Annotated in this window: 64 protein-coding genes (2 of these 64 only partly in view); 10 read left to right on the top strand and 54 right to left on the bottom strand. The window is 44.1% G+C overall.

The window, feature by feature from the left end:
- From rplF to thiD, 18 genes are all read right to left on the bottom strand, one after another.
- Positions 1-356, bottom strand: the 5' portion of a protein-coding gene (gene rplF, locus CO692_RS09325; RefSeq protein ID WP_096742104.1) for a 50S ribosomal protein L6. The gene continues 181 nt to the left of window position 1, outside the view; 356 of the gene's 537 nt are visible here — the first part of the coding sequence; it begins with the start codon at positions 354-356; the stop codon falls past the left edge of the window.
- A 31-nt stretch (positions 357-387) separates the two neighbouring features.
- Positions 388-786 (bottom strand): 30S ribosomal protein S8, encoded by a 399-nt coding sequence (gene rpsH, locus CO692_RS09320; protein ID WP_005227093.1) that lies wholly within the window; start codon positions 784-786, stop codon positions 388-390.
- Between the two features lie 32 nt (positions 787-818).
- A complete protein-coding gene (locus CO692_RS09315) occupies positions 819-1,004 on the bottom strand; it encodes a type Z 30S ribosomal protein S14 (RefSeq protein WP_003128010.1) in 186 nt (61 codons plus the stop codon).
- A gap of 18 nt (positions 1,005-1,022) precedes the next feature.
- Positions 1,023-1,562: a 50S ribosomal protein L5 gene (gene rplE / locus CO692_RS09310; protein WP_005227088.1), complete on the bottom strand. Its 540-nt coding sequence runs from the start codon at positions 1,560-1,562 to the stop codon at positions 1,023-1,025.
- Between the two features lie 27 nt (positions 1,563-1,589).
- Positions 1,590-1,901 (bottom strand): 50S ribosomal protein L24, encoded by a 312-nt coding sequence (rplX, locus tag CO692_RS09305; RefSeq protein ID WP_003128007.1) that lies wholly within the window; start codon positions 1,899-1,901, stop codon positions 1,590-1,592.
- Positions 1,902-1,936: 35 nt separating this feature from the next.
- Positions 1,937-2,305, bottom strand: a complete 369-nt coding sequence (gene rplN / locus CO692_RS09300; protein WP_003128006.1) for a 50S ribosomal protein L14 — start codon at positions 2,303-2,305, stop codon at positions 1,937-1,939.
- A 60-nt stretch (positions 2,306-2,365) separates the two neighbouring features.
- Entirely contained in the window at positions 2,366-2,632 is a 267-nt protein-coding gene (gene rpsQ, locus CO692_RS09295; RefSeq protein ID WP_003128005.1) for a 30S ribosomal protein S17, read from the bottom strand.
- A 24-nt stretch (positions 2,633-2,656) separates the two neighbouring features.
- Positions 2,657-2,845, bottom strand: coding sequence for a 50S ribosomal protein L29 (rpmC, locus tag CO692_RS09290; protein ID WP_002288664.1), 189 nt, complete (start codon positions 2,843-2,845; stop codon positions 2,657-2,659).
- Entirely contained in the window at positions 2,835-3,269 is a 435-nt protein-coding gene (gene rplP / locus CO692_RS09285; RefSeq protein WP_005226918.1) for a 50S ribosomal protein L16, read from the bottom strand. The genes rpmC and rplP overlap by 11 nt, the downstream gene beginning before the upstream one ends.
- Before the next feature lie 2 nt (positions 3,270-3,271).
- Positions 3,272-3,928: a 30S ribosomal protein S3 gene (rpsC, locus tag CO692_RS09280; RefSeq protein WP_005226916.1), complete on the bottom strand. Its 657-nt coding sequence runs from the start codon at positions 3,926-3,928 to the stop codon at positions 3,272-3,274.
- A gap of 13 nt (positions 3,929-3,941) precedes the next feature.
- Entirely contained in the window at positions 3,942-4,289 is a 348-nt protein-coding gene (gene rplV, locus CO692_RS09275; RefSeq protein ID WP_003127973.1) for a 50S ribosomal protein L22, read from the bottom strand.
- Between the two features lie 23 nt (positions 4,290-4,312).
- The gene (gene rpsS, locus CO692_RS09270; protein ID WP_005226914.1) at positions 4,313-4,591 is read right to left on the bottom strand and encodes a 30S ribosomal protein S19; all 279 of its coding nucleotides are present in this window, start codon (positions 4,589-4,591) and stop codon (positions 4,313-4,315) included.
- Between the two features lie 42 nt (positions 4,592-4,633).
- Entirely contained in the window at positions 4,634-5,467 is an 834-nt protein-coding gene (gene rplB, locus CO692_RS09265) for a 50S ribosomal protein L2 (RefSeq protein WP_005226912.1), read from the bottom strand.
- A 39-nt stretch (positions 5,468-5,506) separates the two neighbouring features.
- Entirely contained in the window at positions 5,507-5,800 is a 294-nt protein-coding gene (locus tag CO692_RS09260; protein ID WP_005226911.1) for a 50S ribosomal protein L23, read from the bottom strand.
- Positions 5,800-6,423 (bottom strand): 50S ribosomal protein L4, encoded by a 624-nt coding sequence (gene rplD / locus CO692_RS09255; RefSeq protein ID WP_005226910.1) that lies wholly within the window; start codon positions 6,421-6,423, stop codon positions 5,800-5,802. The genes CO692_RS09260 and rplD overlap by 1 nt, the downstream gene beginning before the upstream one ends.
- Before the next feature lie 29 nt (positions 6,424-6,452).
- Positions 6,453-7,082 (bottom strand): 50S ribosomal protein L3, encoded by a 630-nt coding sequence (gene rplC / locus CO692_RS09250; protein ID WP_003127967.1) that lies wholly within the window; start codon positions 7,080-7,082, stop codon positions 6,453-6,455.
- A gap of 22 nt (positions 7,083-7,104) precedes the next feature.
- Positions 7,105-7,413, bottom strand: coding sequence for a 30S ribosomal protein S10 (gene rpsJ, locus CO692_RS09245; RefSeq protein ID WP_003127966.1), 309 nt, complete (start codon positions 7,411-7,413; stop codon positions 7,105-7,107).
- A gap of 340 nt (positions 7,414-7,753) precedes the next feature.
- Positions 7,754-8,584, bottom strand: a complete 831-nt coding sequence (gene thiD, locus CO692_RS09240; protein ID WP_096742103.1) for a bifunctional hydroxymethylpyrimidine kinase/phosphomethylpyrimidine kinase — start codon at positions 8,582-8,584, stop codon at positions 7,754-7,756.
- Between the two features lie 107 nt (positions 8,585-8,691).
- On the opposite strand from thiD, the gene CO692_RS09235 reads away from it, so the two are divergent.
- Both CO692_RS09235 and CO692_RS09230 read left to right on the top strand, forming a co-directional pair.
- Complete coding sequence (locus tag CO692_RS09235; protein ID WP_096742102.1) at positions 8,692-10,137, top strand: PLP-dependent aminotransferase family protein; 1,446 nt, start codon at positions 8,692-8,694, stop codon at positions 10,135-10,137.
- Positions 10,121-10,846 carry a nitroreductase family protein gene (locus tag CO692_RS09230; protein WP_096742101.1) on the top strand — a complete coding sequence of 242 codons (726 nt, stop codon included), beginning with the start codon at positions 10,121-10,123 and terminating at the stop codon, positions 10,844-10,846. Before CO692_RS09235 ends, CO692_RS09230 begins: the two co-directional genes overlap by 17 nt.
- A gap of 127 nt (positions 10,847-10,973) precedes the next feature.
- Here the strand turns inward: CO692_RS09230 and tuf are convergent, their stop codons facing one another.
- From tuf to rpsL, 4 genes are all read right to left on the bottom strand, one after another.
- On the bottom strand, positions 10,974-12,161 hold the full coding sequence (gene tuf / locus CO692_RS09225) for an elongation factor Tu (RefSeq protein ID WP_005226902.1): 1,188 nt from the start codon (positions 12,159-12,161) through the stop codon (positions 10,974-10,976).
- Between the two features lie 148 nt (positions 12,162-12,309).
- A complete protein-coding gene (gene fusA, locus CO692_RS09220) occupies positions 12,310-14,394 on the bottom strand; it encodes an elongation factor G (protein WP_005226900.1) in 2,085 nt (694 codons plus the stop codon).
- 80 nt (positions 14,395-14,474) lie between these two features.
- A complete protein-coding gene (gene rpsG / locus CO692_RS09215) occupies positions 14,475-14,945 on the bottom strand; it encodes a 30S ribosomal protein S7 (RefSeq protein ID WP_003127957.1) in 471 nt (156 codons plus the stop codon).
- Between the two features lie 70 nt (positions 14,946-15,015).
- Positions 15,016-15,429, bottom strand: a complete 414-nt coding sequence (gene rpsL, locus CO692_RS09210; protein WP_003127956.1) for a 30S ribosomal protein S12 — start codon at positions 15,427-15,429, stop codon at positions 15,016-15,018.
- A 304-nt stretch (positions 15,430-15,733) separates the two neighbouring features.
- Here rpsL and rpiA point away from each other — a divergent pair, with 304 nt between their 5' ends.
- The 4 genes from rpiA (at position 15,734) to CO692_RS09190 (ending at position 18,769) form a co-directional block, all read left to right on the top strand.
- On the top strand, positions 15,734-16,408 hold the full coding sequence (rpiA, locus tag CO692_RS09205) for a ribose-5-phosphate isomerase RpiA (RefSeq protein ID WP_005226875.1): 675 nt from the start codon (positions 15,734-15,736) through the stop codon (positions 16,406-16,408).
- Between the two features lie 151 nt (positions 16,409-16,559).
- Positions 16,560-17,141, top strand: coding sequence for a recombinase family protein (locus CO692_RS09200; protein ID WP_096742100.1), 582 nt, complete (start codon positions 16,560-16,562; stop codon positions 17,139-17,141).
- 192 nt (positions 17,142-17,333) lie between these two features.
- On the top strand, positions 17,334-18,020 hold the full coding sequence (gpmA, locus tag CO692_RS09195) for a 2,3-diphosphoglycerate-dependent phosphoglycerate mutase (RefSeq protein ID WP_005226871.1): 687 nt from the start codon (positions 17,334-17,336) through the stop codon (positions 18,018-18,020).
- Positions 18,021-18,121: 101 nt separating this feature from the next.
- Positions 18,122-18,769 carry an SGNH/GDSL hydrolase family protein gene (locus CO692_RS09190; RefSeq protein ID WP_096742099.1) on the top strand — a complete coding sequence of 216 codons (648 nt, stop codon included), beginning with the start codon at positions 18,122-18,124 and terminating at the stop codon, positions 18,767-18,769.
- A 52-nt stretch (positions 18,770-18,821) separates the two neighbouring features.
- Here CO692_RS09190 and CO692_RS09185 read toward each other — a convergent pair whose 3' ends face one another.
- The 13 genes from CO692_RS09185 to CO692_RS09125 form a co-directional block, all read right to left on the bottom strand.
- A complete protein-coding gene (locus CO692_RS09185; protein ID WP_096742098.1) occupies positions 18,822-20,009 on the bottom strand; it encodes an iron-containing alcohol dehydrogenase in 1,188 nt (395 codons plus the stop codon).
- A gap of 198 nt (positions 20,010-20,207) precedes the next feature.
- A complete protein-coding gene (gene deoD, locus CO692_RS09180; RefSeq protein ID WP_005226852.1) occupies positions 20,208-20,912 on the bottom strand; it encodes a purine-nucleoside phosphorylase in 705 nt (234 codons plus the stop codon).
- Positions 20,913-20,937: 25 nt separating this feature from the next.
- Complete coding sequence (locus CO692_RS09175) at positions 20,938-21,756, bottom strand: purine-nucleoside phosphorylase (RefSeq protein WP_005226849.1); 819 nt, start codon at positions 21,754-21,756, stop codon at positions 20,938-20,940.
- A gap of 10 nt (positions 21,757-21,766) precedes the next feature.
- Positions 21,767-22,933 (bottom strand): phosphopentomutase, encoded by a 1,167-nt coding sequence (gene deoB / locus CO692_RS09170; RefSeq protein ID WP_015508806.1) that lies wholly within the window; start codon positions 22,931-22,933, stop codon positions 21,767-21,769.
- Between the two features lie 193 nt (positions 22,934-23,126).
- On the bottom strand, positions 23,127-24,080 hold the full coding sequence (locus CO692_RS09165; protein WP_005232556.1) for an ABC transporter permease: 954 nt from the start codon (positions 24,078-24,080) through the stop codon (positions 23,127-23,129).
- Positions 24,080-25,231 carry an ABC transporter permease gene (locus CO692_RS09160; protein ID WP_005226844.1) on the bottom strand — a complete coding sequence of 384 codons (1,152 nt, stop codon included), beginning with the start codon at positions 25,229-25,231 and terminating at the stop codon, positions 24,080-24,082. Before CO692_RS09160 ends, CO692_RS09165 begins: the two co-directional genes overlap by 1 nt.
- Positions 25,224-26,834, bottom strand: coding sequence for an ABC transporter ATP-binding protein (locus tag CO692_RS09155; protein WP_005232559.1), 1,611 nt, complete (start codon positions 26,832-26,834; stop codon positions 25,224-25,226). Before CO692_RS09155 ends, CO692_RS09160 begins: the two co-directional genes overlap by 8 nt.
- Before the next feature lie 137 nt (positions 26,835-26,971).
- Positions 26,972-28,090: a BMP family lipoprotein gene (locus CO692_RS09150; protein WP_015508805.1), complete on the bottom strand. Its 1,119-nt coding sequence runs from the start codon at positions 28,088-28,090 to the stop codon at positions 26,972-26,974.
- 63 nt (positions 28,091-28,153) lie between these two features.
- A complete protein-coding gene (locus CO692_RS09145; protein ID WP_005226837.1) occupies positions 28,154-28,552 on the bottom strand; it encodes a cytidine deaminase in 399 nt (132 codons plus the stop codon).
- A gap of 46 nt (positions 28,553-28,598) precedes the next feature.
- Positions 28,599-29,261 (bottom strand): deoxyribose-phosphate aldolase, encoded by a 663-nt coding sequence (gene deoC / locus CO692_RS09140; protein ID WP_005226835.1) that lies wholly within the window; start codon positions 29,259-29,261, stop codon positions 28,599-28,601.
- A gap of 13 nt (positions 29,262-29,274) precedes the next feature.
- Positions 29,275-30,576 carry a pyrimidine-nucleoside phosphorylase gene (locus CO692_RS09135; RefSeq protein ID WP_034878152.1) on the bottom strand — a complete coding sequence of 434 codons (1,302 nt, stop codon included), beginning with the start codon at positions 30,574-30,576 and terminating at the stop codon, positions 29,275-29,277.
- Positions 30,577-30,699: 123 nt separating this feature from the next.
- The gene (locus CO692_RS09130; RefSeq protein WP_096742097.1) at positions 30,700-31,719 is read right to left on the bottom strand and encodes a LacI family DNA-binding transcriptional regulator; all 1,020 of its coding nucleotides are present in this window, start codon (positions 31,717-31,719) and stop codon (positions 30,700-30,702) included.
- A gap of 249 nt (positions 31,720-31,968) precedes the next feature.
- Positions 31,969-32,574 (bottom strand): class I SAM-dependent methyltransferase, encoded by a 606-nt coding sequence (locus tag CO692_RS09125; protein ID WP_096742096.1) that lies wholly within the window; start codon positions 32,572-32,574, stop codon positions 31,969-31,971.
- Positions 32,575-32,910: 336 nt separating this feature from the next.
- Between CO692_RS09125 and coaA the strand changes: the two genes are divergently transcribed.
- Complete coding sequence (gene coaA / locus CO692_RS09115) at positions 32,911-33,834, top strand: type I pantothenate kinase (protein WP_005226828.1); 924 nt, start codon at positions 32,911-32,913, stop codon at positions 33,832-33,834.
- An 80-nt stretch (positions 33,835-33,914) separates the two neighbouring features.
- Positions 33,915-35,480 (top strand): glutamine-hydrolyzing GMP synthase, encoded by a 1,566-nt coding sequence (gene guaA / locus CO692_RS09110; RefSeq protein ID WP_074934454.1) that lies wholly within the window; start codon positions 33,915-33,917, stop codon positions 35,478-35,480.
- A gap of 266 nt (positions 35,481-35,746) precedes the next feature.
- Here guaA and CO692_RS09105 read toward each other — a convergent pair whose 3' ends face one another.
- From CO692_RS09105 to CO692_RS09095, 3 genes are all read right to left on the bottom strand, one after another.
- A complete protein-coding gene (locus tag CO692_RS09105) occupies positions 35,747-36,556 on the bottom strand; it encodes a PTS system mannose/fructose/sorbose family transporter subunit IID (protein WP_096742095.1) in 810 nt (269 codons plus the stop codon).
- Positions 36,540-37,328: a PTS mannose/fructose/sorbose/N-acetylgalactosamine transporter subunit IIC gene (locus CO692_RS09100; RefSeq protein WP_005226797.1), complete on the bottom strand. Its 789-nt coding sequence runs from the start codon at positions 37,326-37,328 to the stop codon at positions 36,540-36,542. Before CO692_RS09100 ends, CO692_RS09105 begins: the two co-directional genes overlap by 17 nt.
- Before the next feature lie 140 nt (positions 37,329-37,468).
- Positions 37,469-38,431 carry a PTS mannose/fructose/sorbose transporter subunit IIAB gene (locus tag CO692_RS09095; protein ID WP_185946535.1) on the bottom strand — a complete coding sequence of 321 codons (963 nt, stop codon included), beginning with the start codon at positions 38,429-38,431 and terminating at the stop codon, positions 37,469-37,471.
- A 190-nt stretch (positions 38,432-38,621) separates the two neighbouring features.
- On the opposite strand from CO692_RS09095, the gene CO692_RS09090 reads away from it, so the two are divergent.
- The gene (locus CO692_RS09090; protein ID WP_060791605.1) at positions 38,622-39,329 is read left to right on the top strand and encodes a GntR family transcriptional regulator; all 708 of its coding nucleotides are present in this window, start codon (positions 38,622-38,624) and stop codon (positions 39,327-39,329) included.
- A 27-nt stretch (positions 39,330-39,356) separates the two neighbouring features.
- On the opposite strand, the gene CO692_RS09085 is transcribed toward CO692_RS09090, so the two are convergent.
- The 4 genes from CO692_RS09085 to CO692_RS09070 form a co-directional block, all read right to left on the bottom strand.
- The gene (locus CO692_RS09085; RefSeq protein WP_096742093.1) at positions 39,357-41,129 is read right to left on the bottom strand and encodes a glycoside hydrolase family 35 protein; all 1,773 of its coding nucleotides are present in this window, start codon (positions 41,127-41,129) and stop codon (positions 39,357-39,359) included.
- 13 nt (positions 41,130-41,142) lie between these two features.
- The gene (locus tag CO692_RS09080) at positions 41,143-42,306 is read right to left on the bottom strand and encodes a glycoside hydrolase family 88 protein (protein WP_096742092.1); all 1,164 of its coding nucleotides are present in this window, start codon (positions 42,304-42,306) and stop codon (positions 41,143-41,145) included.
- Positions 42,307-42,455: 149 nt separating this feature from the next.
- On the bottom strand, positions 42,456-43,283 hold the full coding sequence (locus CO692_RS09075; protein WP_096742091.1) for a hypothetical protein: 828 nt from the start codon (positions 43,281-43,283) through the stop codon (positions 42,456-42,458).
- On the bottom strand, positions 43,258-45,024 hold the full coding sequence (locus tag CO692_RS09070; RefSeq protein ID WP_096742090.1) for a DUF2264 domain-containing protein: 1,767 nt from the start codon (positions 45,022-45,024) through the stop codon (positions 43,258-43,260). The genes CO692_RS09075 and CO692_RS09070 overlap by 26 nt, the downstream gene beginning before the upstream one ends.
- Before the next feature lie 456 nt (positions 45,025-45,480).
- On the opposite strand from CO692_RS09070, the gene CO692_RS09065 reads away from it, so the two are divergent.
- A complete protein-coding gene (locus CO692_RS09065; protein ID WP_096742089.1) occupies positions 45,481-46,431 on the top strand; it encodes an HNH endonuclease in 951 nt (316 codons plus the stop codon).
- A 170-nt stretch (positions 46,432-46,601) separates the two neighbouring features.
- Here CO692_RS09065 and CO692_RS09060 read toward each other — a convergent pair whose 3' ends face one another.
- The 12 genes from CO692_RS09060 to CO692_RS09000 form a co-directional block, all read right to left on the bottom strand.
- On the bottom strand, positions 46,602-47,090 hold the full coding sequence (locus CO692_RS09060; RefSeq protein ID WP_096742088.1) for a GNAT family N-acetyltransferase: 489 nt from the start codon (positions 47,088-47,090) through the stop codon (positions 46,602-46,604).
- 277 nt (positions 47,091-47,367) lie between these two features.
- On the bottom strand, positions 47,368-48,363 hold the full coding sequence (lacD, locus tag CO692_RS09055; RefSeq protein ID WP_226818295.1) for a tagatose-bisphosphate aldolase: 996 nt from the start codon (positions 48,361-48,363) through the stop codon (positions 47,368-47,370).
- 185 nt (positions 48,364-48,548) lie between these two features.
- Positions 48,549-49,718, bottom strand: a complete 1,170-nt coding sequence (locus CO692_RS09050; protein WP_096742086.1) for an SIS domain-containing protein — start codon at positions 49,716-49,718, stop codon at positions 48,549-48,551.
- A gap of 179 nt (positions 49,719-49,897) precedes the next feature.
- A complete protein-coding gene (locus tag CO692_RS09045) occupies positions 49,898-50,632 on the bottom strand; it encodes a GntR family transcriptional regulator (RefSeq protein WP_005226773.1) in 735 nt (244 codons plus the stop codon).
- 214 nt (positions 50,633-50,846) lie between these two features.
- Positions 50,847-51,875, bottom strand: a complete 1,029-nt coding sequence (locus CO692_RS09040) for a PTS system mannose/fructose/sorbose family transporter subunit IID (RefSeq protein WP_096742085.1) — start codon at positions 51,873-51,875, stop codon at positions 50,847-50,849.
- Positions 51,865-52,671, bottom strand: a complete 807-nt coding sequence (locus CO692_RS09035; protein ID WP_005226770.1) for a PTS mannose/fructose/sorbose/N-acetylgalactosamine transporter subunit IIC — start codon at positions 52,669-52,671, stop codon at positions 51,865-51,867. The genes CO692_RS09040 and CO692_RS09035 overlap by 11 nt, the downstream gene beginning before the upstream one ends.
- A gap of 26 nt (positions 52,672-52,697) precedes the next feature.
- Complete coding sequence (gene agaV, locus CO692_RS09030; protein ID WP_096742084.1) at positions 52,698-53,180, bottom strand: PTS N-acetylgalactosamine transporter subunit IIB; 483 nt, start codon at positions 53,178-53,180, stop codon at positions 52,698-52,700.
- A gap of 19 nt (positions 53,181-53,199) precedes the next feature.
- Entirely contained in the window at positions 53,200-53,475 is a 276-nt protein-coding gene (yajC, locus tag CO692_RS09025) for a preprotein translocase subunit YajC (RefSeq protein ID WP_008376459.1), read from the bottom strand.
- Positions 53,476-53,477: 2 nt separating this feature from the next.
- Positions 53,478-53,909 (bottom strand): PTS sugar transporter subunit IIA, encoded by a 432-nt coding sequence (locus CO692_RS09020; protein ID WP_096742083.1) that lies wholly within the window; start codon positions 53,907-53,909, stop codon positions 53,478-53,480.
- A 645-nt stretch (positions 53,910-54,554) separates the two neighbouring features.
- Positions 54,555-55,151, bottom strand: coding sequence for an alpha/beta hydrolase (locus CO692_RS09010; RefSeq protein ID WP_096742082.1), 597 nt, complete (start codon positions 55,149-55,151; stop codon positions 54,555-54,557).
- Positions 55,152-55,164: 13 nt separating this feature from the next.
- Positions 55,165-55,773, bottom strand: coding sequence for a flavin reductase family protein (locus CO692_RS09005; protein ID WP_096742081.1), 609 nt, complete (start codon positions 55,771-55,773; stop codon positions 55,165-55,167).
- Positions 55,774-55,788: 15 nt separating this feature from the next.
- On the bottom strand, positions 55,789-56,341 hold the 3' portion of the coding sequence (locus tag CO692_RS09000) for a VOC family protein (RefSeq protein WP_096742080.1). It continues 341 nt past the right edge of the window; 553 of the gene's 894 nt are visible here — the last part of the coding sequence; the start codon falls outside the window, past its right edge; it ends in the stop codon at positions 55,789-55,791.

The following is a 56,341-nucleotide window of genomic DNA, read 5'->3' as shown; positions in this document are numbered from 1 at the left end:
GCTGGCGCTTCGATTTCAACTGGATGAGAGTAACCAACGTTCAATACAAGTTTTTTCCCTTGTAATTGAGCACGGTACCCAACCCCGATTAATTCTAACGCTTTTTGGAAACCTTCAGAAACACCAACAACCATGTTGTTGAAGTTTGCACGGGTAGTTCCGTGGATAGTTTTCATTTCTTTACTATCATTTGGACGAGTGAATGTTACTTCGTTTCCTTCGATATCCATTGTGATATCAGAAGAGAAAGTACGTGTTAATTCACCTTTAGGTCCTTTAACTGTAATGTCGTTTCCGTTTTGCTTGATTTCAACACCAGCAGGAAGAACGACGATCTTATTACCGATACGACTCACTTAGAGGCACCTCCTTGTGGAATATTTTAAATTACCATACATAAGCGACTACTTCGCCGCCAACATTTTTTGCTCTAGCTTCTTTGTCAGTGATTACACCGTCAGAAGTTGAGATAATCGCGATTCCTAGACCATTCAATACTTTTGGTACTTCGTCAGCTTTGACATAAGCACGCAAGCCTGGTTTAGAGATACGTTTTAAGTTTGTGATAACACGTTCACCGTTTTTACCGTATTTAAGAAATACGCGGATCACGCCTTGTTTGTCATCTTCAATGTATTCAACATCGCGGACGAAACCTTCACGTTTCAAGATTTCAGCGATATCACGTTTGATTTTTGAAGCAGGTACTTCTAGGCTTTCGTGTTTAACCATGTTTGCGTTACGCACGCGCGTTAGAAAATCTGCAATTGGATCTGTCATGACCATGGGATAATTTACCTCCTTTATGCGAGTATAGTTTACCAGCTAGCTTTCTTCACGCCGGGAATTTGTCCTTTATAGGCAAGTTCGCGGAAGCAAATACGGCAAAGATGAAATTTACGATAAACTGAATGTGGACGTCCGCAACGTTCACAACGAGTGTATTCTTGCGTTGAGAATTTAGCAGGGCGTTTGTTTTTAGCAATCATTGATTTTTTAGCCACGTAGTTCGCCTCCTTTTTTTATTTTTGGAATGGCATGCCTAATTGTGTCAACAATTCACGAGATTCTTCATCTGTGTTTGCTGTTGTTACAATCACGATATCCATACCACGTACTTTGTCGATCAAATCATAATCTACTTCAGGGAAAATCAATTGTTCTTTGATACCTAAAGTGTAGTTTCCGCGTCCGTCGAACGCTTTTTTGCTCACACCGTGGAAGTCACGGACACGTGGCAATGACACACTTACTAGTTTATCTAAGAATTCATACATTCTTTCGCCGCGTAGTGTTACTTTCGCACCGATTGGCATTCCTTCACGTAAACGGAATCCTGCGATAGATTTTTTCGCTTTTGTGATCAATGGTTTTTGACCTGAGATCAATTGTAATTCTTCAACAGCTTTGTCTAAGTTTTTAGCATTAGAAACAGCGTCACCGACACCCATGTTGATAACGATTTTATCAACTTTTGGTGCTTCCATGATTGAGCTGTAGTTAAATTTGTCCATTAATGATGGGACAACTTCTTTTGAATATTTTTCTTTAAGGCGGTTCATCTGTTAGCCCCTCCTTCCTTCATCAGATTATTTATCAAGAACTTCTCCGGTTTTCTTAGAAACGCGGACTTTTTTGCCGTCAACTTCTTTGTAACCGACACGCGTAGCTTCACCGTTCGATGGATCAACCACCATCACGTTAGAAACATGAATTGGTGCTTCCATTTCAACGATTCCGCCTTGAGGAGCAGTTTGAGAAGGTTTTTGGTGTTTTTTGACAACATTGACACCTTCAACAACGACTTTGTCTTTTTTAGGAAACGCTGCTAGTACAACGCCTTCTTTGTTTTTGTCTTTACCAGTGATAACTTTAACTTTATCGCCTTTTTTAACAAACATGTTTGTTTCGCACCTCCTTTAGATAAGAATCACTATTACAATACTTCTGGTGCTAGGGAAACGATCTTCATAAAGTTGCCTTCACGCAATTCGCGGGCAACTGGGCCAAAGATACGAGTTCCACGAGGGCTCTTATCGTCACGGATAATAACCGCAGCATTTTCATCGAATTTGATGTATGAACCGTCTGTACGACGAGCTCCTGATTTAGTACGAACGATAACGGCTTTAACGACGTCACCTTTTTTGACAACCCCACCTGGCGTTGCTTGTTTAACCGTAGCAACAATCACGTCACCAATATTGGCAGTTTTACGACCAGATCCGCCAAGGACTTTGATCGTTAGAATTTCACGGGCACCTGAGTTGTCCGCCACTCTTAATCGGCTTTCTGCTTGGATCACGATGTGTATCCTCCTTTCAGATTTTGCAATTCACAATCTATATAGGAAAATCTCGTGTGATTAGATAATCACTGCCTTTTCAACAATCTCTACTAGACGGAAACGTTTCGTAGCTGATAATGGACGAGTTTCCATAATTTTCACGATATCGCCAACTTTTGCTTCGTTGTTTTCATCGTGTGCTTTGTATTTCTTAGAATAGTTCAGACGTTTGCCGTAGATAGGGTGGTTTTTCTTTGTTTCAACGACAACAGTGATAGTTTTATCCATTTTGTCTGATACCACGCGACCTTGGTAAACTTTGCGTTGATTTCTTTCTTCAGTCATACGCTAAATGGCCTCCTTCCACTATTACTTAGCTTGTTCACGCAATACTGTTTTAATGCGTGCAATCGATTTACGTACTTCTTTGATACGTGCAGTGTTTTCTAATTGACCTGTTGCTAATTGGAATCTAAGATTGAACAATTCTTCTTTCAATTGTTTTTCTTGATCTAGCATTTCGGCAGTGGTTAATTCTCTGATTTCTTTAACCTTCATTCGATTCACCACCCATTTCCTCACGTTTTACGATCTTCGTTTTCACTGGTAATTTGTGAGAAGCAAGACGTAGCGCTTCGCGCGCAACTTCTTCAGGTACACCGGCAATTTCAAACATGATTTTACCACGTTTAACTGGTGATACCCATCCTTCAGGAGCCCCTTTACCAGAACCCATACGTACCCCGATAGCTTTGGCAGTATAAGATTTGTGAGGGAAAATTTTGATCCATACTTTCCCGCCACGTTTCATATAACGAGTCATTGCGATACGGGCAGCTTCGATTTGACGGTTTGTGATCCAGTGTGATTCAACAGCTTGTAAGCCATATTCACCGAATGCTACTTCTTTTCCGCCTTTCGCTTCGCCACGCATTTTTCCGCGGAACTCACGACGGTGTTTTACACGTTTAGGTACTAACATGTTTATTTCCCTCCTTTCTCAGTGTTCTTTTTAGTTGGAAGAACTTCTCCACGATAAATCCACACTTTAACTCCTAGTTTTCCGTATGTTGTATCTGCTTCTTCCCATGCGTAATCAATGTCCGCACGTAATGTATGAAGTGGAACGGTTCCTTCTGAGTAACCTTCTGAACGAGCGATATCCGCACCATTTAGACGGCCAGAAACTTGTGTTTTGATTCCTTTAGCGCCAGAACGCATTGTGCGTTGGATCGCTTGTTTTTGCGCACGACGGAAAGCAACACGGTTTTCTAATTGACGTGCGATTCCTTCGCCTACTAATTTAGCATCTAAATCTGGTTTTTTGATTTCAACGATGTTGATGTGAACTCGTTTGCCAGTTAGGCTATTTAATTCTTTTCTTAGGTTTTCGACTTCAGATCCGCCTTTACCGATAACCATACCTGGTTTAGCTGTGTGGATTGAAATATTCACGCGGTTTGCTGCACGCTCGATCTCAACTGTAGACACAGCGGCATCAGCAAGTTTAGATGCGATAAATTTACGGATTTTCAAATCTTCATGTAGAAATTCAGCATACTCTTTTTCAGCATACCATTTAGCATCCCAGTCACGGATGATGCCTACACGCATTCCAATTGGATGTACTTTTTGACCCACTGATTGTCCCTCCTTATTTTTCTGATACGACTACAGTAATATGACTTGTACGTTTGTTGATCGGTGAAGCTGAACCTTTCGCACGTGGACGGAAACGTTTCATCGTTGGTCCTTCGTTTACGAATGCTTCAGAAACAATCAAGTTTTCAACATCTAAGTCAAAATTATTTTCTGCATTGGCAATAGCTGACATCAAGACTTTCTCGATGATTCCAGCTGCTTTATTTGGTGTGAACTTTAAGATCGCGATTGCTTCAGCAACGCTTTTCCCTCTGATTAAGTCAATAACTAGACGAGATTTACGAGGAGAAACGCGGACTGTTTTAGCAGTTGCTTTCGCTGATGTGATTTGTTCTGCCATTTTTGGATATCCTCCCCTCAAAATTAGCGTCTTGTTTTCTTATCATCGGCAGCATGTCCGCGATAAGTTCTTGTTGGTGCAAATTCACCTAATTTGTGTCCTACCATGTCTTCTTGGATGTAAACTGGTACATGTTTCCGTCCATCATACACAGCAATTGTAAATCCGATAAAATTAGGGAAAATTGTAGAACGACGTGACCAAGTTTTGATCACTTTTTTCTTTTCAGCGCCTTCTTGTGCTTCGACCTTTTTCATCAAATGGTCATCGACAAAAGGTCCTTTTTTCAAACTACGACCCATGGTGTACCTCCTCTCAAAATGTGCGACACACGGTCAAGTATATTACTTAGTTTTACGACGACGAACGATAAGTTTGTCTGATTTTGCTTTTTTGTTACGTGTTTTGTAACCAAGTGCAGGTTGTCCCCAAGGAGAAACTGGTGCTTTACGTCCGATTGGTGCTTTACCTTCACCACCACCGTGTGGGTGATCATTAGGGTTCATTACGCTACCACGTACAGTTGGGCGTTTGCGCATCCAACGAGAACGACCGGCTTTACCGATGTTGATCAATTCGTGTTGTTCATTACCAACAGAACCGATTGTTGCACGACATGATGCTAAGATCATCCGTACTTCACCAGAGTTCAAGCGGATCAATACGTATTTGCCTTCTTTACCAAGTACTTGAGCACTTGTTCCAGCTGAACGAATCAATTGTCCACCTTTACCAGGTTTCATTTCGATGTTGTGGATAACAGTACCGACTGGAATGTTTTCTAGTGGTAATGCATTCCCTACTTTAATATCTGCATCTGGACCAGAAACGACAGTCATGCCAACTTCTAATCCTTTAGGTGCTAAGATGTATGCTTTTACTCCATCCTCGTAATGTACTAACGCAATGTTAGCAGAACGGTTTGGATCATATTCAATCGTTTTAACCGTAGCAACGACGTTGTCTTTGTTACGTTTGAAATCGATCAAACGGTATTGACGTTTGTGACCGCCACCTTGATGACGAACCGTGATACGTCCGTTGTTGTTACGACCAGCATTGTTTTTCAAAGGAGCTAACAATGTTTTTTCTGGTGTTGAAGTTGTGATTTCAGCGAAATCAGAACTTGTCATATTACGACGGCCGTTCGTGGTAGGTTTGTACTTTTTAATCGCCACGTCTTTTTCCCTCCCATGTAAAGTTTATGCGTGAGTTGCTTATTCAGCAGCTTCGAAAATTTGGATTTCTTTAGAATCTTCAGTTAAAGTCACAACAGCTTTGCGACGTTTTTTTGTATATCCTGCATATTTACCCATGCGTTTGAATTTCGGACGAACGTTGATGATGTTCACGTTTGCCACTTTCACTCCGTCAAAGGCAGCTTCTACAGCTTGTTTTACTAAAGTTTTGTTAGCTTTTGTGTCCACTTCAAAAGTGTATTTCTTGTCATCCATGGCAAGCATTGATTTTTCAGTGATCACTGGGCGTTTAATAACGTCTAGTAAGTTCATTATGCAAGCACCTCCTCGATCTGAGTAAGAGCAGTTTGTGTCACTAACATTTTGTCGTTAGAAACGATGTCTAAAACACTAATGTTATCAGCAGTAACTACAGAAACTTTTGGCAAGTTGCGCGCAGATAAAGCGGCAAAGTCGTTTTCAGATTCTAAAACTACCAATACTTTAGAGTCAATTGTCAAGTTAGCTAAAACTTGTTTGAATTCTTTTGTTTTTGGAGCATCAAAGCTTAATCCTTCTACTGCTACCAAGTTATTTGAAGCAACTTTTTCTGACAATACAGATTTCATTGCTAAGCGACGAACTTTTTTAGGAAGTTTGTAGCTGTATGAACGTGGTGTTGGTCCGAAGACTACGCCACCTCCACGCCATTGTGGTGAACGGATTGAACCTTGACGGGCACGTCCAGTTCCTTTTTGGCGCCATGGTTTACGGCCACCGCCACGAACGGCACTGCGGTTTTTCACAGCGTGTGTTCCTTGTCTTAATGAAGCGCGTTGCATGATGATTGCATCATAGACAACTGATTCATTTGGTTCGATTCCGAAGATTTCTTCGTTCAATGTAATTTCGCCATTTTGGCTTCCATCTTGTTTGAATAATGCTACATTCGGCATTCCTTAGTTCCTCCTTTCTTCCTATCTACTTATTTAGCTTTCACAGCTGATTTGATTGTAATCAATGATTTTTTCGCGCCAGGTACATTACCTTTGATCAAGATAACGTTGCGTTCTGCGTCTACGCGTACGATTTCCAAGTTTTGGATCGTGATGCGATTTCCGCCCATACGTCCAGCAAGACGTTTGTTTTTGAATACACGGTTAGGTGCAACTGGACCCATTGATCCAGGACGACGGTGGTAACGAGAACCGTGAGCCATTGGTCCGCGGCTTTGTCCGTGACGTTTGATAACGCCTTGGAATCCTTTACCTTTCGAAGTGCCGGTTACATCGATGATGTCTCCTGCTTCAAAAATATCAACTTTGATTTCTGATCCTACTTCTAAGCCCTCTAGCTCTACATTCTTGAATTCGCGAATGAAGCGCTTAGGAGCCGTGTTTGCTTTTGCAACATGACCTTTCGCAGGTTTGTTAGACAAAACTTCACGCATATCTTGGTAGCCGACTTGAATTGCTTCGTAGCCGTCATTTTCGATTGTTTTCACTTGTAGCACTACGTTTGGTGTAGCTTCTACTACAGTTACTGGAATCAATTCGCCAGATTCAGTGAAGATTTGAGTCATTCCCACTTTTTTCCCTAAGATTCCTTTGGTCATGATTACACCTCCATCTTAATTATTATAGTTTGATTTCGATATTAACACCGCTTGGCAAGTCTAGCTTCATTAAAGCATCAACAGTTTTTGGTGTTGGATTCACAATGTCGATTAGACGTTTGTGTGTACGCATTTCGAATTGTTCGCGTGAATCTTTGTATTTGTGCGTCGCACGGATGATCGTGTACAAGCTGCGTTCAGTTGGTAATGGAATTGGACCAGATACGCCAGCTCCAGTTCTCTTTGCAGTTTCTACGATTTTATCCGCTGATTGATCTAAAATACGATGTTCATACGCTTTTAAACGGATACGAATTTTTTGTTTTGCCATTGTTTTCCCTCCTTCGCCTATTTTGAAAAGTAGACATAGCTCCACGAAAATTTTCCGTCACGCTCGTCCATGGCAAAGCGTCCGGGCGTGTCGCAACCTCTCGTTTCGTAGCCGGCAGAAAATTTCTTTGCTGCCAGTGTGACTTACGTATTTACGTAAACAGCACCTTTATGATTATATTACGGATAAACATTGATTGCAAGCTTTTTTTATGGAAAAACCGGGATTCTTTTGCATTTCTTTCAGGAAATTTCTTTTGGTTTCGTAACACAAAAAAAGAAGCGTTGACCGCTTCTTTTAAGCACTTCTTCATTTCCTATTTATTATAGAAGAAAACCTGCTATTGCTGCGCTTTTTTCTCCATACGGTCTTGGGCGTGGGTATAGGCACCATGCCACACATGACCGACATAAGGATTGATCACCACTCCTTCTTTGATTGCCGCTGTGACAAAGGCTTTCGCTAACCGAACGCTTTCCACGATGGGTTTGCCTTTTGCAAGACCAGCAGCGATCGCAGCTGAAAAGGTGCAGCCTGCCCCGTGATTGAAATCGGTAGCGATTTTTTCACTTTCTAACAAGAGGAAGGATTGCCCATCATAAACGAGGTCAACGGCTTTTGCTCCTGGCAAGCGATGCCCCCCTTTGATCACGACGTATTTAGCACCTAATTCATGGATTTTTTCAGCAGCTTGCTTCATGGCTTCCACACTCGTCAAATCACCCAAACCTGAAAGAATCCCCGCTTCTACTAAATTGGGGGTGACAACATCTGCTAACGGCAACAAATGCGTGATGATGGCATCGACGCTTTTTGGCTGTAAGATTTCTGCAGTCCCTTTGCAAGCAATGACAGGATCGATCACCACATTTTTGACTTGCTGCTGTTGGATCATCTGCGCAGCTTGGACAATATTGTCTTCATTGCCTAACATGCCCGTTTTTAGAGCATCCATCGGATCACCTGCAAAAGCAGAGATCATTTGTTTTTCGACAAGCGCTGTTTCCATCGCCGTTACTTCATGGCTCCAACCTGCTTGTGGGTCCATCGTGACGATCGAAGCGATCGTGGCAAAACCAAAGACACCATATTCCTGAAATGTTTTTAAATCTGCTTCGATACCGGCACCTCCGGTTGAATCCGACCCAGCAATTGATAGGACTTTTTCCATCTTCCTCATCTCCTTGTGCTTTTTGCTAAGTATAGTCAATCTTCCCCTTGACGAAAAGAGCCATTTGGCTTATTTTTAAACCATCCAATTGAAAAAGGTGGTGCAGGATGGCTTCATCAAGTATCGACAAACAGAAGAAACAACCGATTTACCAGCAGATCGTGACTCATTTTATCGAAGAGATCCAAGCGGGAATCTATGGACCTGGGGATCGTTTGCCACCAGAGCGCAGCCTCGCCCAGACTTTTGGCGTCAATCGTTCCACCGTCGTCAAAGCGTTAGATGAATTGAAAAGCTTAGGATGGATCGAACGAAAACAAGGCAGCGGCTCTCGTGTATTGGAAGGTCGTTGGGGGAACCGCCAAACGCCACTTTCTTATTTGCGCTCGTCTTTAAGCAGCCCTTATCTGCAGCAAGACCCTTACGTTCAACAGATTCAGCATTTGCGCACCGAGAAAGATGTGCTGGATCTGTACACAGGTGATCTACCTGCCGATCTGATCCCCGATTTCACGTTTCCTGCCTTTACCTGGGAAGAGATTCGCAAGGAAAGCACCAAAGTATTACCGACGGGTTATGAACCTTTGCAAGAAATCTTATTGCAGCACCTTGCTGATTCCTTCAATTTGCCCACCAACGGACAAAAACTAGTGATCACTGCTGGATCGACACAAGGAATCACCTTGCTAATGCAAGTCTTATTGCATGCGGGGGATTGTATCGCGACAGAGGACCCTTCTTTCTTGTTCTCTCTCCCCTTGTTTTCCACGATGAATGTCCAGCTGATCGGGATCAAGCAAGATAGCGAAGGGATGCGGCCTGCGGCATTGGAAAAAGTGTTGAAGGAAAAGAAGATCAAATTCGTCTATCTGAATCCCACCTTCCAAAATCCAACGGGTCATACTATGAGTGACCATCGGCGCCAAGCGATCATCCGCCTTTGCCAGACCTACCAAGTACCGATCATAGAAGACGATGTTTTTAGCGAGTTGGCTTTTGATAAAGTACCGCCCAAGCTAAAATCCATGGCTCCCGAAACCGTCATTTATTTAGGCTCGCTTTCCAAATTACTAGGATCATCCATCAAAATCGGCTGGCTTTTGGTGCCAGAAGCGTTAGCCGACCAATTTGCCCAAGCGAAAAAACGGATGGCGATCGATACCACGATCTTCCCGCAAGTCCTTGCCAACATCGCCTTACGCTCCTTTGATTACCACCAGCAACAGCGGACACTGCTTGCAGAAATGTCCCAGCGTCAGCAAGACTTACTCCAACTCTTGCAGGCATTTCAGGAGGATTGGCAATGGCAGCCGACGAAAGGTGGTCTTTACCTGTGGTTGACTTGGCGTCACCGCACATTGACTCGCAAAGATTGGTCACTCTTTTTGGCGAACGATTGTTTAGTAGCACCTGCGTTTCTTTTCAGTAACGATACGAATGGCTTGCGTTTGAACTATACCCGCTTAGCCAAAGATGATTTACCGCTATTTCAAGAACGATTCACAAAAATCACCCAACAGTTAAAGGAGCAAACCTATGAACGAAACCATTGAGCTTTTGCACAATCACCGCACTTACCGACAATTTGACCCTGACTACCGCTTGAGCCATGAGCAAGTATCCGCGATTTTGACTGCGGCTCGTCAAGCACCTAGCTGGATGAACGGGCAAGCCTATTCGATCTTAGTGATCGACGACACGCAGATCCGCCAACAAATGGTCGAATGGAATCCTGGCAATCCTCATATCGCAGCAAGTTCACTCTTTCTGCTATTTTTAGCTGATTTAAATCGAACCAAAAAAGTTGCTGACGAAAAACAGACTCCCTATCCAATCGATGAGGGCTATCAGCCACTATTGATCGCCACCACTGATGCCAGCATCGCTTTGCAATCTGGTGCGATCGCTGCTGAATCACTGGGCTTAGGCACCGTCATTTCTGGCAGTGTCCGCAAAGACAGCGCCAAAATCGCTGAATTGTTGCACTTACCAGAATATGTCTATCCTGTGGCTGGCTTGAGCATCGGTAAACCAATCGTAGAAATGAAGGTCAAACCTCGCTTGCCAGAAGAAGCGGTCATTCATTACAACCATTATCAGGACTATTCTTATGAGGCGATCGAAGCGTACGATCAAACGATGACTGCTTTTGGAGAAGCCCGCGAGACCAAACCATGGTCAGAAAAATTCGCTGGCTTTTACAGCAATCGTCCTGACCAAGGATTTGACGCCTTCTTGAAGAAGCAAAATCTAATAAAATAAAAAGCACCGCTCTCTTTAGCTTCGATGAACCGTAACGGATTCATCCACGCTAGAGAGAGCGGCTTTTTTCTACAAGAGTCAAAAAAAGAGCAAAAGCGCGTACGCTTTTGCTCTTCGATCAATCAAATTAAGCTTGGATTGAAGTTACAACGCCTGAACCAACAGTACGTCCGCCTTCACGAATTGAGAAACGAGTTCCGTCTTCGATAGCGATTGGGTGGATCAATTCAACGTCGATTGTTACGTTATCACCAGGCATAACCATTTCAGTTCCTTCTGGTAATTCAACAACACCAGTTACGTCAGTTGTACGGAAGTAGAACTGAGGACGGTAGTTAGTGAAGAATGGTGTGTGACGTCCACCTTCTTCTTTTGTTAAAACGTAAACTTCAGCTTTAAATTTTGTATGAGGTGTGATTGTACCAGCTTTAGCCAATACTTGTCCACGTTGGATGTCTTCACGAGCAACACCACGTAGCAATGCACCAATGTTATCCCCTGCTTCAGCATAGTCTAACAATTTACGGAACATTTCAACACCAGTTACAGTTGTTTTAGCAGTTTCTTCAGCAATACCAACGATTTCAACTTCGTCACCAACGCGAACTTGTCCACGTTCAACACGGCCTGTAGCAACAGTACCACGTCCAGTGATTGAGAATACGTCTTCGACTGGCATCATGAATGGTTTGTCAGTGTCACGTTCTGGAGTTGGAACGTATTCGTCAACTGCAGCCATTAATTCCATGATTTTTTCTTCGTATGAAGCATCGCCTTCAAGAGCTTTCAAAGCAGAACCAGCGATTACAGGAACATCGTCGCCTGGGAAGTCATATTCTGACAATAAGTCACGAACTTCCATTTCAACTAATTCTAGTAATTCTTCGTCATCAACCATATCCATTTTGTTTAAGAAAACAACGATGTATGGTACACCAACGTTACGTGATAACAAGATGTGTTCACGTGTTTGAGGCATAGGACCATCAGCAGCAGATACTACTAAGATCGCGCCGTCCATTTGAGCAGCACCAGTGATCATGTTTTTAACGTAGTCCGCGTGTCCTGGGCAGTCAACGTGAGCATAGTGACGTGCTTCAGTTTCGTACTCAACGTGAGCAGTTGAGATAGTGATTCCGCGTTCGCGTTCTTCTGGAGCGCCATCGATTTGGTCGTAAGCTGAAGCTTGAGCCAAACCTTTTTTAGATAATACAGTTGTGATAGCAGCTGTAAGTGTAGTTTTACCATGGTCAACGTGTCCGATCGTACCAATGTTTACGTGGGGTTTAGAACGGTCAAATTTTTCTTTTGCCATTTTAAAATGTTCCTCCTAAAAATGCAGTTTATTTTTTATATTTGATAGGTAGGGAGCCGCAGCTCCCCATCCCTTATCATCGATAATATTGTACACGAAACTCAGAAAAAAATATAGCTTTTTACTTAATTTCCTATACTTCCATCAATTATTCAGCTTTGCCGCCGTTTTTCTTGATGATTTCTTCTTGAACAGATTTAGGTACATCTTCATAGTGATCAAATGTCATCATGAACGTACCGCGACCTTGTGTTGATGAACGAAGTGTTGTTGCGTAACCGAACATTTCAGCTAATGGCACGATTGCGTTCACGATTTGTGAGTTACCGTGTGCTTCCATTCCTTCTACGCGTCCACGACGAGCAGTTACGTGACCCATAACATCACCTAAGTAATCTTCTGGTACAGTGATAACTACTTTCATCATTGGTTCAAGAATTACTGGGTTTGCTTTCTTCGCTGCAGCACGTAAAGCCATAGAAGCTGCAACACGGAAGGCAGTTTCACTTGAATCGACATCATGGTATGAACCATCATAAAGTTTTGCTTTGATGTCTACTAATGGGTAACCGGCTAAGACACCGTTCGCCATTGAGTCTTCAAGTCCTTTTTCAACTGCTGGGATGTATTCACGAGGAACCACACCACCGACAATCGCGTTTTCGAATTCGAAGCCTTTACCTTCTTCGTTTGGTGTAAATTCGACCCATACGTGACCGTATTGACCTTTACCACCAGACTGACGTACAAATTTACCTTCCGCTTGTGTTGCTGCACGGAATGTTTCACGATAAGAAACTTGAGGCGCACCTACGTTTGCTTCAACTTTAAATTCGCGACGCATACGGTCAACTAAGACGTCCAAGTGAAGTTCTCCCATACCAGCGATAACAGTTTCGCCTGTTTCAGCGTTTGTTTCCACACGGAATGATGGATCTTCTTCAGCAAGTTTTTGTAAAGCAACCCCCATTTTATCTTGGTCAGCTTTTGATTTAGGCTCAACAGCGACTTCGATAACTGGTTCTGGGAATTCGATTGATTCAAGGATTACTGGTGATTTTTCATCACATAGTGTATCCCCAGTTGTTGTGTCTTTCAAACCAACAGCAGCGGCGATATCGCCTGAGTATACTGTTTGGATTTCAGCACGAGTGTTGGCGTGCATTTGTAGGATACGACCGATACGTTCGCGCTTGCCTTTTGAAGCATTCAATACGTATGATCCAGAGTTCAAGATACCTGAATACACACGGAAGAATGTCAAACGACCTACGAATGGGTCAGTCATTACTTTAAATGCTAATGAAGCAAATGGTGCTTCATCGTCAGCCGGACGATCAGTTTCTTCGTCTGTTTTAGGATTGATCCCTTTAATCGCAGGAACATCAAGTGGTGAAGGCAAGTAGTCGATGACTGCATCCAACATCAATTGAACCCCTTTGTTTTTAAAGGCAGATCCGCAAAGAACAGGGAAAAAGTCAACAGTCAATGTTGCTTGACGAATACCAGCTTTCAATTCTTCTTCTGTGATTTCTTCACCTTCCAAGAATTTCATCATTAGTTCTTCATCAGTATCAGCAACAGCTTCGATTAATTTTTCGCGCCATTCTTCAGCTAATTCTACATATTCTTCAGGAATTTCAGTCTCTTGGATTTCAGTTCCTAAGTCATTTGTGTAGATTTCAGCTTTCATTTTTACTAAGTCGATAATACCAGTAAAGTCATCTTCCGCACCAATTGGTAATTGGATTGGATGAGCATTTGCTTGTAAACGATCATGTAAAGTTGATACAGAGTATAAGAAGTCTGCACCAATTTTGTCCATTTTGTTACAGAATACAACACGCGGTACGCGGTAATCTGTCGCTTGACGCCAAACTGTTTCTGTTTGAGGTTCTACACCTGATTGTGAGTCCAACACAGTTACAGCACCATCAAGTACACGCAATGAACGTTGCACTTCGATTGTGAAGTCCACGTGTCCTGGTGTGTCGATGATATTTACGCGGTTTTCTTTCCATTGCGCAGTTGTCGCAGCAGAAGTGATTGTGATTCCACGTTCTTGTTCTTGTTCCATCCAGTCCATTTGAGAAGCACCTTCATGTGTTTCACCAATTTTATGGATTTTACCTGTGTAATAAAGGATACGTTCAGTTGTCGTTGTTTTACCAGCGTCAACGTGGGCCATGATCCCGATATTACGAGTTTTTTCTAGCGAAAATTCTCTTGCCATTCTAGGTTGTTCCCCTCTCATTCTTACTTAACTTAAGCTAAGGTTGTCTCAGTACCTTCCAATAAAAAGCAGTGAGGATCTTACCAACGATAGTGAGCAAATGCGCGGTTGGCTTCCGCCATTTTGTGTGTGTCTTCGCGTTTTTTCACAGAAGCACCAGTGTTGTTCGCTGCATCCATGATTTCTTTTGCAAGACGTTCTTCCATTGTGTGTTCGCCACGCAAACGAGCGTAGTTTACCACCCAACGAAGACCTAGAGTTGTACGACGTTCAGGACGTACTTCTACTGGTACTTGGTAGTTAGAACCACCGACACGGCGAGCTTTAACTTCCAATACAGGCATAATGTTTTTCATTGCTTGTTCGAAAACTTCCAATGGATCATTTCCTGTAGATTCTTTGATAATGCCAAAAGCATTGTAGATAATATTTGCAGCAACACCGCGTTTACCATCAACCATTACACGGTTGATCAAACGAGTTACTAATTTTGAGTTATAAATAGGATCTGGTAAAACATCACGTTTTGCAACAGGACCTTTACGAGGCATCCGTAACTCCTCCTTCCGAGATATCAGTTCTGATTTAAATAAGATTCATTTGATCTGTTTGTCTTAAAGATTAAGCTTTAGGACGTTTTGTACCATATTTAGAACGAGATTGTTTACGATCGTTAACACCGGCAGTATCCAATGCACCACGAACGATATGGTAACGTACCCCTGGTAAGTCTTTTACACGTCCACCACGTAACAAGACCACGCTGTGTTCTTGTAAGTTGTGTCCGATACCTGGAATATAAGCTGTCACTTCAATCAAGTTTGACAAACGAACACGCGCATATTTACGTAGAGCTGAGTTCGGTTTTTTCGGTGTCATAGTTCCCACACGAGTAGCTACCCCACGCTTTTGAGGTGAGTTAACATTCGTTTGAGCTTTCTTGAAACTGTTATATCCTTTGTTCAATGCTGGTGAATTTGATTTTTCAACCTTGGATTTACGAGGTTTACGTACTAATTGATTAATTGTAGGCATCCCTAGTTGTCCTCCTTCCTTGATTCGCTTTATAGTCCCACACATCCAGGTGGTTCTTTTTTTGCGATAAAAAATAATGCATTCTCTGCATTCATATCAACTATGCTTTGATAGACAGTCAGCACGTCTCCAACGAGAGACCTGTAGATAAAGCACCTTTGATAGAATATCATGCTTATTCTTACCTGTCAAGTATCCTCCTAAGCTTTTTTCAAAAGAAATCTGTTACGAAAAAATCCGCAAATTTTGCGCTTCTTCCTATATAATAGAGACAAAGCATTTATTTAAAAAAGGCGGGAAGAAAATGAACCTAAAAGAAATGGTCGGCATTGAAGCGGCTAGTTATGTAAAAGATGGCATGGTGGTTGGCTTGGGCACTGGCTCAACAGCCTACTATATGATTGAAGAACTGGGTCGACGTGTAAAAGAAGAAGGTCTTTCGATCACGGGTGTCCCAACTTCTTGGGCATCGAAAAAACAAGCAGAAGGATTAGGTATCCCGATTCGCACCATCGATGAAGTGGACGCTGTGGATCTAACGATCGACGGTGCAGATGAGATCAGCAAGGATTATCATGGCATCAAAGGCGGCGGTGCAGCCCTTTTATTCGAAAAAATCGTGGCGTCTAACTCCAAAAAAGTCTTGTGGATCGTTGATGAATCGAAAATGGTCGAAACACTTGGTGCCTTCCCGTTGCCAGTGGAAGTGATCCCTTATGGCAGCCAACAGCTGCTGCGTCTGTTCGAGAAGAAAAACTACCATCCAAAACTGCGTCTGAATGAAGAAGGCGAACCGTTAAAAACCGATTGTAGCAATTACATCATCGATCTTCATCTAGAAACGATCACCGCTCCTACTGAGTTGGCACAGGAATTAGATGCTACAGTGGGCGTGGTTGAACACGGTCTGTTTTTGGATATGGTCCATACGATCATTGTCGGATTGCCTGAAGGCCCGAGTACCAAGCACGTTAGATAAAGGAAACAAAAAAGAGGAGCAATAATGCTTCTCTTTTTTTTCGTTATTTTTCTTCAATCGACTTAATTTTTATTATTTTTTGTGCAAATTACCCTATCATTTAAGAAATAATTATGATACATTCAATAAAAAGGGAAAGGTAGGAGGGTTTATGAAAATCATAGGCTATGCTCGTTCAACGATCACCGACAACTCAACAAGTGAACAATTAAACAAGCTCGAAGAATTTGGGTGTCATGAATTTTTCCATGAGACATTTAGCGTGGAAGAAAGTGAAGAAAATCATTCATTGGAGTCAGTGGTGGCCCAGATGCAGCCCGGCGACACTTTAGTTGTTACGGAACTGCATCGTTTAGGGAAAACGACCAGACAGCTGACCGAGCTTACTGATCTATTAAAGCAGCGAGAACTACATTTGGTTTCGTTAGCAGAAAACATCGACACGCGTGAACCGATGGGTGAAGTATACTTCAATTTGATGGAAGGACTTGCGATCATGGAACGCTCATTGATCAAAGAGCGCACGCTAGTAGGCTTAAACAAAGCCCGCAAAAAAGGCAAAATTGGCGGTCGTCCCAAGATCGATCCGAAGACGATCAAAAAAATCCGTCATTTGTACTACGAGAAAAAAGAAACGATTCAATATATTTCTGAGAAATGCGGTGTTTCTGTAGGTACCTGCTACAAATACATAAAATTATCCGAAGAAGAATGGCGCAAGTTACGTTCATAGTTGTCGACTCTCCTAGAACAGCATAAAACAAAAGCGGTCCGTTTTTTAAAGATCCTCATTTGTTTTTCCTTAAGAATGGCGTTTTCCTCAGCTTTTCCTCCAAAACCATGGAAATTCTTTGAGAAAGAGTGTACAATAAATACGGAATTGAAAATTTCAGAAAAATATCGAATATCTAAAGGAGAGTTTTACATGCCAAAATTAGTATTTTCTCGTCATGGACTAAGCGAATGGAACAAATTAAACCAGTTTACCGGTTGGGCTGATGTTGATCTAGCGCCAGAAGGTGTCGAAGAAGCAATCGAAGGCGGACGTAAAATCAAAGAAGCAGGCATCGAATTTGACGTTGCTTACACATCTGTTTTAACTCGTGCCATCAAAACTTGTAATTACATTTTAGAATATTCTGATCAACTTTGGGTACCAACGATCAAATCATGGCGCTTAAACGAACGTCATTACGGTAAATTACAAGGTTTAAATAAAAAAGAAACTGCTGAAAAATACGGTGACGAACAAGTACACATCTGGCGTCGTTCTTACGATGTTTTACCTCCATTGATGGAAGCTTCAGATGAAGGTTCTGCTGCAAACGACCGTCGTTATGCAATGCTTGACCCTCGCGACGTACCTGGTGGAGAAAACTTAAAAGTTACTTTAGAACGTGCATTGCCTTTCTGGCAAGATGAAATCGCCCCAGCATTAAAAGACGACAAAACTGTCTTAGTTGCGGCTCACGGAAACTCTCTACGTGCATTAGCAAAACATATCGAAGGTATTTCTGACGAAGATATCATGGATCTTGAGATCCCAACTGGTCAACCACTTGTTTATGAATTGAACGATGATTTGACTGTTGCGAAAAAATACTACTTATAAGCCTCGCTTATCGCTGCCCTTTTTTAAAAAAGGGCAGTTTTTTTATTGGCATTTCCTCCCCCCTCTTTTATAATTGAGGGCGTACTCGAAAGGAGCTTACTATGAAACTAGTCAAAAATGATACCGTTTTATTTTTAGGTGACAGCATTACAGATTGCGATCGTGATCGCCAAGATCCCCACGATTTAGGACATGGGTTTGCCCGTCTCGTTGCCGATCAGCTGGCAGAAACATTCCCCACTGCAGGATTTACCTTTTATAATCGGGGGATCGGCGGCAACAAAGCTGCCGACGTCTTAGCCCGTCTCCAAGAAGATTGCCTTCAATTAGCACCTGACGTCTTGGTCTTTATGATTGGGATCAACGACACGTGGCACAATGCCGGTGGTCCCGATTTTGGTTCAGAAGCTGCGGCAACGTCCTTTGAGGCAACCTACCGTCAAATTCTGGAACAAGTGACCCAACAGGGGATCACGCGCATTTTCTTGCTGGAACCTTTTGTTTTGCCATATCCTGAGGATCGCCAAACTTGGCGGATCGATCTTGATCCGAAAATCCAAATCGTTCGTCACTTAGCTGCCGCCTTTCATTGTCAGCTGCTGCCGCTGGATGGCTTGTTTGCCGAAGCAGCCGTCGCTAGCTCCCCACAGGCTCTGACAGGCGATGACGGGGTGCACCCCACTCCTGCAGGACACGCCTTGATTGCGAATCAGCTAATGGCCCGTTTGGCTTTTTCTTCTGAAGGGTAAATAAACAGACCGCTCCGCGACAACCAAGTCGCAGGAACGGTCTTTTTTATGATTAAAGATAGGTTGAAGGAGTCAAGGAATCTTGGTAGATTGCAATCACGTCTTCTTCTTGCAGCGGTACATACGCATTTGTTGCAATCGAGCTGAATTGAACTGCTTGAGCCGCCATTTCAGCAAAATGGGTGTCATCGGCGATCCCTACTTCTGGCAAAGTCATCGGAATATCGCAAGAAGCAAAAAAGTCATAGAGTTTTTGAATCCCCATTCGGGCAGCTAATTCTGGCACTGCTTCTTGGACACCAAAGACTTCTCTGGCAAAACGCGCAAATTTCGGCGCCGTTTCTTCATTCAATACATGAAGCATCCAGCGTGGGGTCAGGATCGCTAAGCCGATGCCATGAGTAATGTCATAAAACGCACTCAACTCATGCTCCATCGCATGACAAGACCATGCTCCACCTTTGCCGTTTCCAGTCAAACCATTCAAGGCTAAGGTGCTCGCCCACATCAAATTCGCCCGTGCATCATAGTCCGTGGGGTCCTTTAATGCGATGGGCAGATTTTTAATGACTGCTTTTAGCAATCCTTCTGCTACACCGTCTTGGACATCTGTTCCTTCTGTTTTACTGAAATAATTTTCAATCAGATGGCTCATGATATCCGCTGAACCGGCAGCCGTTTGATAGCGACTGACACTAAAAGTCGTTGTTGGATCTAAAAAGGATACTTTCGGTAAAAATTCGGGTCCGTGAACGCCAAGTTTTTGTTTCGTTTCTAGATTAGAGATCACTGCGCCGCGATTCATTTCACTGCCGGTAGCCGCAAGGGTCAAGATCGTTACTAATGGAATCGCTGGTCCTTGATAGCTGCGGGAAAGCACTAAGTCCCAAGGCTCTTGCTCACTGCAAGCCGCCCCGGCGATCACTTTGCTGCAATCAATGACAGAACCGCCCCCAACAGCTAAAATGACGTCGATCTTTTCTGAACGACAAAGAGCGGCTCCTTGCCGAACGGTTTCGATTCGTGGATTTGGATCGACACCAGTCAATTCAGTGACTTGATTGCCGTTGGCAGTCAATTGCGCCATGACTGAATCGTACAAACCGTTTTTCTTGATACTGCCGCCACCATAGACTAGCAAGACGTTTTTTCCAAATGTATTCAGTACTTCTGGCAGCTCGTTCAGACGGTCTTTCCCAAAACGAATGTCCGTCGTTACATGAAACGTAAAATTATTCATTGTCTCGTCTCCTTTTTACACCTTTTCTTTTCATTAAACCATTTTCTGGCAAAAGTGCAACGCTTCTTCGTGGCTTTTTGCCAACAAAAAAAGATAACACATTCTCGGTTGCATGCAAACCAATACGATTTGGCTGCTTGCTCTATCAAAAGCAAGCAGCCTTCGTATCGTTCATGCACCGATCCTGTGGTATCTTTTTTACGCGATCGCTGTTTCTAAGCCAACTTTGATCATGTCGTTAAACGTCGTTTGTCTTTCTTCTGGCGTTGTTTCTTCTCCAGTGATGATGTGGTCGCTGACGGTACAGATCGCTAAGGTTTGAACGTGGAATTTCGCCCCTAAATAGTATAAGGCTGCGGCTTCCATCTCAACACCCATCACCCCAAGGTCTGCCAACTGTAAGGTTTCCGTCATGTCATCTTTGTAGAAGGTATCTTCAGATAAGATGTTGCCGACGTGGGTCGTAAATCCTGATTCAATCGCTGTATCATAAGCTTTACGCAGCAGTGCAAAGTCAGCGATTGGTGGGAAATGGAAACTTTGGAAGTTTTTTGCCACCATCGATGAACTTGTTGCTGCCGCTTGGGCAATCACAAGATCACGCACGTGGACATCTTTTGAGATGGCACCACACGTACCGACCCGAATCAATTTCTTCACGCCGTAAGAGTTGATCAATTCATGGGCATAGATGCTCGCTGAAGGCATGCCCATGCCAGTTCCTTGGACAGAGACCCGCTCGCCCTTATAAACGCCTGTATAGCCCAGCATCCCCCGAACATTGTTGTAACAGATCGGGTCTTCTAAAAATGTTTCAGCAATATATTTTGCCCGCAGTGGATCACCTGGTAACAAGATTTTGTCTGCGATCTCGCCTGCTTTTGCTTCGATATGAACGCTCATTCGTTTTTCTCCTTTGGTCTGCTTTTTATAGTACTGCTAACGTTTCTTTGATCAACGCTTTAAATTCTGCCTTGACCCGTTCCGTCGTTTCCACGACTTCTTCATGATTCAAGCTCGCTTGCATACCAGCAGCCAAGTTTGTGATACAAGAAACACCTAAGACTTTCAAGCCACTGTGTACAGCAACGATCACTTCTGGGACAGTCGACATACCGACAGCATCGGCACCGATCGTCCGAGCAAAGCGGATCTCTGCTGGCGTTTCATACGTAGGACCTGAGAAGCCCATATAAACGCCTTCTTTTAAGTGCAATCCTTTTGATGCACCAACTTTTTGTGCCGCTTCTCGATAAGGCAAATGGTAGGCTTGGCTCATATCTGGGAAACGCGGACCCATTTCTTCTTCGTTTTCACCAATCAGTGGGTTATCCCCCATAAAGTTGATTTGATCGGTGATCAACATCAAGTCTCCAGGCTGGAAGCTTTCGTTTACGCCGCCACAGGCATTGGTCACGACTAAAGAGTGAGCTTTCAATGCCGCCATCACACGGACGGGGTAAGTGACCGTCTGCATCGAATGGCCTTCATAATAATGGAATCGTCCTTGCATCGCTAAGACTTTTTTCCCAGCTAATGTTCCATAGACCAATTGTCCTGCATGACCGACCACTGTCGAAACAGGAAAATGCGGGATATCGTTGTAAGGCAACACGATTGGGTTTTCGATCTCATCGGCTAGTTCACCTAAGCCAGATCCTAAAATCAACCCAAATTCCACTTCACCGACGCCGCTTTCTTGGATAAATGCCGTTGTTTCTTGTAATTTCTCATGTAACGTTGTCATTTCATCACCTCTAGTTTAAATGTTGTAAAAAGCTTGTTCCGTTTTCTGTAGCTGAAACACCAAAGTTTTCAGCGATCGTTGCGGAAATATCCGCATAGTAGCCTTGTGGCAATTTGCCTTGGCCTTGGAATTTCTTGCTGTACGCTAATAATGGCACATATTCTCTCGTGTGATCCGTTCCCGTAAAGGTTGGGTCATTGCCGTGGTCAGCTGTGATCAACAACAGATCCTCGTCTCCCATTGCTTCTAAAAGTTCTGGAATACGCAAATCAAAATCTTCAATGGCATGGGCATACCCTACGACATCGCGACGGTGACCATAAAGCGCATCGAAGTCGACCAAGTTCGTAAAGCTTAGACCCGTAAAGTCTTGTTTCATCACCTTCAGTAACTGATCCACACCGTCCATGTTGCTCTTCGTCCGTACAGAATCGGTGATTCCTTGTCCGTTGAAGATATCATTGATCTTCCCAACGGCGATCACGTCTTTTCCAGCTTCTTTCAAGGAATCTAATACTGTATGGCCAAATGGATCGAGTGCGTAGTCATGACGATTGCTCGTACGAGTAAAGTTTCCAGGCTCACCGACATACGGACGCGCGATGATGCGCCCGATCATATATGGCTCATCTTTCGTGATGTCCCGAACGTACTGACAAATACGATACAATTCTTCTAATGGAATGATTTCCTCATGCGCAGCGATCTGCAACACTGGGTCAGCCGAGGTGTAAACGATCAGATCGCCTGTCTTCATTTGATGTTCGCCGAAATCATCAATGACTGCTGTCCCTGAGTACGGCGCATTGCAGACGATTTTACGTCCAGAGAACGCTTCGATCTGTTGCAACAATTCATCGGGAAACCCATCGGGAAATACGCGGAAAGGTTTTTGGATATTCAAGCCCATGATCTCCCAGTGTCCCGTCATCGTATCTTTCCCAACGGAAACTTCTTCCAATTTGGTTGCATACCCATCATGGTCAGCTACCGCCTTCACGCCTTCTAAAGGACGGATCGTCCCTAGGCCTAATTGTTCCAAGTGAGGGATCGTCAAGCCTGCTTCTTTTGCAATATGGCCTAACGTATCTGAACCGACATCACCAAAAGCTGCCGCATCAGGTGCTTCACCAATTCCGACTGAATCCATCACGATCAAGTGTACACGTTTAAACATTCTATTCCCTACTTTCTTTATTTTATGCTTTTACAAGCGGATCTACTACCTCTATCATACTAAACTTAAGCAAAAATTGCGCTGGGTTGCTTTGGAAATTTCCTGATGCGTTCCTTTCACCCAGAGGATAGAAAAAGGGCAGGACACAGCAACACATTCATGTCCCATAGCCCCACCCTTTCATACTGAAAAATTATTTAGATTTAATGTAGTTCTTCCCGTTAGCTTTCGGACCAGCGGCTTTTCCAAGGAAAAGAACGAGCACGATGATCGTCAAGGCATAAGGCGCAGCTTGTAAGTAAACCGCTGGAATGGAAGAGATGATTGGCAGTTGGCCACCTACGATACTGATGTTTTGCGCAAAACCGAAGAAAATCGCAGCTCCCATCGCACCAAGTGGATTCCATTTACCAAAGATCATCGCAGCCATCGAGATAAACCCTTGACCGGCGATCGTTGTCACGGCAAAGCGACCCGCGATCGATTGAGCAAACAAGGCACCGCCCATCCCGCCAAGGAAACCAGAGATCAAGACACCTGAGTAGCGCATCACGTAAACATTGATCCCTAAGGTATCCGCTGCTTGTGGATGCTCACCGACAGAACGAAGACGCAACCCAAAGCGTGTTTTGAAAATCACGAACCACGCGATCACTGAGATCAAAATAGCGAAGTACGCCGGCAAGAATGTTTGATTAAAGAAAATCGGGCCAATGATAGGAATATCTTTAAGAATCGGGAAATTGAAATACCCCAATGTCCGTTGGATGTTATCCGTTTGCCCTTTGTTGTAGATCGCTTTGACTAAGAACACGGCCAAAGCTGGTGCCATCAAGTTCATCACCGTACCACTGATGATATGATCGGCACGGAAGTTGATGGTTGCCACCGCATGCAGCAAGGAGAAAACCACACCGACAAGTCCGCCGACGAGCATCCCTAACCACGGTGTCCACGCACCAAATTGTGACGCAAATTCAATATTGAAAACAATCGAGCTAAAAGCACCCATAACCATGATTCCTTCAAGACCCACGTTAACGATCCCGCTGCGCTCTGAGAACACGCCACCTAGCGCCGTCAAAATCAGAGGAGACGCATAAATCAATGTTTGAGTGACGATCGAAGAAATTAAACTAATATCCATTAGATGGTTCCTCCTTCCTGATCTTGATCGTTTGGTTGGGCTTCAATCTCCTGTACGACCAGCGCTTCTTTTTTGCCGTCAAAGATTTTTGCCAACAAGAAACGAATCACAAAGCTGATCGCTACGAAGAAAATAATAATTGCGATATTGACATCGACTAATTCAGATGGAATACCTGCAAACTGCATGCCTTGTCCACCTAATTTCAAAATACTGAACAAGAGGGCTGAAAGCAAGATTCCGATCGATGAGCCGCTTCCTAACAAGGATACAGCCATACCGTCAAACCCGATGCTCAATGATGACCCTTGAACGAAGAAGTTTTCAAACGTTCCTAGTCCTTGAACGACTCCACCTAATCCAGCAAGCGTTCCAGAGATGATCATGGAGATAATGATCGTCCGTTTGCTGCTCATCCCCGCATATTCAGAAGCGCTTGGGTTCAAGCCCACCGCGCGGATTTCATAACCAAGAGTGGTTTTTTTCATCAAGAACCAAACCAAAACTAAGAAGATCAAGGCTAAGAAGATCCCTAAGTTCAAGCGAGAGTTGCTCGTGATGCTTGCTAGAAACGGCGTCTGCATGGAGGCATTTTCCCCCACCATTTTTGTGACCCCTTTTGTCGTGATCATGGATTCGCTCATCACATTATTGACTAAATGGTTCCCCGTATAAAGCAAGATATAGTTCATCATGATCGTCACGATGACTTCACTTGTTCCAAAGAATGCCCGTAGGAAACCAGGAATCGCAGCTGCGATCGCCCCGCATAAAGCCCCTACGATCACGGCTAATGGCAAGACCACCAACCGAGGCGCATCTGGCATCGCTAGTGCGACCCAGATACTGGCAACCCAACCTGCTAGCGCTTGACCAGAAAGACCGATATTGAAGAATCCGGCTGAGTTTGCAACGGCAAACCCCAGAGCGGTAAAGATCAATGGTCCTGCTGTAACAAAAATCTCACCAATGTTGCGGGCATTTAACCCACCTGTTTGTCCGTTGATAAAAACGGTCCGAAACATTTGTGTATACCCTGTGATTGGGCTGTAGCCGAAGGCCGCCATGATGATCCCGCCAAGGACGAATCCCAACAAGACAGCGATGATCGGCACTAATATATTGCGGATCTTTTCTTTGCGGTTATTCAACCGAACCACCTACTTCCTCCATTTGCAGCTCTCGTCTTGCTTCCTCCAAGGAGTACCCTGCCATCAACAAGCCAAGCTCTTTCTCTGATGTTTCTTTCGGATCAACGACCCCAACGATCTCACCAGCATGAATAACAGCAATGCGGTCTGATACATTCAAAATTTCATCTAATTCAAAGCTGACTAACAACACCGCTTTGAATTTATCCCGCTGTTCAATCAAGCGTTTGTGGATAAATTCGATCGCTCCAACATCCAACCCACGGGTCGGATTGGCAACGATCAATAGATCAGGATCGCGGCTGATTTCTCGTGCGATGATCGCTTTTTGTTGATTCCCGCCGGACAATGCCCGTGCTGGTACGATCTCGTTGACTGTTCGTACGTCAAATTCTTGAATCAAATCACGAGCAAACTCGTTGATCTCTCCGTAATCCAAGACACCTGCATTACTCAAAGGTTTTTTGTAGTAGGTTTGCAAGGCGATGTTTTCTGATAACATCATATCCAAGACAAGTCCGTATTTGTGGCGGTCTTCTGGCACATGACCAACGCCGGCTTCGGTGACTTTCCGAGGCTTGAAGTTAGTGATGTCATCACCATTCAGCAAGACCTTGCCGCTTTCGACTTTCCGTAAACCAGTGATGGCTTGTAACAGCTCTGATTGCCCATTGCCATCGATCCCAGCAATCCCCAATACTTCACCTGCACGTACTTCTAAGCTTAAGTTTTTGACTGCTTCTAAGCCACGGTTTTCTTTTACGACTAAGTTTTCAACAGAAAGCACGACTTCTTTTGGTGACGCTTCTTTCTTCGGTGTCTTGAAGGACACAGAACGACCAACCATCATATCGGCCAACTGTTGCGAGCTGACGTCTTTGACATTGACAGTGCCGATCCCTTGTCCCCGACGGATAACTGTACAACGGTCTGCCACCGCTTTGATCTCATCCAGTTTGTGGGTGATCAAGATGATCGATTTCCCTTCACGCACCAATCCGCGCATGATTTCGATCAGCTCTTCGATTTCTTGCGGTGTCAAAACTGCCGTTGGTTCATCAAAAATCAGTACATCTGCGCCGCGGTAAAGAGTCTTCAAGATCTCTACCCGTTGCTCCATCCCAACAGAGATGTCACGCACATAAGCATCTGGATCAACCGATAAACCATATTGTTCAGAAACTTTTTTGATTTCTTTGCGGGCTTTCTTGCGATCTAACACACCGAGATGATGGGGTTCGCTACCCAAAATGATATTTTCTGTCACAGTAAAGGCGTCTACCAGCATGAAATGCTGATGCACCATCCCGATCCCCAATTTGTTTGCTGCGGTCGGACTCGTGATATTCACTTTTTCACCATTCATCCAGATTTCACCAGATGTTGGTTCCAATAATCCTGACAGCATATTCATCAAGGTCGACTTGCCCGCTCCATTTTCACCAAGCAATGCGTGGATTTCTCCTGGCCTTACTTGCAAGTTGACATCGTCATTGGCTTTGAACGTTCCAAACTCTTTGGTGATATGACGCATTTCTACAACATATTTTTCCTCAGCCAAATTACTCACATCCTTACTTTCTAATTCGCTTATACAAACCATTCGTCATGTCAAAAAAATAATTGCTATTGCTTAGGATGATTACTATCCTCATGAAAACCCGTAGCTTTCATCAACATAGTAATCCAATGACGATCATCTTGCCCTAAACTAGGGCAAGATAACCGAAAAGCACAACTTTATTTTTCAGGTGTTTCTGGTACTTCTACTTTGCCGTCGATCACGTCTTGTTTCGCTGTTTCGATCGCTGCTTTGGCATCATCTGAAAGGAACCCTTCAGTAATGTCTACACCGCCATCTTTCAAGCCGTAAACAATGTGTTCGCCGCCAGGGAAGTTGTCTTCTAACGCACGAGTTGAGATATCTTGTACCGCTGCGCCAACACCTTTCAATGTTGAAGCCAATGTGAAGTTATCTTCTTTGCCGTCAGCAGTTGTGTATTTTCCTTCGTCTTGTTGATCGCTATCCACACCGATGACCCAAACTTTTTTGTCTTCTAGGTCTGCTTCGTTCAATTGTTCATTGATTGCTTTTGCTTCTTGGAAGACACCTGCACCAGTACCACCAGATGCGTGGAAGATTACGTCAACGCCACTTTGGTACATTGAAGCTGCCAATGCTTTCCCTTTAGCAGGATCACCAAATGATGCTGCATATTGAGGATCAACCGTGATTTCTTTGCCTAATTTTTCAGCTGCGTCTTGAACGCCCTTCATGAAACCAGCTTCGAAACGGTCGATAACGACGCCTTCTTCACCACCGATGAAGCCGACTTTGTTTGTTTTGGTTGTATACGCTGCGGCAAAACCAGCTAAGTAAGCTGCTTCGTTATCTTTAAATGTTGCTGAAACGACGTTGTCTTTGCCTTCGATCACATCATCGATGATCCCGAATTGTGTATCAGGGTTTTGGTCAGCTGCTGCTGCGATTGAATCTTTCAATAAGTAACCTACACCGAAAACTGTTTTGAAACCATTTTGAACGGCACCATTTACGTTGGTTGTGTATTCTGAAGCTTCATTTGATTGCACGTAGTCATAACCACCAGCACCGCGAGCGATCCCGTGTTCCTCACCCCATGCTTCTAAGCCTTCCCACGCTGATTGGTTGAATGAACGGTCATCCACCCCACCGATATCGGTAACGATTGCGACACTATGCGCTGCATCAGTCGTACCGTCTGCAGAACCGCCGCCAGTTGAATCAGTTGAACCTGAATTTCCTCCGCCACAAGCACCAAGTAAAGTCAACCCAGCTACTGCAACAATACCTAAACTAAATAATTTTGCTTTTTTCATTGCTGTAAAGCCCCCTAAAAATATAGTTTTTTTCAACAGCCGCATCGACTGAATGAACATGGTTTATAAATCTTTGTTCGTGAAGTAATAAGGCAATAGGCCTTCTACCGTGGTTTCTTTGATGACACCATCATCGCCGACTAAGGTCACCGGCATATCTGGCGCACAAAATTCCACCATGACCTGGCGGCAAGCACCGCAAGGAGAGATCGGTTCTGGCGTATGACCCGCCACAACCAAATGTTGAAACTCTTTTTCGCCTTCAGAAACGGCTTTGAAAAAAGCGGTTCGTTCTGCGCAATTTGTTAAGCCATATGAGGCATTTTCAATGTTGATTCCTTGATATATCGTACCATTTTTGGCAACGAGACAAGCACCGACCGGAAACTTAGAGTACGGCACATACGCTTTATCTAAGGCGGAAACGGCGGTGTCGATCCACTCTTTTTTCGCTATTGTCATTGTCTTCCCCGCTCTTATTTTTATTTTTTGCTACTTGATGCTAGGCCTAGTAGCCAGCACCTGTTGAGCCAGTCACGATAGCAACACTTGCGCTTGTTCCTAAGCGGTTTGCGCCCGCTTCGACCATAGCTGCAGCTTCTGCTTCGTTGTGGATACCACCAGAAGCTTTGACACCCATTTCTGGTCCTACTGTTTCACGCATCAAGCGAACATCTTCAACGACTGCCCCACCAGTTGAAAAGCCAGTTGAGGTTTTCACGAAATCTGCCCCAGCTGCTTTGGCTAATTCACAGGCTTTGACGATTTCTTCGTTGTCTAATAACGCTGTTTCAATGATTACTTTGACAAGCGCTTTGTCTTTGGCCGCTTCAACGACTGCTTCGATGTCTGCTTGAACTTTTTTGTATTGTTTTGATTTCAAGGCACCTACGTTGATTACCATATCGACTTCATCTGCGCCGTTTTTGATCGCATCTGTTGTTTCATAAGCTTTGACCTCAGATGTGTTTGCTCCTAAAGGAAAACCGATCACGGTACAAACAGCCGTTGGTTCGCCTTGTAATTTTTCTGCTGCTAATGAAACCCACGTTGGATTGATGCAGACAGAATAGAAGTGATAGGTTTTTGCCTCTTCGATGATTCGTAAAACATCTTCCTCCGTTGCGTCTGCTTTCAAAATCGTGTGGTCGATCATGCGATTCAATTCCATTTTTATTCGCTCCTTATTCTGTAATAATGTCATGGATCAATGGCGGTTCTGCGCCATCTTCCCCAATTTCAATATTTTGGTCGATCAATGCTTTGACATCCTCGATTGCTTCGGTATTGCTATAGATCGTCAACAGCGATTCTCCTTCAGTTACGGATTCGCCAACTTTCTTATGCAATTTAATACCCACGGCATGGTCGATGTCTTCGTCTTTGGTCTTACGACCCGCTCCTAACATCATCGCCGCGATCCCTAGCTCATTGGCAACTAATTTCGTCACCACGCCACTAGTTTTCGCTGGGACTTCCACTTCATATTTCGCTGTCAAAATCTTGCTCGGGTCATCGATCACTGAAGCGTCTCCACCTTGATCTGTGATCATCTGTCTGAATTTTTCTAACGCTTTGCCTGAATGCAAGGCTTCTTCCAACAGTTGGCGTGCTTCTTCCAATGAATCAGCTTTTTTCGCTAAAACCACCATTTGGCTGCCCAGTGCATAGCACATTTCTTCCAAGTCTTTCGGTCCTTTTCCTTGCAGTGTCTCAATAGCTTCCACCACTTCCAAACTGTTCCCGATCGCTTCCCCTAGAGGTTGTGACATATCAGAAATGACTGCCATCGTTTGGCGATTTGCCAATTTTCCGATACGGACCATCGTTTGGGCTAAGCGTTTGGCATCCTCCAAGTTTTTCATAAAGGCGCCATCGCCTGTGGTTACATCTAACACGATCGCATCGGCACCTGCCGCGATTTTTTTACTCATGATCGAGCTGGCAATCAATGGGATCGAACTAACCGTTGCCGTCACATCTCGTAAGGCATACAGTTTTTTGTCCGCAGGAGCTAAATCTCCTGATTGGCCAATCACGGCCACTTTGCTTTCGTTGACTAATCGGATAAAGTCGGCTTCAGAAAGCTCGATTTTAAATCCAGGGATCGCTTCAAGCTTGTCTAACGTCCCACCAGTATAGCCTAAGCCGCGGCCAGACATTTTCGCAACCGGTACGCCAACACTAGCCACTAATGGCGCTAGGATCAATGTGGTCGTATCACCAACACCGCCAGTCGAATGCTTATCGACTTTGATTCCTTCAATTGAGGATAGGTCGATCACTTCGCCAGAATTTGCCATTGCTAACGTTAAGTTCGTGATCTCTTCATCTGTCATATCTACATAAAAAATAGCCATCAACAAGGCACTCATTTGATAATCTGGAATACTTCCTTCAGTATACGCAGTTACAATGTAGTCAATTTCTTCCTTCGTCAATGACTTGCCGTCACGTTTCTTTTCAATTAAATCCACCATTCGCATCGAAATGACCCTCGCTTCCTTTAACATTATACAATAATTTTTCGTAGGGTAAACCACTTTAGTAAAACAGTTTACTAAATATCGCAAAACTATGAAAACACTTACAAGAAGAAATATACCGCATTATTTCTCGCTTGTCAATGTCTTCACGCTCTCACGAATAATTAATTTTGTATCAAAAATCTTATTTGGAATTCGCCGTGTCGGAAACTCAATGGCGTCCACTAAAAACTTCGCTGCGGTAAAACCGATCTCAAAGGTCGGCTGCATGACCGTGGTAAGCGGTGGTGTGATGTATTCCGATAATTTCAAGGCATCAAAGCCGATCACCGAGTAGTCTTCCGGTACTTTTTTGCCCGCCTCATAAATCGCTTGATAACAGCCGATCGCCATGGCATCGTTGCCGCAGAAGAACGCTGTGATCTCTTTGTACTTCAATAATTCCTTCGTTGCTTCGTACCCACCAGTAACCGTTAATTCAGCATTTTCTACATATCGGCCTTTAAAAGGGATCTGATGATCTTTTAAGGCATGGTGATAGCCATTGAACCGTTCCTCTAATTGATAGTAGCCGGTGATTTCTTTGAGCATCGCAATGTTGCGGTGACCATTCTTGATCAAATAGCTGACGGCTTGGTAGGCCCCTTCGTATTCTTTCACGATCAAACGACCATTGTCCCGCTGATTGATCCCACGATCGACTAAAATAATTGGTCGGTCATCAAAGAACCCGCTCTTCAAGGAATAATCCTCTGGCAGCAAATGCGGCGTCGCTAATAAGATGCCATCTACCGAACGATGAGACAGTTCATTCAAATATTGAACTTCTTTTTCTTGGCTGTGGCGCGAATTGCATAACACTAGCATGTAACCTAGTGGATTGAAATAACTTTCCGCCCCTTCAATGACTTTAGAGAAAAAGAAATCCGTCACATCAGGCACGATCATTCCGATCGTTTTTGAATGGCGGTTGATAAGATTCGAAGCAAAAAAATCCGGCTTATAGTGATATTTATTTACGATATCTAAGACCCGCTTTCGGGTTTCTTCACTAAACCGGCTGCCTTTATTGTTTAGGATCTGCGACACGGTCGTGACAGAGACGCCAGCCATTTCAGCAATCTGTTTAATCGTCAATTTCATCTGCTTCTCTCCTCTCTTGCCTAAAGTGTAGCAAATTTTTCTCAAAAAAAATAGCACACTTTCAACAAGTGTGCGACTTTCTTTTTCGTTGATCAAAAATAGCCTGACGATACAGACAGGTGATTAACCAACGCTGCGATTGCTTGAAAGGCTGCTGACAACAGGCTTTTTGAGAAACCAACTGCCCAGTTGCTGCTAACCAACACTTGCCTTGGCGATGCCTTTGATCTGTTGAGAATCAAAGAGCAGCTACGCTTCTTTTACGCTTTGAATGATGTAATAGCCTTTGTCTTTTTTGATGATTTCAGCATTGCCAAAGGTCTCTTGCATTTTCTTTTGAGCACTCGGCGCCCCTTGTTTCTTTTGGATCACGATCGTTAAAGTTCCCCCTGTTTTTAGTAGCGGAAACGCCCCTGTCAAAATCTCATGGACGACTTCTTTTCCTGCCCGAATCGGTGGATTGCTGAGGATCGCCGCATAAGCAGGTTGATTTAATTGGGCATAGATATTGGATTGATGGATATCTACCTGTTCAATGCCGTTTCGCTGGGCATTGCCTTTTGCCAAATCCACTGCCCGCTGATTGATATCGATCATCTCGACAGGCCGCTGACTTGCATAAGCCAACGCTAAACCAACAGGACCATAGCCACACCCAACGTCTAGCAGGCTTCCTTCTGGCAGCTCCGCCCACTCAAACGCATCGATCAGCACCCGCGAGCCGTAGTCCACCGTGTCACGGGAAAACACCCCGCTATCTGTCACAAAATGAAAGTTCTTTCCTCTTAATTCAAACGACCACTGTTCAAAATCATGGGCCGTATCAGGATTTTCTGTATAGTAATGATTACTCATGTTTATGCTCCTTTCTTCTATTCCCTCTTCGCCTGTTTTTTCTACTGGCTTCTACTGGTTTTTCCTTGTTTCTTCTATTAGAACGAGTGAACGTAGTGAAAACACCAGTAAAAAAGCCGTGCAAGATTTGCCTGCTGCTTCTTTCTAATCATACCGAAAAACAGCCAGAAGTAAACGCCCAGCAAAAAAAACAACGAAAAAACAGTTTTTTGTTGTTTCTGCAAAGGAAATCATGTCTTTTTTCCAAGTTCCGCGGGTTTCTATGGTAAAATACTTTCGAACAGTGGCCTATCGCTTCTAAGAGAAACCGATGATGCCGCAAAAAAGGAGCCTACTATGCAAGAAACCATGAATTTTTATCAAATTCCTCGTGAGCAATGGCAAGGGTTTTATACGAACGGCATGATGCCTTTCACTCAAGAAGAATTGGATAATATCAAAAGTTTGAACGACCGGATCTCGGTCCAAGATGTGGAAGATGTTTACGTGCCTTTATGCCATCTGATCCATCTTTATATGAAAGAGTTTGAATCATTGACCCTCAGCAAGGGACTCTTTTTACACCGCTACGTCAAAATGCCGCCGTTTATCATCGGCATCGCCGGAAGTGTCGCCGTCGGCAAAAGCACCACCGCACGGCTCGTCCAAAATTTGTTGGCCCGTTTGTTTCCCCGCAGAACCGTCCAACTGATCACCACTGACGGCTTTTTGTACCCGAACGAAGTCTTGGAGGAACGCGGCAGCTTGAATCGCAAAGGATTTCCAGAAAGTTATGACATGGAAGCCTTGATCAACTTTTTGAATGCGGTCAAGTCAGGAGAACCAGACATTCAGATCCCCGTCTACTCCCATGAAGTCTACAATATTATTCCTGATACGTATGAAACGATCAGTCAACCAGATATCTTGATCGTGGAAGGCATCAATACCCTGCAGCTGCCTGCCAACCAACAAATCTATATCAGTGACTTTTTTGATTTTTCAATTTTCGTGGATGCCCAACCAGCACTGATCGAAAAATGGTATTTGGAAAGATTTGAATCATTACTAGACACTGCCTTTCAAGATCCCAGCAATTATTATTACCAATATGCGATCGGGGATCGCAAGGAAGCGATTAAAATGGCAAAAGAAGTATGGAAAAATGTGAATTTAAAGAATTTACACGAGTATATCTTGCCTACACGCAGCAGAGCCGATATAATTCTTCATAAAACAAAGCACCATTTGATCGATGAAGTGTTCTTGCGCAAGTATTGACCGCTTCATTTTTATAATTATGCTGTTGAAAAGGCCCAGCCTTTTTTCAATAAAAACTAAAAGAATTGAGGTAATTTATTGTGACAAACGTTGACACTTTGCCAAACGTCGAAAAAATTATCGTACTTGATTACGGTAGTCAGTACAACCAGCTGATTACACGCCGTATTCGTGAGTTCGGTGTTTTCTCAGAATTATTGAGCCACCGCATTACCGCTGAAGAAGTAAAAGCGATGAATCCAAAAGGAATCATCTTATCTGGCGGACCAAACAGCGTCTACGACGAGAACTCTTTCGGCATCGACGAGAAAATTTTTGATTTAGGCATCCCAGTTTTAGGGATCTGTTACGGCATGCAGTTGATTACTTATAAATTAGGCGGAACAGTTGAACCTGCCAAAAACCGTGAATACGGCAAAGCAGAATTGGAAGTCACTTCTGATGCAGCGGCCCTTTTCCAAAACACGCCCGCAACCCAAACCGTGTGGATGAGCCACGGGGATTTGGTCACTCAAGCACCTGCAGGCTTTGATGTCGTGGCAACGAGCAAAGATTGTCCGATCGCTTCTATCCAAGATGCCGAGCGCAAAATGTACGGTATCCAATTCCACGCAGAAGTTCGCCATTCAGAATACGGCAACGACTTATTGCGTCACTTTGCCATTGACGTCTGTCAATGTACAGGTGATTGGACAATGGACAACTTCATCGATATGGAAATCGCAAAAATCCGCGAACAAGTGGGCGACAAAAAAGTCTTGCTTGGTCTTTCAGGCGGGGTCGATTCTTCTGTCGTTGGTGTTCTTTTACAAAAAGCGATCGGCGATCAACTGACTTGTATTTTTGTTGACCACGGACTCTTGCGTAAAGGCGAAGCCGAGCAAGTAATGGAAAGCTTAGGCGGCAAGTTCGGCTTGAACATCATCAAAGTTGATGCCAAAGAACGTTTCCTATCGAAACTTGCGGGGGTTTCTGATCCTGAAGAAAAACGCAAGATCATCGGAAATGAATTCGTGTACGTCTTCGATGATGAAGCAACCAAACTAGCTGGCGAAGAAGGCGTTTCTTTCCTTGCCCAAGGAACCCTTTATACCGACGTCATCGAATCAGGAACTGAGACTGCTCAAACCATCAAATCACACCACAATGTGGGTGGTTTACCTGAAGACATGCAATTCAAATTGATCGAACCATTGAACACCTTGTTCAAAGACGAAGTCCGTGAATTAGGGACCCAACTTGGCATGCCAGACAGCATCGTATGGCGCCAACCATTCCCTGGACCAGGTCTAGGCATTCGTGTCCTTGGCGAATTGACAGAAGAAAAACTAACGATCGTCCGCGACTCAGACGCAATCTTGCGGGAAGAAATCGCAAATGCCGGCTTAGACCGCGACATTTGGCAATACTTCACCGTCTTACCAGGCATCCGCTCCGTCGGTGTCATGGGTGATGGCCGGACCTACGATTATACCGTCGGCATCCGTGCAGTCACTTCAATCGATGGCATGACCGCTGACTTTGCCCGCATCCCATGGGAAGTCCTACAAAAAATCAGCGTCCGCATCGTCAACGAAGTCGCACACGTCAACCGGATCGTGTACGATATTACGAGCAAACCACCTGCTACTGTGGAGTGGGAATAATCTTCAAAAAGACAGAACCCCTCTGTATCAAGGGTTTCTGTCTTTTTTTATTTTGATTCTGTCCAATAGATATTCAATACACATCAAAATATTAGTAGACGAGCAAAAAGGGAATGACCAATTTTATTTTTTTCTATGTTTCCGATTGAATTAAATTCTTTACGAGTAAAAACGTATAAATTATTTTATAAAAAAAGAGTGCGGAAAAATATTCCACACTCTTTTTATATTTACATATTCTTATCTATCAGTTGTTACTGCTAATCCTAACCCAAAATACCAAACGCACTCAAAACGATCGACAAGATCAAGATGATCCAAATTACTCGAGTGGAATTTAGTTTCTTTTGGCCTAACATCCAGTAGGTCAGCAAGACGAGCAAGATAGATACAAGGGATGGCAAGATGGCATCCAACGTGTCTTGGATCACTAATTCGACGCCGTCTTTTTTATAGAAAAAAGGAACAGTTGCTTTAACCACAGAGGGAATCAAGGCACCAATCACTGTGACCCCTAAAACGGTTGCGGCATTGGTGAAGGCAGATAATTTGTCTTTCAAGGTCGTCACTAATTTGACCCCTTGTTTGTAACCTAGGGGAAGCAACGCTGCCCGACCAAAAAGTAACGCGATGTTGGCGATGATCCAGATGACACAACCAACGACGGAACCGTTTTGTGCCAATGTGCCAGTAACAGAACCAAAGATCGTTCCCCAAATCACGTGGAACAAGGAGTCACCGACACCGGCTAAGGAACCCATCAAGGCCGTTTTCAAGGCGATGATCGTTTCTTTGGCTTTGTGTCCGTCTTGTTCTTCAATCGCGACATCGATCCCCATGATCAAGTTCCCAAAGATCGCATTAGTATTAAAAAACTGATTATGGGTTCGCAGCATATCTTGCAGCTGGGTTTCATCATGGCCATAGAATTTTTTCAAGACGGGCAGGATGCCGTAAAGGTAGCCTGAACTCATCATTCGCTCATAGTTCCAGTTTAATTGGCTTGCCAAAATATAGCGCCAGCTAATGGTATTCAGCTCTTTTTTTGTCAGTTTTTGATCACTCATCGCCATCATATCCTCCTTCAAAATCTCCGGCAGCTGCCGTTGCAACCGTGCCTTTTTCGCTATCACGTTTAAAGACTAACATTGCTGCTACGAGCCCAATGATGGAAACGCCGAGCATTGGGACTTGCAGATACGCAGCTAAAAAGAAGCCTAATAACAAATAAGGAATGTAGTGCTTTGTTGGCAAGTAGCGCAATAAGATCGCTACCCCGACGACTGGCAAGACGCCACCAGCGGTTTTTAGTCCAGTCATTAGCCATTCTGGTGTGTTATCGGTAATCGTCGTAACGACTGCATCTCCAGCTAAAAGCATCAATAAAATCGGAATCGCCCGTGACAATCCCCACAAGAAAGAACCCGATAAAACTAACCGTGGGATTCGTTTAACTTGCATGTTGTCGATGGCTCTATCGATCCGGTGTAGTAGAAATACGTTACAAAAACGAGCCACGACATCCAGTTGCAGCATCAGCAAGGACACTGGAACTGCTAAGCCGATGCCATATTCCGCGCCGTTTCCTGAGATCACGGCAAACGCTGTTCCCAGTACTGCGCCGGTAAAATAATCCGGGACGGATGCACCACCAAATGCGGCGATCCCCAAACGCATCAACTGTAAGGTACCACCGACCATCAAACCGGTCTTTAAGTCCCCCATGATCATTCCAGAAATCATTCCGGCGATCGCTGGTTGGGTCAACGTATTGGAAATAAGTGAATCATTAATAGCAATAAAAGCATAAACAGTAATAAGAATGATTTGATACGCTGCTAAATGCATGAATTTTCCTCCTAATTGTATGAACGAGTCTTAACTGGCTGGTTATCGATCGTTATGTCGCCTCAGATAAATTGTGAAAAATACTCGTTTTTTGACAAATCTTCCGCTACATATTCTCCTCGATTCAATCCCTGCCTGGTTTATCCTCGTAATTTCTTCATAAAGTCGATCGATGGTTCATTGGATACAAGCTGTGCCGTGACGGTGATGCCTTTTGCGGCGATCGCTTCAAAGATTGGTTCTTCTTCTGGCAGCACTTGAATACTTTTGGTTACTTCCCGTGCACCATCTTTGTAGCTCATGTTGCCGACGTTGATCGCTTTGATCGGTCCATCTGCTTCAATATAACGCAAAACATCTTGGGGATTTTTGAAAAGCAAAAACAACCGTTGCTTGCCATAACGACCGGCACGAATATTTTTGGCTGCCGTTGCCACTGGAAGGACGGAAAGTCGCATCGAAGTTGGCGCTGCCATTCGTAAAGAAGATTTTTGTAATGGGTCTGCGGCGGCTTCATCATTGGCCACGATGATCCGTTGCGTGTTTAAACTGGTGGACCAGATACCGGCGACTTGTCCATGGATCAAGCGCTCATCGATCCGACTATTGACGATATTTTCTTGCCCAGCATACGCACTGTAATCCCCTAATTCCTCTTGCTTTTCTTCTAAAATTTCTTGTTCTGCTTGGTTCATCCCTGCTTTGACATCAACGATGTTTTCTTTGGCTAAGCAAAGCAGCTCTTTGATCGTCGCTCGTTGATTGACGACTGCCTCGATCACTACGGACAATGTCATTCCAGCGAAAATCGCCACTTCGTCATCCTCTAAATAATTCTTGACTGCAACGTTGCACGGGGTTCCTCCTAATAGATCCGCAATAATCAATGTTGAACCGTTAAGGGCTTTCATTTTCTCGTTCAATTCTTTCTCAAATTGCAGATTGTCACTATCTGGTCGTAATGAAACGGTGTGAACGTTTGCTTGCTGGCCTACGATCATCTCCAGACTGCTTTTGACCCCTTCTGCCATGCCGCCATGACTGATCAATACAATGTTTTCCACTAATTTCCCTCCTACTCCGCAGGTCGCCCCACTTAACATGTTATGTTTCTTGTAAGCATACTATACCACATGGCAAGCTATTCGTAAACCTAATATATTAACATATTGAATTTTATTTTTCAGGCCTATACAGACTGGAAAACAACGAATTTTCTACACTAATTAAGTGGCAGGAAAGGATTTAACATGTTATGCTTGATGTATTCATATGGAATGGAGGGAAACCACTGTGTTGCCAAAGTATGAGCAGATCAAGCAAGATCTTTTACAAGAAATCAAAGACCATAAATTCATTCCTGGGGATAAGTTTTATTCAGAGGCGGATATCAAGCGGATGTATTCTGTTAGTTCGATCACGGCAGTCAAAGCGTTGAATGAATTGACGAGTGCTGGCTATCTGTATCGCATCCAAGGCAAAGGGACCTTTGTTTCAAAAGCAAAAGTATCTCAGAGTGTGAAGTTTTCCGACATTGAGCTGCATTCACTGGACCAAGAAAAGGTCAAGGTCCTTGCGGTGGAAGAAGGAAATGACCCAGAGATTTTGAAAGAATTAGGATTGGCTGCCAGTGCTTCCTACTACCGAATCAAACGAGTCCGCTATTTTGGCGACGTTCCTTTCTTGGTTCACATCACTCATTTGCCGAAGAAGCTGATGAAAGAACCGATCGCCAAAAACCTCAACCGATATGCTAGTGTTTATGAGCGGGTCCGAAAAGACTTTGCGATCGACCTTTTCTCATTGGCATCTGTTGAAACCAACGAAATCGTCTTTCCTGATGACGCTGAATTGTTGAACTTATTGCAACTGAGCTTCCGAGAGCCTGCGGTCAAACAAGTCAAGCACTCCTATTTGGCAGATGGAAGTGTCGCTGAATACATCGTCAGCTACAAGCACTGGAAATATTTCAAAACAAAAATAGAAGTAGAGCCCGCGTAAATTTGGGTCTCTACTTCTATTTTTTTATTACACGACAGGTTGATCACAGAAAACGAGTTCCTTGATCTCAACGCCATCGGTTTCAAATACCACGACTTCGTTGCTGCCTTTTTTCAAAAATTCTTTTGGACAGTATAAGGAATGCACGGGGCCACGTTGCCAATAGCGACCAAGATTGATGCCATTGACGATAACGACGCCTTTGCCATACCCACGGCAATCGATAAACGTATCTCCTACCTCTGTCAGCCTGAAGGTCGTTTGATAAAAGGAGGGGTGTGTCGGATTTTTTCCTGCTTGATAATCGATGTCTTGCAGCTGCTCTGCGGAAAGCGTCACTGGGTAATGACGATAGCCTTGGTGGAAATGAATATCTTGCATGATGCCCCCACGGATGCCTTTGGCTTGTGTAGGCCCATTCAATTTAAACCCGTAGTTCACGCGCCCTAAGTTTTCAACTAAGACATCTAGCTCGATGGTTTCTTTATCTGGTGCCCCTTGGATCAATAGCTCCTCGCCTAGCGTCTCTTGGTATTGGATCGCCTGTAATTGGCCGTCGGTAAAAATATGCAGCCGATCGCTAGCTTCTACCACTTTTAATTTGTTTTCTCGATGATAGTTTTTTAACTGAACCGAATAGAGCAAATAGCCGTAGCCTGTACTGGCAGCTTCCATTGTTAGTGGATACATGTTTTCTTGCGGTGCCATCAGCTGATCTTTGATGGCCAATAACGAGACACTGTTTTCGATGGGAAAGGTTCCTAATGCCGCTAATTGCTTGGTCCGTGGTTTGGCTTGCCACACTTCGGGACAGGCTTCTTTTATGGCTTTTTGTACCTGATAGTATTTGTCGGTAGGTTCTCCTGCTTCTGTCAGTAAAGCATCGTAATCATAGCTGGACACTTGTGGTAGATCCAGCGCCCCCCGAGCCGAACAGCCATTGGAAAAACCAAAGTTCGTGCCTCCATGGAACATGTAAAGATTCAAGGAACCGACTGCTAACATCTCTTTGACTTCATTGGCTAAGTCTTGACCGTCTCGCTTGATGATCGGCTCGCCCCAGCGGTTGAACCAGCCATCCCAATATTCCATGCACATGATGGGCCAGTTTTTGCCATGTTTTGCCATAAACTCTTTCATCACAGCCGCATTTTCCTTGGAACGACTGCCGAAATTTCCTGTGACAAAGACGTCGTCTTCAATCAATGTCCCAGCGTCCAAGACTTCTTCCCATGCCCCATCTGAAGTAAACAAGGGTACATCGATGCCGCATTCTTCCATCAACTCTTTGGTCTGGCGCAAATATGCTTTTTCCATTCCATAAGAGCCATACTCATTTTCCACCTGCATCATGATCACTGGTCCCCCATGGGTGATCTGCAACGGCACAAGCTTTGGGAGCAAGACCTGGAAATAGTTACGCACCTTTGCCATGAAGCGTGGGTCGGTTGAGCGCAACCGCATCGGTTCGTTTAACAGCCAAGCTGGCAACCCGCCAAATTCCCATTCAGCACAAATGTAGACGGAAGGCCGCAAAATGACCATCAAGCTTAGCGCTTGGGCTTGCTTTACAAAAGCACAGATGTCTTTCATTCCTTCAAAGTCGTAGACTCCTTCACGAGGTTCGTGGAGATTCCAAGGAATGTAGGTCTCAACTGTGTTGGCTCCCAGTGCTTTTAGATTGTAGAGGCTATCTGTCCATTGCGCCGGTGTCATGCGGAAATAATGGATCGCTCCGCTGATCAATTTGATTGGTTTTCCATCTAACAAAAAATCTTCTTTTATCTCAAACGTTCGCATGTCGTCTTCCCCTTTACCAGTATCTTTGCCAATTAGGCAATGCCAATCGGATCAATCCTTCTAAATAGAAATAGTCTCCCCAAAGATTGGGTTCATCGATGCCTTTGCCTTCCGCATGAGCATACACACCATGCAGCAATAAGCCTTCATTTTCTGGCACTTGGCTCACTGCATACTGCTCGCCTAATTGGTAAAGCATCCCTTTAGCGATTTTTTGGGCATCAGGATATGCCTCCATTTTCTCTGCTTCCAACAAGCCACAAGCCGCGATCGCTAAAGCTGAGCTGTCTTTTTCAGCAGGATGTTGGTCGTTAAAATCAAAGTCCCAATACGGCACCAAATCTGCTGGCAAATGAGCCAAAAATACCTCCACGATCTGCGGATAATTTTCTGGAAAAGGCTGACTATGCAGGTAGCTTTCATTCAAAGGAAGCCCTAAAATCGCCCAGCTTTGCCCTCGTGCCCAAATCGATTGGTCGCTGTTTCCTTGATGCGTCGCACCGTGACTTGGCTGCCCCGTTTCAGGATCGAAATAATACGTATGAAAGGTGGTGGCGTCATTTTTGATGACGGTATTTCGGACTGTCTGATAATGCTTACTCGCGGCCTCTGCATAGCGAGTCTTTCCCGACAATTGGGTTGCTGCAAATAAAAGCGGCAAGTTCAGTAGCGAATCAATAATCAAGCGGTATTCTTGTGGGTCGCCATAAGTGCCCCAAGCTTGAATAAATTCCCCCTTTTCTTGAAACCGTGCCAACAAAACATCTGCTGCTTGAATGACTTCTTGCTTGCAGTGTTCATCGCCAGTGATCTTGTAGCCCGCACCGGCGGATAAGCTATATAAAAATCCAATATCATGATGATCTAATACAAAATGGTCGTCTAAGCGCGTTTGAAAACTGTCGATATTCTCCATAGCTCGAGTCAAAAAGTTCTTTTCTTTGGTCCACTCATAGGCGAGCCACAACATCCCCGTCCAAAAGCCATTGGTCCAATCATCGTTGCCTTTCAGCCGATATTTGCCATTGGTGGCACAGGCTGAAGGAAACTGTGTGCCAAAGCGCTGACTATTTTTTTCGATCTGTTGGATGCACGCGGTGATTTTATCCGCTAACCACACATCGGTCACTTTTTCTCCTAACAGGATCAAGCGTTGTTTGTTCTCTTGCAGACGCATGTTTATCCTCTACTTAACTTGTTAACATATTAACTGAAATCATTATAACGTAAACGCACTAAAAAAGCGACCTTCCTTCGTTGATTCCTATAAAAAGAGCATGACAGCTGCCCACAAATGCAGACCTTTCATGCTCTTGTCCTCTTTTTTTAACAGTTCCAACCAAATACTTCGATTTGTGTAAGAGCTGGAAACGGGGAATCATCCTCTGCTTTTTGCAGCTCTTTATAGGTCAGCTTAGTCGTTTCTTTTTTCGGAAAACGAACTTCTTGAAAAGACGCCGTATTTGTCGTTTCCACCACCAGCTCTTCTCCATCAGCAAAGACCAAGGTCCCTTTGGTCCAATAGCTATCATGGGGATAATCTGCCCGCAATAGGAAGCGAACCCGATCAATCAAGACGGGACGACCAAACTCAATGGTCAATGCAGCATCGGCTTGCTGATTGATGCCCCAAGAAGCAAACGGATACGAACCGTGGGATCGGTTGCCATATTTTCCATCGATCGCATTCTTGGCAAAAAAGACGGAATCATCTCGCGTCTCCACATTCGCTGAAGCATGAGGATACGCCCCTGTCGCTGACTTTTGATCATGGGCATTGAAGGATAAATTTTGATAATTCGTGATCTCAAATTCATGGGCTTTACGCACCATCAGGTGATGGCGCTGCGAGGCAAAGGCCGTTTCCACCGAGGACTTTCGATGAGATTCCGTCCAAGGAATCTGATACTCCCAAGTGGATTGGGAAAGATAGATCAGTGATGGTGCTAAGGTTTCATCAAGCTGAAGGACATAATACGGATTTTCCCCTGTCACCTCAACGACGATCTTATCTCCTTCCTCATAGAGATAGTTTTTAATGGCTAATACGGCCAAATCATCATCAGAAACTTGAAATGGCGCGGGTTCTTTTTCATGGTCGATGCGACCGACGATCACCTGGTCCTGCTTATTTTTTATTGCTAGCGTAATCATTTGGATCGCTCCTTTCTTTTTCTACGATACCACCGACTAAACAAATCAAACGGTGCTTCCCTGGCAGGATATGTTGTGCTAAGTATGGAAAACTGGTTCTTGGAAAAAAGACGGAGGTATTGGCTTCTGGCTGAACAATACTGGCTTGTTGATAGCCTTTGATGTTGATGATTTGAGAACAAAAGCCTTCTTCACTGACTCGACTCCAGGTCGGTCCTGTTTGGGCCTGAGGCAACCGTCCTGTCAGCGGTACACTAAATCCGCCCTCACGAAGGTCCAACGAAATCGTCGTCGTCAACTCGTGCACGCGCACATGCCACTGACCAAAGGGATAAATCTCAGTTTCAATCACTACCTCCTCAAAGGGCGCCCATTGGTAAAAGACCCCTTTTTCCGTCACTCGATAATCCCTGACTGCGCCCTTCGTGCGAAAATAGCTGCCATCTCGAGCAATAGCTAATGTGCTATCGAAGGCGCCTTCGGCATACGTGACGCCAGCTTTCGGCACACTGAAACCAAGTTTGCTCGAATAGACGAATTTGCTGTATTTTGCTTGAGCATGGGCTTGCTGTTCAAGCATCAAGCCTGCAGGATACCCCAGCAGATGATGGCTTTTTTCATTGTGCACCAGCAACATATTGCCTTTTTCAATCCGTTTTTGCGGCACTCTTTTGATTGGCTCAGGTTCAGCCCGCCAAAAAGGATGCGTTTCTGCGACCGCTAAAATCAAAAAGGTTTTCAGCCCCCAATAAGGCGAGCCTGGTGCATTATACCCTTCTGCCATCACATGATTTTCATAGTGGTACCCGATGGACAAGCGACCATCGAAAGTGAAAATCTCCTGTGCCATCCAATTGCGCAAGTGCTTCGCCAGTAGTCCTCGCACCTGTCCCCATGGGATCGCTTCGACGTCTGCGAAAACCAGTGCCGAGAAAAACGTCCCTTGCGCAAACCGATAAGTCAGGCTGCGGCCATAGGGCAAGGCTTCGCCGTCTTCATCAAAATAATAGACGAAGTCTTGCGCAAATAGCGTGGCTCGCTCTTTAAAACGCTGCGCCCATTCTGGATCTTCGTCTTGCATAAATGTAGCGTAAATCAAGCCGTAATAATGAAATGCAAAAGGAATGTAGTAATCTCGTTGCGTGGTTTTCCCATCTACATACCAACCATCGCCAACGTACATGGAATCGATCAATGCCAACTCTTGGGACAATTCTTCTTTTGCCAACGGTTCCCCACAGTGAAACAAGGCAACGCGTATCAACACTTTGAAGAATGTCCAGTTGTTCTTAGGAATCTTGCACTCAAGTGCTTGGGAAAGCCAAGCCACTAGCTTTCGCTGGTTCTTCTGCGGCAACGCTGTCCAAAAAGCGTCCTTTTGCAACAATAGGGTCAATGACAATGCGGCTGTTTCCACGATGTATTGATCATAATCCGTGATCCTTCCCCAGTAAAATGCGTGTTCAGGATCTGTCCCCGCTATCACTTTTTCCACATAAGCTGCTCGTAATGGATCATCTGGGCAACCCCCCCAATAAGGCGCCAGCCCCCACAAAGGACGCACAAGCGCTTCCATCTCAGCCCGTGTTCGGTCATACACGGCCCCACTGCTACCTAGATTCAATCCTGGATAGTCATCTGCCAAGATCGCTGCTTGCAAAGGAGCGATCATGTCTTCCAATGCCCGCTGATAATCCAGACGCGTCAAAAACGGATTCTCTTTGATTGCCATTTGCTTCATACGCCACCTCCTTCTGTCAATTTACAGAACAGAATAGCAAGCCACGGCTTTTTTATCAAGCGATCTTCTACTGGCAATACTGCTGAAAAATGAGAAAAGATTTCGAGGGATTTTTGACTTAACCTGTTAACAAAAAAAGAGGAATTGAAGCTATGGGAAAGTGATTGGAGAAATGGTGAAAGTTAACTTAGATAAAATGAGGAATATATGATAATTCATCAGTAATCCCACGATTTTTTTCATAAAAATTTCCTAGAAATTATATTATAAATATCTATCGATTAATAAATATTTCTCACATTTTTTTAATTCGAATATTTCTAAGGATTAACAATACCCTAAAGACAAAATAAAACTGTTATTCAAATAGACATGACGAAAGAAGAATGATTGTCTATAATAAAATAGAATCCGTTATTTGAATAAATATCCATAATATCAGAAAGGAGTGCGCAGATGGCCGTATATATTGAATTGTCTAATCCCATCCATGGAGGAGAAGGTTGGGAGCTAGGAGAGGTTTTATGGAGTCCTGTAGCTTCATCATGGAACACGATTATGAGGAAACCCAAAGAGGGGGATATGATTCTACATTCTATCAAAGACAAAAAAAGAAATATCAATCATAGATTATGGGGATGTTCTCAAGTTGCTGGTTCCTATAAAATCTTATCAAGCCCGCCACCGATCCCAGCTAATTGGGATGGATATGACGAATACTATCAGATCCCCTTAAAGCACTACACAGAATTTCAAGACAAAGTTTTTTTACAGGAAGTTATCGATCAGAACAAAGACGCATTAAAAGCGATAGCGCCTCAAAAATCTTTTTATACGGAAACAGGTGTGCGAATGCAACCCGCTCAGAAATACTTGGCGCCTGTTAGCAATGAGCTATTAGAAATCTTAACTCCTTATATAAAAAAACCTATCTACTATAACGAAAAAAACAAGCAGAGATCAGAAAATATTGTACGTGAAGGTGATTCAGAAGAACTTCTTAGTGTGGGAAGTGGTGGGAAGGTTGCCCGGATTCAAACAACTATCGATAGGATTGTTAGGGACACGTCTCTTGTTAAAAAAATGAAGCAAAAATACAATAATCAATGCCAAATTTGCGGTAAATCTATTTCATTGTCCAAAGAAAAATATTACTCCGAAGGACATCATTTAAAAAAACTTGGGGGTATTCATCAAGGGCCAGATATAGAGAGTAACATTATTATACTTTGTCCCAACCACCATGTTGAATTTGATTATGGGGCAATTGCAATAGACGTTCACTCACAAAAAATTATTCATACAGACCCGCACAATCCTTTTCATAATAAGGAATTAGCATATAAAAGAGAAGATTTAAATAAAGAATTTTTAACATACCATTTAAAAAATATATTTATAGGATAAGCCCCCTAAATGGAGTGTTTAGAGTAGGATTTTATTCCTTTACTGAAAATCTAAATTCTTTTTTATAATTCAATTTAGTTAATTATCTTTGATATAACGTTCAATAATTCTCTTTAGAGTAACTATTGGATGTTATTTACTTTTATTCTAGCTGCTTCTATTTTAAGTACCTATTTCATCTTTTTCTCAAAGCAGACCACACTTACCTCCTGATCACTGACTGTTGTCACGGCTTTTCGTGTCTCTTTAAATCCTTGACTCTTCCAGAAAGATCTACCTGCTGTATTTTCTTCAATAACAGCGAGAGAAACGAAGGAAAGTCCCTTTAAGTGCCAGTCTTGTTCTACTTGCTGATAAATAGCTTGTCCGTGCCCCTGACGTCTTTCGCCAACCAGTAGCAAGCCAATATACACAGTGCCCTCTTGCGGATAATCAACAAGATAATCCATGATAGCAATAGCTTTTTGATCAGAATAAATGATAGAAAATACCTTTTGCTCTTGAGCCACGGCTGGCGGAAGAACAGTCATGTCTCGCATGAGTTGTTCGATGGAAGGTGTCTCTTTCGTTAAAGCAAAATAGGCCTGGTTTTTCTGATAAATACTATAGGCAGCTTGTTGGTTTTCTGACGTGACGGAATGAAACGTATACTCGTTCATGAATGCTCCTTTATTGTAGGTTTATTGAACTTTATTTCGACCAAAAGTGAAGCAGGTGGATTTGATGGCTCTTACTGCTAGTTTATCCTATTCAAGTCCCCTCGTAAATTACTCTCGCAACCTCTTCCTATTTACGTTGCATTCCTACGATGATAACGGAACTTGTCAAGGCATAAAAAGACACCCTAGAGCCTTAAGTCAGAAGCCTACCACTTCTTCTCAAAAGCCCTTAAGATGTCTGATTACTGGCCATTTCTCTTGTCAAACAGCGAAAAAACTATTCTTCGACCGCGACTTTGTCCCACCAAGAAGTGGCGGTCTTTTGGATCACTTCATTCAAGTCTTCGATGTGCTGTTTTCCAGTACTTGCTAGCCATTCTTTGGCTGCTTCTGTTCCTTGTTTTACAAAAGGTTCAACACCATCTTTCCACGTTGCCCGGCCGCACAAGACGCCATTGAAGGTCGAACCGGCTTCTTTGGCAAAAACCAGCGTTTCTTGGAATAAGCTGGCCGATACCCCTGCACTGAGAAAAATAAACGGCAGATGCGTCGCGTCGCTTTGCGCTTTGAAATACTCGTCAGCTTCTTCCTTGGTATACACGGCTTCTCCCTTGGCAAAACCTGCCACATAATTCATGTTGACTGGTACTTCCACTTTTAACACATCGACTTTGTACTGCGGTTTTGAAAATTCCTTCATCAATCCGATGACTTTTTCTGGTTTGCGTTGCGCATATGCTTTTGAGTCGACTTCAGGCAGCTTAGCATCATAGGAAAGGACTTCTAAAAAGAAGGGCAGATCAGACGCATGGCATTCGCTGCCGAGTCGTTCCACAAAGACGTGTTTCAACTGATTGATCTGGGCATCTTCATCTACATCATAGTAAAGCAAAAATTTGATAGCATCTGCGCCAGCTGCTTTTAATCGCTCAACCGACCATTCCCCTAATAAATCAGGCAAACGTCCCGGCGTAGTCGCATCATAGCCGGTTTTTTCATACGCCAGCAAAAGCCCCGCCTCTGGATCACGGCTTTGCGCAGCTCCCAACCCATATTCTGGATCTAATAAAATAGAAGACGCGTAAGGGGTCAATTCTTGTGAGACTAGCGTTTTAAACTGGCTGATTTTTTCTGCATCAGCCTCCACGCCAAGTGCTGCCATCATTTTTTTCAAGGCACCTCGTTGGTCGATCGCTAAAGCTGCGATCACTCCTTCTTTCGTTGACAGGCGATCCATCGCTGCTTTTTTGGCTTTCGTTACGGTTGCTTTCATTAAAATTCCTCCTTTTTTGTCCATGCCAAAGAATCAACCGCTTTCACTTTTTTCAGCGTTGACGAAACGGTTGTCAGCACGTATAAAAATGTCTATTGATGAAGCCGTTCGACTGATTGACCACCGCACGTATCGACTTCGTACACGAAAAGATACGTGCTCGTGGTGGGCTTTCTCAGTCATCGTTAGTTGTTATATGGATGAATCGTCACGCCTTTGACCACCCGATTGACGGTACGCGTTGGCGAAGGGGTGTCGGGTGTATTCCCGACTTTGATCGATGCCAGCAGTGCGATCGTTTGTGCAAAGACAATGTCTGCTAAGGCTAGATAACCGTCTGGCAATGATGTATCAGCTGGAAAGAAAAAGTTTGTTCCTGAAAAATTCACGGCTGCCGGCTGTCCGATGGCAGTCACTGCGGCGGCGATGCCATCACTCTTTAATTCTTCCAACATATCAAGATCATACTGCCGCGTGTAGGGCGTATTGCTGACAAAGACAAAGACGAGGGTTTGATCATCTACGAATGATTTCGGTCCATGACGGAAGCCCATCGAAGAATCGAACACGGTGGCGATTTTTCCCGCAGTCAGTTCCAATACTTTTAGCTGTGCTTCCCTGGTCAACCCCGACAACGTGCCTGACCCAAGGTAAACGATCCGCTTAAAGGAACGGTCCGTCAGTACTTGGAGTTCTGTTTCTCTGTCGATCACTTCTTGCCCCAATCGGCTAAGGGTTTCAACATAATGCCTCTTTTCTGTCAGAGGCGTCTGGTCAAAAATCAGCAGTGCGGAAAGAGCCATGCAAGAAAAACTTCCCGTCATTGCAAAGCCAGCATCATTTGACCTCTCAGGCATCAATAACAGATAGCTCGTTTCATCAGCGACAGCTTGTTGTGCCAAAGATCCGTCGGCTGCACAAGTGATCGTCAAATGATAACTGTCGGCAACGAATTGATCGACGATTTTGACCGCTGCTAAACTTTCTGGTGAATTGCCGCTTCTAGCAAAAGAAACGAGCAGTGTTGGTTCATCCGCAAATAAAACTTGTTCTGGAGCTGCGACAATATCCGTCGTAGCAATACTTTCAAAAAGATAATCCGCAGTTGCGCCCGTCTTATTCAAGTAAGGAACGATCGTATCTCCAACATATTGCGACGTCCCCGCTCCCGTGAAGACCACCCGAATGCGTTTATCCGTCTTTTGCTTGATGGTACGTAAGAAAGTCGCGATCGCCTCTTGCTTTTCTTGATAGATCGTCAAGGTTTCGTGCCAAAGTTCTGGCTGTTGTTTGATTTCTCTTGTTGTAATCTCCGCACCTAATTCTGCTAATTCCTTTGTTGACAGTTGAAACATCTTTCTTCCTCCTAGCTACTGTTTTTCCAGTATGTATTCCCAGTGACGGTGCGAGGAGCGCTTGTCTTGGATGAATGCTTAGCGATCACCCAAAGGGCAAACTTCCCCGACCTCACTGGTTTTGAATACACGCCTTTTCTTTGCTCGAGTGGATCATTTCAGACTGTCTAGGAAATGCGCTACTCGTCGTTACGCAAGTGGCGGACTTTGTATCTAAATTGGTCTGCTCGGGCAACACTCAAGGTGTATTCGATCACTTCATTTTCAATATTGAACGTGCTGCGTACCAGGTTCAACACTGGCGCACCTTCGTGGATTTTCAGCAATGCCGCATCTTTCGCACTGGCAATGCTGGCAAAAAATTCTTCGTCCGCGAGGCGGATCACTTGATGAAAGTCTTCATGGAATATATCGTACAATGGTTTTTGCTCGATCATCTCACTCGTTAAATGCATGAAGCGTTTGACGGGCAGATAAGAACGCTCGATCATCATCGGTTGCCCATCAGCAAGACGCAATCGTTTTAACTTGTAGATCGGCTCGCCGATGGAAACTTGCAACTGAGTGGCAAAATATTTTGTCGCTTCCATTTTTTTGAATGCCAATACTCTAGTTTCTGGTTGTTTCCCTAGTGCTTTCATCTGTTCGGTAAAACTATACGAACCTGATAAATTGGTTGCCTGCTTGCGGATATCCGAGACAAAGGTGCCTTTGCCATGTTGGCGATAAATATAGCCTAATTTTTCTAACTCCTGTAGAGCCAAGCGAACGGTGGTCCGACTTAATCCGTAGCGCTTTGACAGCTCTCTTTCTGAGGGAAGCATTGTGTCTGCTTCCATTTCATTTTCGATTTTTTCAATCAGTAAATTTAACAATTGATCGTATAATGGTTGTCGATTTTTATTGATATTCATAAGCCCCTCCAAACTGGTTACTACCACATAACGAGTGTACTATTTCCCGATAGGCGTGTCAAACAATCGTCTACAGGGGCTCTGTTTCCTGAATTTGCGTCTTTTCACGGAGGAAAATGAACCAATTGCCAGCACGAGCTAAGCTGAAAAGTCAGCTGTTGCTTGCTTAGCAAAACTCCTCCTACGTGTTGCGTCGTTTCTTCTGCTAGCTTGCTTATTGCGGCCAAATGGATGGATACAGGCCAAAGCCAGAACCGATCAAGCCGATCACTAGCAGCAAAGCGATACATTTCAACGGCGTCCAGCTGCGTTTTGATAAGAAGAAATACAGCATCAATGTAATGGTCAATGGAATCACTTGCGGCAAAATCCCATCGAGGATTTTTTGAATATCGATCGTCACGGGCACTTCGTTGACTTTGTTAAACGTCAATTCATATTTGCCGTTAGCCAGTTCATTGACCGCAGCATTTTCTTGCAATGTGTCGGTCAATTGACCATTCTCATCCGTGGTATACAGCATGTCTTCGTAAGCGGCAATGGCTGCTTGATCATCCACGATCGTCGTCGCTTGCGTCACTTCATTGGTAGTTCCGTTAGGGATCTGAATATCCAAAGACGTCGCTCCATACACGCAGGTCAAGGAACCGACAACAAAAATCCCTAAAATACTCGCTGCTCGGGTAAACTCTTTGGCATTTTCCGTTAAGATGCCAATTGCATCTGTCCCTAAACGATAGGACCAGTGCATCAAGAAGTACCGCAAACCAAATTGGGCCGCATTGAATACCAGTAAGAATATAAACGGTGCAGCGATATTGCCGCTGATCGCCATATTGGCTGTGATACCCGCCGTGATTGGTACTAAGGTAAACCAGAACAACGCATCACCGATCCCGCCTAACGGTCCCATCGCGGCGACTCGCACTGCCCGAATCATGGGAATATCGGCTTTGTTTTGTTCCATCGATAAAATGATCCCCATCACAAAGTTCACCAAAAATGGATGAGTATTGAAAAACTCTAAGTTATGGCTCATTGAAGCAGCCAAGTCCTTTTCATTTTTGTGGATTTTTTTCAATCCCGGTAAAATACTGAATAACCAGCCTCCTGCTTGCATTCGCTCATAGTTGAAAGAGGCTTGTAGAAATAAGGAACGCCAAACCATATTGTTCAAGGTCTTTTTATCCAGTTGTTCTGCGGGCGCTTGTTCGCTATAAGAATCGGGAATATTATATGCCATCTTCGTCGCCTCCGAAATCATAGGTATTGGCTGCTGCTACTTTAAATTTGGACTGGATTTGATAATCCCAAAAGGCTAATGCAAAACCGATAAAGGCTAGAATGATCAAGGCTGGTCCTTGCAAAGAAGGTGCCGCCATTACGATCGTGGCTAAACCAAACCCCATAAAGAAGAAGCCCCACATTTCTTTGGAAACCATCACTTTTAGTAAAATCGCAAAACCGACATACCGCATCATGCCCCCAGCTGCGCCGAGCCCACCCATCAACCATTGAGGGATCGCTGCGACCGCCTGATTCCCGAAGGCAGCACCGCCGATAAAGAATAAGACCACGATCAAGCCGAAGATCGTTCCAAGACCCGCCATCGCTAAATAATTGATTCGATCAATCCCCTTCGTATTGGCATCATGGGCGTAGCTGTCAGCTTTTGACATCACTGGCGACATTAGTGAGAAGATAATCGTCACCCCATATTGCCCCAGCAAAGAAAACGGAATCGCCGTAGCAACCGCTACTGTCGGTTCTAGCTGCAGCGTGATCGCTAAGATTGCTGCCATAATTCCGCCAATCACCGCATTTGGCGGTTGCGCGCCGCCCACCGGCATATTGCCGATCGTCATTAACTGATACGTTCCGCCAACGATCAAGCCGGTTTGAAGATCTCCAAGAATAAGTCCGATAACCATCCCGGTAACAATGGGTTGGTACAATGATTCTAAAAAACTAAATTGATCGATTGCGGCAATGAATGTAACTATGAAGACTAAAATGATTTGAAAAATCGTGTAATCCATTTTCTTTCTCCTTCCTTACCTCTGCATTACTGAAACAATTTCTTTTCATCTTCAACAGGTGTCGTTGGAACCCGCTGAATCACTAATTGCACCCCCATTTCCTTCAGTTTTTTAAAGGCATCGACATCTGCTTCATCGACGGCAACTGTTGTAGCAACCTGTCTTTTCCCTTCTGACATATGCATATTCCCAATGTTCAATTTCTTGATTGGTACTCCACCTTCCGCCAATTTCAACGCATCTTGAGGACTTTCAACCACCATGAAAATCTTTTGTTTTGGCGATGCTTTATGAATGATCTCGATGGTTTTTTGAATCGAGAAATACCTCGTTTGGACGCCAGCTGGCGCCGCCATATCCATCAACCCTTGTCTGACTTTGTCTTTGGCGACCTTATCGTTTGCCACTAAAATTAGATTTGCCCCCAACGTACCGTTCCATTGGGTGGCAACTTGCCCATGAATCAACCGATTGTCGATTCGCGTCAACAAAATATTTGGTTCTCCCATAAATATATCCTCCTTCTATCTACTGCATGATTTCTGCAACCGCACTACGTTCTACTTCGATCACCGTTCCCGATTTCACCCTTAGATCCACTGTCTCTTTCCCAAGTGCTTGAATCTCCCCAATAATGCCGCCGTACAATTTGATTTTCTGTCCCTTTTTCAAGGACTGCTGCAATTCAGCGAAATAGCCTTTTTGCTTTTTCAGATGTTTCCCATTCAAGAAAGAAGAGACCGCCAAAAAGAGAAAGAGAAAAACAAGCACCACGATTGAGGCTGCTAAGATCATTTCCCACATGTTTAAATTCCTTCTTCCTCATTGATTTCCTCATGGCCTTTGATCTTTCCGTGAAAAATACCGCTCTTGCCAATCTCTGCCAGTTCTTGACAAAAACGCTCTGGATCAGTTGCCGTACATCTAGTCAATGAACCTTCTACTAGCATCAGTAGATTGCTGCCGCCGATGACCTCGACTTGCGGGTCCTCATTGGCAGCGGTCATCGCAACATTAAAAGGAGTCCCGCCCACAAGGTCTGCACAAATCACGACCCCATCACAGGTTTCCTTTAATTGATCGATTGCTCCTTGCAACTCTTTTTCAAAGTCAGCTAACGGATTTTCCTCTAAAAATGACACTGCTAGAAATTGTTCTTGGGGTCCTGCAATCATCGCAAGCGCATTTTCCATCCCTTGCGCAAATCCCCCATGACCTGTTAAAACCAAACCAAGCATCTTATGTCCTCCCCTTATTCTCAACTGGTAGTAACCACATATCCAATATAAACGCTTTCATTTTGTCTGTCAATAAAATTTTTGTTTTTATATAATAATATCTTTGTTATCTTTAAATACGCAAAAAAGCGCCAAAACAATGATTATCAAACAAAAAACTAACTGAAAAAAGTATTGAAATCCATCAACAGAATGTGTACAACGTTATTTTAAACAAATAAACACATTCGTTTTCGATTTCTGGTATCTAAAGAACCACAAGTCACTCACTATTCACCGATACAACAAGCAACGTTGTTAAATAAAGGAACTATCAACAAATTTGCTTCCTTACTAAAAAAACCAGCTAGATATAATCCCTAACTGGTTTTGATCATCACCAAACTCATTTTCCATTATGCGTTTTATTGAATTTTATTGCCATTTTTTTAAGAAAAATTCATGTTATTAACTTAAACAGGTTAGAGATAACAAGCTACCGTATAATCCAGAAGCTTTAAGAATATAAAAACCACCCATACTAACAGAACTAATGTAAAGCATATCTTGGTGGAGCTGATGTACTCTCTGTTCAATGTTTTCACGTGAAACAAAAAAAACCTAACCAACCAGCAGGATCACTGATTGATTAGGAAATAGACTTCTTTATTGTTCGGTCAACCACGTGCGCGAGTGTTCAACTTCTTCATACGTTAACTGATGACTCGGGGTCCAAACGGTTGAAAGGACTGCGCCCCGCGAGGTAAAGATCTCTTGGACGTAAGCACTGTCAGCTAGGGAAACAATCGGGTCGTTTCTGCCAAAACTCAGAAACACATGAGTGTCAGACAAGGAATTCGTCGGTACATTCTCGACTGGATACATGGCGTGGTAGAGGATCGCTTTTTTGAAGTGGTCACTATCATTTAGTAATAAGCGAATGGCAATGTTGGCGCCATTGGAATAACCCACCAGTACCACTTGCGCTAACGAAAAGTTGTATTCTTTGGCGGCTTGCCGAATGAACTCGGCTAATTCGTCGCCGCGAAGTGCTAAGTCGGCTTCATCATACACCCCTTCAGCTAGGCGTTTGAAGTAACGGGGCATGCCGTTTTCTAAGACATTGCCGCGAATACCTAATAGTGACGCTTGGGGATCAAGGGCTTTGCCTACTTCTAGCAGCGACTGTTCGTCGCCACCGGTGCCGTGGAGCAGTACCAAAACTGGTGCGTCAGCTGCTCCTTGTTGGTAGATTGCTTTCATCGAAGTTCCTCCTTTAACTTGGTCGTTTGATATCGAAAATCTCCCCAATCGTTGCGTAAGAATTTCCCGCTAGCCGGCTGACTGCTTGTAAGACACGGGGATCGATCTTGCCATCTTGATAGACATCCTCTGCAATCTGGTAGCCGACGACTTCCAATAATAAGAGATCGGCAGTGGTCTGCTGGTCTTTTTTGATGGGTACGTGCTGATGCAGAATCGTTTCTAGGCGTACACTGGCTTCGTTCAAGCCAGGAACGGCAATTGTTTTCGATGTCGTTGTCGTAAATCCAGAAACCGTCAACTCGCTTTGGTCTGCGGGCAATAATGCCGCAGTTTTATGGGCCTCTTGGACATTTGTTTGATCCAAAATATGCACGACGGCTTCTTTCGTCGCCAACAGATTGCGGGCGGTGTCTTTCAGTTCCCCTTCTTTGCGCTGGATAGCCAACGAGAGGATCAGGGGTTCTGAGCTGACGATGTTAAAAAAACTGAATGGGGCGATGTTGACGATACCATCGGCTGATTGCGTACTGACCACTGCCACTGGCCGTGGAATGATGGAGCCAATCAGTAGTTTATAATTTTCTCGTTGGGTCAAATCCTTGGGATCTAAATAGTGCATACAGCGTCTCCTTTTCTAAACCGATAAATCTGGCAAGCGATCCTCGATCTCTGCACGGCGGCTTTCAAATTGGGCTGGCAGCATCAACTGCTCTCCCAGCGTTTCTAATGGTTCATCAACTAAAAAACCTGGGGTTTCTGTTGCGATCTCAAAGACGATGTTGCCCCGCTCTTGGAAATAGACGGCTTTGAAATAGTTACGGTCCTTGATTTCAGTGACGCCGTATCTTTGATCGTACAAGTATTCTTGCCACTCTTTTTGCACTGCTTCCGTTGGCACGGACCACGCGATGTGATGGACGGTGCCGACACCCCAGCGCCCTGCTGGCATTGCTTCATGGGGCACGACGATCTCATGAGCGAGGGTACCTGCGGTATGAAGATGGGTGCTTTTCTCTGTTTTGTTAAAAATGTTCAGTCCTAGATCATCTGCCAACGTTTGAATGGTCGCTTCTGGTTGTGCCGAAAGCAAGACGGCCCCATGAAAGCCTAAAATTGCTGGTGTTTCTGCCGATTCTTCGGCTTCGACTAACGCCAAAGACAGGTCATGCTGATCATGAAGTTCTAAC

This window comes from Enterococcus sp. FDAARGOS_375 (assembly GCF_002393265.1).
GTDB lineage: Bacteria > Bacillota > Bacilli > Lactobacillales > Enterococcaceae > Enterococcus_D > Enterococcus_D innesii.
The sequence above is the reverse complement of the archived record's forward strand: the minus strand, read 5'-3'. Positions and strand labels throughout refer to the sequence as shown.

What these genes read in the sequence shown, in the direction of transcription:
- rpsG (WP_003127957.1), bottom strand. Translation starts at nt 14,945, where the DNA reads ATGCCTCGTAAAGGTCCTGTTGCAAAACGTGATGTTTTACCAGATCCT.
- CO692_RS09235 (WP_096742102.1), top strand. Translation starts at nt 8,692, where the DNA reads ATGGCTTCATCAAGTATCGACAAACAGAAGAAACAACCGATTTACCAG.
- deoB (WP_015508806.1), bottom strand. Translation starts at nt 22,933, where the DNA reads ATGTTTAAACGTGTACACTTGATCGTGATGGATTCAGTCGGAATTGGT.
- CO692_RS09005 (WP_096742081.1), bottom strand. Translation starts at nt 55,773, where the DNA reads ATGCACTATTTAGATCCCAAGGATTTGACCCAACGAGAAAATTATAAA.
- CO692_RS09035 (WP_005226770.1), bottom strand. Translation starts at nt 52,671, where the DNA reads ATGGATTACACGATTTTTCAAATCATTTTAGTCTTCATAGTTACATTC.
- CO692_RS09190 (WP_096742099.1), top strand. Translation starts at nt 18,122, where the DNA reads ATGAAACTAGTCAAAAATGATACCGTTTTATTTTTAGGTGACAGCATT.
- CO692_RS09050 (WP_096742086.1), bottom strand. Translation starts at nt 49,718, where the DNA reads ATGTTTCAACTGTCAACAAAGGAATTAGCAGAATTAGGTGCGGAGATT.
- agaV (WP_096742084.1), bottom strand. Translation starts at nt 53,180, where the DNA reads ATGGGAGAACCAAATATTTTGTTGACGCGAATCGACAATCGGTTGATT.
- yajC (WP_008376459.1), bottom strand. Translation starts at nt 53,475, where the DNA reads ATGTGGGAAATGATCTTAGCAGCCTCAATCGTGGTGCTTGTTTTTCTC.
- rpiA (WP_005226875.1), top strand. Translation starts at nt 15,734, where the DNA reads ATGAACCTAAAAGAAATGGTCGGCATTGAAGCGGCTAGTTATGTAAAA.
- CO692_RS09085 (WP_096742093.1), bottom strand. Translation starts at nt 41,129, where the DNA reads ATGCGAACGTTTGAGATAAAAGAAGATTTTTTGTTAGATGGAAAACCA.
- tuf (WP_005226902.1), bottom strand. Translation starts at nt 12,161, where the DNA reads ATGGCAAAAGAAAAATTTGACCGTTCTAAACCCCACGTAAACATTGGT.
- coaA (WP_005226828.1), top strand. Translation starts at nt 32,911, where the DNA reads ATGCAAGAAACCATGAATTTTTATCAAATTCCTCGTGAGCAATGGCAA.
- deoC (WP_005226835.1), bottom strand. Translation starts at nt 29,261, where the DNA reads ATGGAATTGAATCGCATGATCGACCACACGATTTTGAAAGCAGACGCA.
- rpsJ (WP_003127966.1), bottom strand. Translation starts at nt 7,413, where the DNA reads ATGGCAAAACAAAAAATTCGTATCCGTTTAAAAGCGTATGAACATCGT.
- rpsL (WP_003127956.1), bottom strand. Translation starts at nt 15,429, where the DNA reads ATGCCTACAATTAATCAATTAGTACGTAAACCTCGTAAATCCAAGGTT.
- CO692_RS09080 (WP_096742092.1), bottom strand. Translation starts at nt 42,306, where the DNA reads ATGCGTCTGCAAGAGAACAAACAACGCTTGATCCTGTTAGGAGAAAAA.
- rpsQ (WP_003128005.1), bottom strand. Translation starts at nt 2,632, where the DNA reads ATGACTGAAGAAAGAAATCAACGCAAAGTTTACCAAGGTCGCGTGGTA.
- CO692_RS09185 (WP_096742098.1), bottom strand. Translation starts at nt 20,009, where the DNA reads ATGAATAATTTTACGTTTCATGTAACGACGGACATTCGTTTTGGGAAA.
- CO692_RS09075 (WP_096742091.1), bottom strand. Translation starts at nt 43,283, where the DNA reads ATGATTACGCTAGCAATAAAAAATAAGCAGGACCAGGTGATCGTCGGT.
- CO692_RS09260 (WP_005226911.1), bottom strand. Translation starts at nt 5,800, where the DNA reads ATGAACTTACTAGACGTTATTAAACGCCCAGTGATCACTGAAAAATCA.
- deoD (WP_005226852.1), bottom strand. Translation starts at nt 20,912, where the DNA reads ATGAGCGTTCATATCGAAGCAAAAGCAGGCGAGATCGCAGACAAAATC.
- CO692_RS09155 (WP_005232559.1), bottom strand. Translation starts at nt 26,834, where the DNA reads ATGGTTTGTATAAGCGAATTAGAAAGTAAGGATGTGAGTAATTTGGCT.
- rplD (WP_005226910.1), bottom strand. Translation starts at nt 6,423, where the DNA reads ATGCCGAATGTAGCATTATTCAAACAAGATGGAAGCCAAAATGGCGAA.
- CO692_RS09150 (WP_015508805.1), bottom strand. Translation starts at nt 28,090, where the DNA reads ATGAAAAAAGCAAAATTATTTAGTTTAGGTATTGTTGCAGTAGCTGGG.
- CO692_RS09200 (WP_096742100.1), top strand. Translation starts at nt 16,560, where the DNA reads ATGAAAATCATAGGCTATGCTCGTTCAACGATCACCGACAACTCAACA.
- rpsS (WP_005226914.1), bottom strand. Translation starts at nt 4,591, where the DNA reads ATGGGTCGTAGTTTGAAAAAAGGACCTTTTGTCGATGACCATTTGATG.
- CO692_RS09145 (WP_005226837.1), bottom strand. Translation starts at nt 28,552, where the DNA reads ATGACAATAGCGAAAAAAGAGTGGATCGACACCGCCGTTTCCGCCTTA.
- rpsH (WP_005227093.1), bottom strand. Translation starts at nt 786, where the DNA reads ATGGTCATGACAGATCCAATTGCAGATTTTCTAACGCGCGTGCGTAAC.
- CO692_RS09070 (WP_096742090.1), bottom strand. Translation starts at nt 45,024, where the DNA reads ATGAAGCAAATGGCAATCAAAGAGAATCCGTTTTTGACGCGTCTGGAT.
- CO692_RS09230 (WP_096742101.1), top strand. Translation starts at nt 10,121, where the DNA reads ATGAACGAAACCATTGAGCTTTTGCACAATCACCGCACTTACCGACAA.
- CO692_RS09020 (WP_096742083.1), bottom strand. Translation starts at nt 53,909, where the DNA reads ATGCTTGGTTTGGTTTTAACAGGTCATGGGGGATTTGCGCAAGGGATG.
- CO692_RS09095 (WP_185946535.1), bottom strand. Translation starts at nt 38,431, where the DNA reads ATGTTAAGTGGGGCGACCTGCGGAGTAGGAGGGAAATTAGTGGAAAAC.
- rplE (WP_005227088.1), bottom strand. Translation starts at nt 1,562, where the DNA reads ATGAACCGCCTTAAAGAAAAATATTCAAAAGAAGTTGTCCCATCATTA.
- CO692_RS09135 (WP_034878152.1), bottom strand. Translation starts at nt 30,576, where the DNA reads ATGCGAATGGTGGATTTAATTGAAAAGAAACGTGACGGCAAGTCATTG.
- CO692_RS09040 (WP_096742085.1), bottom strand. Translation starts at nt 51,875, where the DNA reads ATGGCATATAATATTCCCGATTCTTATAGCGAACAAGCGCCCGCAGAA.
- CO692_RS09125 (WP_096742096.1), bottom strand. Translation starts at nt 32,574, where the DNA reads ATGAGTAATCATTACTATACAGAAAATCCTGATACGGCCCATGATTTT.
- rplC (WP_003127967.1), bottom strand. Translation starts at nt 7,082, where the DNA reads ATGACCAAAGGAATCTTAGGGAAAAAAGTGGGAATGACTCAAATCTTC.
- CO692_RS09130 (WP_096742097.1), bottom strand. Translation starts at nt 31,719, where the DNA reads ATGAAATTGACGATTAAACAGATTGCTGAAATGGCTGGCGTCTCTGTC.
- CO692_RS09045 (WP_005226773.1), bottom strand. Translation starts at nt 50,632, where the DNA reads ATGAATATCAATAAAAATCGACAACCATTATACGATCAATTGTTAAAT.
- CO692_RS09010 (WP_096742082.1), bottom strand. Translation starts at nt 55,151, where the DNA reads ATGAAAGCAATCTACCAACAAGGAGCAGCTGACGCACCAGTTTTGGTA.
- gpmA (WP_005226871.1), top strand. Translation starts at nt 17,334, where the DNA reads ATGCCAAAATTAGTATTTTCTCGTCATGGACTAAGCGAATGGAACAAA.
- CO692_RS09175 (WP_005226849.1), bottom strand. Translation starts at nt 21,756, where the DNA reads ATGACAACGTTACATGAGAAATTACAAGAAACAACGGCATTTATCCAA.
- CO692_RS09065 (WP_096742089.1), top strand. Translation starts at nt 45,481, where the DNA reads ATGGCCGTATATATTGAATTGTCTAATCCCATCCATGGAGGAGAAGGT.
- lacD (WP_226818295.1), bottom strand. Translation starts at nt 48,363, where the DNA reads ATGAAAGCAACCGTAACGAAAGCCAAAAAAGCAGCGATGGATCGCCTG.
- CO692_RS09060 (WP_096742088.1), bottom strand. Translation starts at nt 47,090, where the DNA reads ATGAACGAGTATACGTTTCATTCCGTCACGTCAGAAAACCAACAAGCT.
- rplV (WP_003127973.1), bottom strand. Translation starts at nt 4,289, where the DNA reads ATGGCAGAACAAATCACATCAGCGAAAGCAACTGCTAAAACAGTCCGC.
- rpmC (WP_002288664.1), bottom strand. Translation starts at nt 2,845, where the DNA reads ATGAAGGTTAAAGAAATCAGAGAATTAACCACTGCCGAAATGCTAGAT.
- rplP (WP_005226918.1), bottom strand. Translation starts at nt 3,269, where the DNA reads ATGTTAGTACCTAAACGTGTAAAACACCGTCGTGAGTTCCGCGGAAAA.
- thiD (WP_096742103.1), bottom strand. Translation starts at nt 8,584, where the DNA reads ATGGAAAAAGTCCTATCAATTGCTGGGTCGGATTCAACCGGAGGTGCC.
- CO692_RS09100 (WP_005226797.1), bottom strand. Translation starts at nt 37,328, where the DNA reads ATGCATTTAGCAGCGTATCAAATCATTCTTATTACTGTTTATGCTTTT.
- fusA (WP_005226900.1), bottom strand. Translation starts at nt 14,394, where the DNA reads ATGGCAAGAGAATTTTCGCTAGAAAAAACTCGTAATATCGGGATCATG.
- CO692_RS09105 (WP_096742095.1), bottom strand. Translation starts at nt 36,556, where the DNA reads ATGATGGCGATGAGTGATCAAAAACTGACAAAAAAAGAGCTGAATACC.
- CO692_RS09165 (WP_005232556.1), bottom strand. Translation starts at nt 24,080, where the DNA reads ATGGATATTAGTTTAATTTCTTCGATCGTCACTCAAACATTGATTTAT.
- rplX (WP_003128007.1), bottom strand. Translation starts at nt 1,901, where the DNA reads ATGTTTGTTAAAAAAGGCGATAAAGTTAAAGTTATCACTGGTAAAGAC.